Annotated in this window: 49 protein-coding genes (1 of these 49 running past the window's edge); 42 read left to right on the top strand and 7 right to left on the bottom strand. The window is 40.5% G+C overall.

The features are described 5' to 3' along the window. The 8 genes from WCW66_05735 to WCW66_05700 form a co-directional block, all read left to right on the top strand. Window positions 1-654, top strand: the 3' portion of a protein-coding gene (locus WCW66_05735; GenBank protein MFA6392213.1) for an inositol monophosphatase. Its footprint begins 132 nt before the window's first position; only the last 654 of its 786 coding nucleotides appear in the window; the start codon falls outside the window, past its left edge; it ends in the stop codon at window positions 652-654. 80 nt (window positions 655-734) lie between these two features. Beyond that, on the top strand, window positions 735-902 hold the full coding sequence (locus tag WCW66_05730) for a hypothetical protein (protein MFA6392212.1): 168 nt from the start codon (window positions 735-737) through the stop codon (window positions 900-902). Window positions 903-1098: 196 nt separating this feature from the next. Beyond that, window positions 1099-2070, top strand: coding sequence for an ATP-binding cassette domain-containing protein (locus WCW66_05725; GenBank protein MFA6392211.1), 972 nt, complete (start codon window positions 1099-1101; stop codon window positions 2068-2070). Window positions 2071-2074: 4 nt separating this feature from the next. Further along, window positions 2075-2872 (top strand): ABC transporter permease, encoded by a 798-nt coding sequence (locus WCW66_05720; GenBank protein MFA6392210.1) that lies wholly within the window; start codon window positions 2075-2077, stop codon window positions 2870-2872. 101 nt (window positions 2873-2973) lie between these two features. Continuing rightward, the gene (locus WCW66_05715; protein ID MFA6392209.1) at window positions 2974-3378 is read left to right on the top strand and encodes a VOC family protein; all 405 of its coding nucleotides are present in this window, start codon (window positions 2974-2976) and stop codon (window positions 3376-3378) included. Window positions 3379-3518: 140 nt separating this feature from the next. Beyond that, the gene (locus tag WCW66_05710) at window positions 3519-4418 is read left to right on the top strand and encodes a VOC family protein (protein ID MFA6392208.1); all 900 of its coding nucleotides are present in this window, start codon (window positions 3519-3521) and stop codon (window positions 4416-4418) included. Window positions 4419-4431: 13 nt separating this feature from the next. Further along, on the top strand, window positions 4432-4848 hold the full coding sequence (locus WCW66_05705) for an SRPBCC domain-containing protein (GenBank protein ID MFA6392207.1): 417 nt from the start codon (window positions 4432-4434) through the stop codon (window positions 4846-4848). A gap of 37 nt (window positions 4849-4885) precedes the next feature. Beyond that, window positions 4886-5263 carry a DUF1428 domain-containing protein gene (locus WCW66_05700; GenBank protein MFA6392206.1) on the top strand — a complete coding sequence of 126 codons (378 nt, stop codon included), beginning with the start codon at window positions 4886-4888 and terminating at the stop codon, window positions 5261-5263. Between the two features lie 166 nt (window positions 5264-5429). Here the strand turns inward: WCW66_05700 and WCW66_05695 are convergent, their stop codons facing one another. Then, window positions 5430-5981 (bottom strand): hypothetical protein, encoded by a 552-nt coding sequence (locus WCW66_05695; GenBank protein ID MFA6392205.1) that lies wholly within the window; start codon window positions 5979-5981, stop codon window positions 5430-5432. Between the two features lie 273 nt (window positions 5982-6254). Between WCW66_05695 and WCW66_05690 the strand changes: the two genes are divergently transcribed. The 34 genes from WCW66_05690 to WCW66_05525 all read left to right on the top strand — a co-directional run bounded on the left by WCW66_05690 (window position 6255) and on the right by WCW66_05525 (window position 50981). Continuing rightward, complete coding sequence (locus WCW66_05690) at window positions 6255-7415, top strand: hypothetical protein (GenBank protein ID MFA6392204.1); 1161 nt, start codon at window positions 6255-6257, stop codon at window positions 7413-7415. A 103-nt stretch (window positions 7416-7518) separates the two neighbouring features. Next, window positions 7519-8634 carry a GNAT family N-acetyltransferase gene (locus WCW66_05685; GenBank protein ID MFA6392203.1) on the top strand — a complete coding sequence of 372 codons (1116 nt, stop codon included), beginning with the start codon at window positions 7519-7521 and terminating at the stop codon, window positions 8632-8634. 138 nt (window positions 8635-8772) lie between these two features. Further along, window positions 8773-9360, top strand: a complete 588-nt coding sequence (locus tag WCW66_05680) for a hypothetical protein (GenBank protein ID MFA6392202.1) — start codon at window positions 8773-8775, stop codon at window positions 9358-9360. A gap of 82 nt (window positions 9361-9442) precedes the next feature. Beyond that, window positions 9443-10102, top strand: coding sequence for a hypothetical protein (locus WCW66_05675; protein ID MFA6392201.1), 660 nt, complete (start codon window positions 9443-9445; stop codon window positions 10100-10102). Window positions 10103-10126: 24 nt separating this feature from the next. Next, window positions 10127-11071 (top strand): carbamate kinase, encoded by a 945-nt coding sequence (gene arcC, locus WCW66_05670; protein MFA6392200.1) that lies wholly within the window; start codon window positions 10127-10129, stop codon window positions 11069-11071. 26 nt (window positions 11072-11097) lie between these two features. Continuing rightward, window positions 11098-12336, top strand: a complete 1239-nt coding sequence (locus tag WCW66_05665; protein ID MFA6392199.1) for an aminoacetone oxidase family FAD-binding enzyme — start codon at window positions 11098-11100, stop codon at window positions 12334-12336. A gap of 29 nt (window positions 12337-12365) precedes the next feature. Continuing rightward, window positions 12366-12848 (top strand): hypothetical protein, encoded by a 483-nt coding sequence (locus WCW66_05660; protein ID MFA6392198.1) that lies wholly within the window; start codon window positions 12366-12368, stop codon window positions 12846-12848. A gap of 84 nt (window positions 12849-12932) precedes the next feature. Next, complete coding sequence (locus WCW66_05655) at window positions 12933-13403, top strand: flavodoxin domain-containing protein (GenBank protein ID MFA6392197.1); 471 nt, start codon at window positions 12933-12935, stop codon at window positions 13401-13403. Window positions 13404-13415: 12 nt separating this feature from the next. Beyond that, window positions 13416-14051: a DUF998 domain-containing protein gene (locus tag WCW66_05650; GenBank protein ID MFA6392196.1), complete on the top strand. Its 636-nt coding sequence runs from the start codon at window positions 13416-13418 to the stop codon at window positions 14049-14051. Further along, a complete protein-coding gene (locus WCW66_05645; GenBank protein ID MFA6392195.1) occupies window positions 14048-14692 on the top strand; it encodes a class I SAM-dependent methyltransferase in 645 nt (214 codons plus the stop codon). The genes WCW66_05650 and WCW66_05645 overlap by 4 nt, the downstream gene beginning before the upstream one ends. Beyond that, on the top strand, window positions 14685-15803 hold the full coding sequence (locus WCW66_05640; GenBank protein MFA6392194.1) for a hypothetical protein: 1119 nt from the start codon (window positions 14685-14687) through the stop codon (window positions 15801-15803). The genes WCW66_05645 and WCW66_05640 overlap by 8 nt, the downstream gene beginning before the upstream one ends. Continuing rightward, entirely contained in the window at window positions 15800-16129 is a 330-nt protein-coding gene (locus WCW66_05635) for a TfoX/Sxy family protein (protein ID MFA6392193.1), read from the top strand. The genes WCW66_05640 and WCW66_05635 overlap by 4 nt, the downstream gene beginning before the upstream one ends. Beyond that, the gene (locus tag WCW66_05630; GenBank protein ID MFA6392192.1) at window positions 16126-17148 is read left to right on the top strand and encodes a hypothetical protein; all 1023 of its coding nucleotides are present in this window, start codon (window positions 16126-16128) and stop codon (window positions 17146-17148) included. Before WCW66_05635 ends, WCW66_05630 begins: the two co-directional genes overlap by 4 nt. Before the next feature lies 1 nt (window position 17149). Next, window positions 17150-17770, top strand: a complete 621-nt coding sequence (locus tag WCW66_05625) for an HAD family hydrolase (GenBank protein ID MFA6392191.1) — start codon at window positions 17150-17152, stop codon at window positions 17768-17770. Window positions 17771-17795: 25 nt separating this feature from the next. Continuing rightward, entirely contained in the window at window positions 17796-17924 is a 129-nt protein-coding gene (locus tag WCW66_05620) for a hypothetical protein (GenBank protein MFA6392190.1), read from the top strand. Window positions 17925-18086: 162 nt separating this feature from the next. Next, window positions 18087-19442, top strand: a complete 1356-nt coding sequence (locus WCW66_05615) for a GTPase (GenBank protein ID MFA6392189.1) — start codon at window positions 18087-18089, stop codon at window positions 19440-19442. A gap of 105 nt (window positions 19443-19547) precedes the next feature. Continuing rightward, entirely contained in the window at window positions 19548-20483 is a 936-nt protein-coding gene (locus tag WCW66_05610; GenBank protein MFA6392188.1) for an ABC transporter ATP-binding protein, read from the top strand. Window position 20484: 1 nt separating this feature from the next. Further along, window positions 20485-21600 carry an ABC transporter permease gene (locus tag WCW66_05605; protein MFA6392187.1) on the top strand — a complete coding sequence of 372 codons (1116 nt, stop codon included), beginning with the start codon at window positions 20485-20487 and terminating at the stop codon, window positions 21598-21600. A 681-nt stretch (window positions 21601-22281) separates the two neighbouring features. Then, entirely contained in the window at window positions 22282-22452 is a 171-nt protein-coding gene (locus tag WCW66_05600; GenBank protein ID MFA6392186.1) for a helix-turn-helix domain-containing protein, read from the top strand. Then, complete coding sequence (locus WCW66_05595; GenBank protein ID MFA6392185.1) at window positions 22452-35633, top strand: hypothetical protein; 13182 nt, start codon at window positions 22452-22454, stop codon at window positions 35631-35633. Before WCW66_05600 ends, WCW66_05595 begins: the two co-directional genes overlap by 1 nt. Before the next feature lie 137 nt (window positions 35634-35770). Beyond that, complete coding sequence (locus WCW66_05590; protein ID MFA6392184.1) at window positions 35771-36850, top strand: hypothetical protein; 1080 nt, start codon at window positions 35771-35773, stop codon at window positions 36848-36850. Window positions 36851-36871: 21 nt separating this feature from the next. After that, window positions 36872-37954: a hypothetical protein gene (locus WCW66_05585; protein MFA6392183.1), complete on the top strand. Its 1083-nt coding sequence runs from the start codon at window positions 36872-36874 to the stop codon at window positions 37952-37954. Window positions 37955-38029: 75 nt separating this feature from the next. After that, complete coding sequence (locus tag WCW66_05580; GenBank protein ID MFA6392182.1) at window positions 38030-39025, top strand: hypothetical protein; 996 nt, start codon at window positions 38030-38032, stop codon at window positions 39023-39025. Between the two features lie 9 nt (window positions 39026-39034). Next, complete coding sequence (locus tag WCW66_05575) at window positions 39035-39916, top strand: dockerin type I repeat-containing protein (GenBank protein MFA6392181.1); 882 nt, start codon at window positions 39035-39037, stop codon at window positions 39914-39916. Further along, a complete protein-coding gene (locus WCW66_05570) occupies window positions 39917-41071 on the top strand; it encodes a cohesin domain-containing protein (protein MFA6392180.1) in 1155 nt (384 codons plus the stop codon). Then, entirely contained in the window at window positions 41046-42428 is a 1383-nt protein-coding gene (locus WCW66_05565) for a cohesin domain-containing protein (GenBank protein ID MFA6392179.1), read from the top strand. Before WCW66_05570 ends, WCW66_05565 begins: the two co-directional genes overlap by 26 nt. A gap of 94 nt (window positions 42429-42522) precedes the next feature. Continuing rightward, a complete protein-coding gene (locus tag WCW66_05560) occupies window positions 42523-43614 on the top strand; it encodes a hypothetical protein (GenBank protein MFA6392178.1) in 1092 nt (363 codons plus the stop codon). A 43-nt stretch (window positions 43615-43657) separates the two neighbouring features. Then, window positions 43658-44686 carry a hypothetical protein gene (locus WCW66_05555; GenBank protein MFA6392177.1) on the top strand — a complete coding sequence of 343 codons (1029 nt, stop codon included), beginning with the start codon at window positions 43658-43660 and terminating at the stop codon, window positions 44684-44686. A gap of 116 nt (window positions 44687-44802) precedes the next feature. Then, complete coding sequence (gene galU / locus WCW66_05550; GenBank protein MFA6392176.1) at window positions 44803-45654, top strand: UTP--glucose-1-phosphate uridylyltransferase GalU; 852 nt, start codon at window positions 44803-44805, stop codon at window positions 45652-45654. A 4-nt stretch (window positions 45655-45658) separates the two neighbouring features. After that, window positions 45659-47020, top strand: a complete 1362-nt coding sequence (locus WCW66_05545) for an extracellular solute-binding protein (protein MFA6392175.1) — start codon at window positions 45659-45661, stop codon at window positions 47018-47020. 5 nt (window positions 47021-47025) lie between these two features. Beyond that, on the top strand, window positions 47026-47754 hold the full coding sequence (locus WCW66_05540) for a pilin (protein MFA6392174.1): 729 nt from the start codon (window positions 47026-47028) through the stop codon (window positions 47752-47754). 10 nt (window positions 47755-47764) lie between these two features. Continuing rightward, window positions 47765-48193 carry a pilin gene (locus WCW66_05535; protein ID MFA6392173.1) on the top strand — a complete coding sequence of 143 codons (429 nt, stop codon included), beginning with the start codon at window positions 47765-47767 and terminating at the stop codon, window positions 48191-48193. A 245-nt stretch (window positions 48194-48438) separates the two neighbouring features. Continuing rightward, window positions 48439-48789, top strand: a complete 351-nt coding sequence (locus WCW66_05530) for a pilin (protein MFA6392172.1) — start codon at window positions 48439-48441, stop codon at window positions 48787-48789. A 101-nt stretch (window positions 48790-48890) separates the two neighbouring features. Next, complete coding sequence (locus tag WCW66_05525) at window positions 48891-50981, top strand: DUF2079 domain-containing protein (protein ID MFA6392171.1); 2091 nt, start codon at window positions 48891-48893, stop codon at window positions 50979-50981. Here the strand turns inward: WCW66_05525 and WCW66_05520 are convergent. The 6 genes from WCW66_05520 to WCW66_05495 form a co-directional block, all read right to left on the bottom strand. Further along, on the bottom strand, window positions 50971-52611 hold the full coding sequence (locus tag WCW66_05520) for a hypothetical protein (protein ID MFA6392170.1): 1641 nt from the start codon (window positions 52609-52611) through the stop codon (window positions 50971-50973). The two genes, WCW66_05525 and WCW66_05520, sit on opposite strands and share 11 nt — an antisense overlap. After that, entirely contained in the window at window positions 52583-54013 is a 1431-nt protein-coding gene (locus tag WCW66_05515; GenBank protein ID MFA6392169.1) for a hypothetical protein, read from the bottom strand. Before WCW66_05515 ends, WCW66_05520 begins: the two co-directional genes overlap by 29 nt. Window positions 54014-54015: 2 nt before the next feature. Beyond that, complete coding sequence (locus WCW66_05510) at window positions 54016-54720, bottom strand: polyprenol monophosphomannose synthase (GenBank protein MFA6392168.1); 705 nt, start codon at window positions 54718-54720, stop codon at window positions 54016-54018. A gap of 5 nt (window positions 54721-54725) precedes the next feature. Next, window positions 54726-56429 (bottom strand): 6-pyruvoyl-tetrahydropterin synthase-related protein, encoded by a 1704-nt coding sequence (locus WCW66_05505; GenBank protein MFA6392167.1) that lies wholly within the window; start codon window positions 56427-56429, stop codon window positions 54726-54728. Continuing rightward, window positions 56429-57034, bottom strand: a complete 606-nt coding sequence (locus tag WCW66_05500; GenBank protein ID MFA6392166.1) for a class I SAM-dependent methyltransferase — start codon at window positions 57032-57034, stop codon at window positions 56429-56431. Before WCW66_05500 ends, WCW66_05505 begins: the two co-directional genes overlap by 1 nt. Window positions 57035-57037: 3 nt before the next feature. Beyond that, the coding region (locus tag WCW66_05495; protein ID MFA6392165.1) for a hypothetical protein at window positions 57038-57671 on the bottom strand (634 nt) is incomplete at its 5' end.

Here is a 57671-nt window from a genome sequence, read left to right as displayed (position 1 = left end):
ATTAATGATATGGTTATAAAAAGAATAAACGAAACTTATCCAGAACATAGTATCTATGGAGAGGAAATAAGTGATAAAAAAGAAAATTCAAAATATATTTGGGTTTGCGATCCAATCGATGGGACGATGGCTTTTTCTTGTGGCCTACCAATGTTTGTTTTCTCTATTGCTTTAGTAGACCAATCAAATGGTTTACCTATTTTAGGTTTGATAAATGACCCAGTAATGAAAAACATGTATTGGGCATACAAAGGTAGTGGAGCATATAGAAACGGTAAAGAAATATCTGTATCTAAAACTGATACATTTTTAAATACATACTCACTTACTGGTGCTTCAGGAAAAGATGTTGGCTTTTCAAACTTACCGGTCCATAAACTATTAGGTGAGAAGAAATCAAGAGTTATGAAATTTCCCTCTTTTATTTATGGTGCCATTCAAATAGCTAATGGTAAGTTTGTCGCGGGTGCATTTTATGGCAAAAATGGTCATGATGTTGCAGCATTAAAAATTATTACAGAGGAAGCTGGCGGAAAGGTAACTGATTTAGATGGAGAAGAAAGAAGATATGACGAAGACGGCCTTGGCTGTATAATTTCTAATGGACTATTACATAAAGATTTATTAGAAATTGTTCAGTCTGGTAAATTGTAATTTTAAGAAATATCAGACTTAATGGACATAGTAACTATAAGAATTTAAACTTAATTTCCCGCCAATACTTTTAAATAGATATGATTAAAATAATATCTTTCATCATCTTAATAATACTCGGGGTAGCTATCTTTATTTACGGCGGATATGATGACAGCCCCGGTGCACAGCTGATTGGCTTTATCGCAGTTGTTACTGGTGTTATATTTATAATTAAGAGAAAGAATAAATCTTCTGAATCGAAATGATTTTTCTTAAAATAAAATTTATTATTCCAAATTTAGAAAAACCCCGCTAGCTAATCAGCGGTTTTTTGTAAAATTACTAATCCTAGCGAAAAATTTCTTGAGAAGAGATATTTAATTTGTAATATTTTTTCTGGATGCTATAATCAACCATACTTACTTTTTATCCATTTGAAAAACTTAATAACCCAAATAGAAAATGTCGGGAGAAAATGCAATAATAATTTCCAAACTCAATAAATCTTTCAAAAAACTGCAGGTTTTAAAAGGAATTGATTTAACTGTGGGCAAGGGCGAAATATTAGCTTTACTTGGCCCTAACGGTGCAGGCAAGACCACTACTATCCGCATTCTTAGCACTTTACTGAAGCCAGATAGCGGTACGGTAACCATCGGTGGATATGACCTGATCAAACATCCTAACAAAGTGCGCAGTTTGATTGGTCTGACCGGTCAATACGCTGCTGTGGACGAGTTTTTGAGCGGAAAGGAAAATTTAACAATGATGGGTCAGCTTTATCATCTATCCGCGTCAGTTACAAAACAGCGCACTACGGAACTCTTGGCTCACTTCGACCTAACAGAAGCGGCAAACCGACGCGTAAAAACTTATTCCGGTGGTATGCGCCGCCGGTTGGATCTGGCATTGAGTTTGATAGCCACACCACCGATAATTTTTTTGGACGAACCGACTACCGGTCTAGATCCGCGCAGTCGAATTCTGATGTGGGAAATTATCAAAAAACTAACCACGCAGGGTGTAACCATCCTACTGACCACCCAGTATCTCGATGAAGCCGATAAGCTGGCTGACCGCATTGCTGTTCTCGATCAAGGCAAAATCATTGCTGAAGGCACTTCCTTGGAATTGAAGTCACGGGTTGGCACTGAACGGATCGAGGTTATAATTGAGAAGAACAGTGACTATCAACAAGCATTAGCAATTATGGAGACCTCCGGACTGCGGAAAAATATTGAAGAGCGCAGCATCAGTATCCCCACTGAAGGCAGTGTGGCAGAAGTAAAAAAACTTCTGGACAAATTGGCCGAGGCAAAAATAGAAATCGACACCATGTCGGTACACAAACCGACGCTCGATGACGTATTCTTATTCTTCACAGGCCACAGCGCCGAGCAGGAAACAGCAGAAGAAACAACTAATAAAAAATAAATAGATGGAAGAAACAGCAACAAAAAAGCATTCCAATATTCTACTCGCAATCAGCGATACCCGGGTTTTGATTATTCGGAGCCTGAAACACATTATCAAGAATCCCGATCAACTACTCGGCTTAACTATCCAACCGGTAATGTTTATGCTACTTTTTGGTTACGTCTTTGGCGGTGCTATTGATACCGGCGGAACAAAATACATCAACTATCTAGTACCGGGCATTCTGGTACAAATGGCCGCTTTTGGAGCCACTACCACTTCACTAAGTGTCGCTACTGACGTAAAACGTGGAATTATAGATCGTTTCAAATCACTACCAATGGCCAGCTCTGCAGTCATGACCGGTCACGTTGTTGCTGACTTGGTGCGTAATATAGTATCCTCAGTGATTTTGATTGGTGTCGCTCTATTGATGGGCTTCCGACCCGAAGCGACAATTATGCAGTGGGTGACTATTATCGGCATCACACTTTTGTTTACATTTGCCTTCTCATGGTTGTCGGCAGTCTTGGGATTGCTGGCAAAAAGTGTAGAGGCAGTACAGTGGATGACCTTCCTGATTGTTTTCCCTTTAACTTTCGCAAGTGCAGCATTTGTACCTACTGCCAGCATGCCGCATGGTCTACGCGTTTTTGCTGAGAATCAACCGATCACACACATCATCGAAGCTCTGAGGGCTTTGATGCTTGGTACGCCGGTTGGAGACCATGTGTGGATCTCGGTCGTCTGGTTTATTGGCATTATTATTGTAGCTGTACCGATCGCTTCTTACATTTTCAGAAATCGGCAAACGTCATAAAAACTATAAAAAAGAAAATATGGAGAATAAAATCTCAAAATTGATAAAAACCCCGTGAGCTAGACGGCGGTTTTTTATTAAATTACTAACCATGGAAAAATATGATCACAAATATATTTGTTAACTTACCAACTAAAGATCTGGGAAAATCCGTAGCTTTTTTTGAAAAACTCGGATTTACGATCAACCCCCAGTTCACCGACAAAAACGCCGCTTGCGTAGTTTTCGGCAAAAATATTTATGCCATGATTTTGACGGAAGAAAAATTCAAAGAGTTCACCAATAAAGAAATTACGGATAGCACCGTGTCCGCTGAAGCAATCCTTGCGCTGAGCATTGAAAGTAAAGACAAAGTGGACAAATTCATGGAAAAGGCACTGGCCGCCGGCGCAATAGAGCCGAGAAAACCGGAAGTTTACGACTTTATGTACGGACGTGGTTTTGAAGATTTGGACGGGCACCTATGGGAAATCTTCTGGATGGATCCAAATCACGTAGAAAAATAAATGGCGTAATCCAATGCGATTCACGTCAATTGGCCTAAATTAATTATTATCTATAAAAAATACTATGAAAAAATGGTTCATTTTGAATCCAAATAAGTGTAGAGTGTTACTATGAACTTAATAAACTAACATCAAAAAATATGCAAAAAATCACACCTCACTTATGGTTTGACCGAGAAGTAAAAGAGGCAGCTAAATTGTACACTTCACTATTTCCAGATTCAGAAGTTATTAAAGTATCTACTCTCCATAATACGCCGTCAGGAGACGTGGATGTTGTAAATTTCAAAATCTTAGGGTATGAATTCCAGGCAATTAGCGCTGGGCCTTTATTCAAATTTAATCCCTCAATATCCTTTATGGTTAATTTTGATCCGTCTCAGGATAAAGATGCTAAGATGAGAATCGACGCAGTATGGAACAAACTTGTGGAAGGCGGGAAGGTTTTGATGCCGCTCGACAAATATCCTTTTAGTGAACACTACGGTTGGGTGGAAGACCGGTACGGCTTATCTTGGCAGCTGATCTTGACCAATCCTGACGGAGAAAAGCGACCACCAATTATTCCATCGCTAATGTTCGTCGGTGATGTGTATGGCAAGGCGGAAGAAGCAACCAACAATTATCTTGCGGTATTCAATAATTCAAAACGGGGGGCACTGGAACGCTACGGTAAAAACAATCCACCTGACAAAGAAGATTCCATTATGTTTACCGACTTTATGTTGGAAGGCCAATGGTTTGTCGCAATGGATAGTGCGCGTGAGCATAAATTCGCGTTCAACGAGGCAATTTCTCTTATCGTAAACTGCGAGAATCAAAAAGAAATTGATTACTACTGGGAAAAACTCTCGGCCGACCCAAATGCGGAACAATGCGGATGGCTTAAAGATAAATACGGAGTTTCCTGGCAAATAGTCCCAAAAATCCTCAGCGAGATGATGAGTAAAGGGACACCGAAACAGGTTGCCCACGTCACAGAAGCTTTCCTTAAAATGAAGAAGTTCAACATCGCTCAATTGGAAGAAGCATATAAATAATTAAAACAAAAAAATGAAAAAGCCAATTACCGTACGGACAAACGTAAATACTTCGACAGCAAAAGCATGGGAATATTGGAATAAACCTGAACATATTATTCACTGGGCTTTTGCTTCTGATGATTGGGAAGCTCCGGAAGCAGAAAATGATCTACGAATAGGCGGGGCATTTAAAACTGTCATGTCAGCAAAGGATAAAAGTAACAGCTTTGATTTTTCCGGCACTTATTCAAACGTCAAAGAGTATGAATTAATTGAGTATGATATGAGCGATGGCCGTCACGTGAAAATTGAATTTCAGGAAACACCATCGGGAACGGAAATTATCCAAACCTTCGATCCAGAAAATGAAAACTCAGAAGAATTACAACGCAGCGGTTGGCAAGCGATCATAGACAACTTTAAGAAATATGTTGAAAGTAATAATTAGAAATCTAAAAGAGTAATTAACATTTAACGAAAAAATTATGAAAAAGCAATTGGGAAAATACGTTGATGGATTCGTAATCCCCATTCCAAAAAAGAACACGGCGCAATACACAAAAATGGCTCGTGAAGCAAGCAAGGTATGGAAAAAATTCGGGGCGCTTGATTATAAAGAGTGCGTCCTTGAAAATGTGAAACCGGATAAATTCCTCATCCTAACATTTCCAAAGATGGCAAAAGCTAAACCAGGCGAGACAGTGTGGTTTTCCTATATAGTTTATAAATCACGCGCTCACCGCGATGCAGTCAATAAAAAGGTGATGGCATATTTCGCAAAAAAGTATGATGAAAATTCGGAAATGCCGTTCGACATGAAGCGTTTTTCCTACGGCGGATTCAAAGTGGTTGTAGGTTCATAATTAACCATAATGTAAGCGGAACGTGGACTGACCTGTCCGCCGTACAAGTTTTGGAAGGAGGGTTAGCTCGCGTTCCGCTTTACATTACTCCGCCAAGATTAAAAAATACCTGCTAGAAAGGCAGGTATTTTTTATTTCATTGATGAGAAAATATTATATTCTAGAATTATTGACTATCAACAGTATCATTAACCTCCGTCGGATCGGTTGGTTTACCTAATTTAAAGATTTTAATAATGCCCCATGCGATAAGCAGATAAACAAAGGCAGCAACCAAGGTTGACCATTCAAAGTAAGCGGTCGTCTCGACTCCTTCCGCCGTAGAAGCACCAAAGACGTTCATAAATGGACCGGCAAATGGCGAGCTTATACCGTAGATCATTTTAGTAAATCCCGCATCGGGATTTGCTCCAAGTATCCTCATTACAAAACGAAAGGCCAAAACAATTTCTATAAATCCTAAAAGATACCAAATAACTTGATAGGCGTGAAATAATGTTTTCTTTTGCTTATATTCTTTAGCTGCGCCCGGTGCAACACCAACTGTTTGTTCCGTCTTTGTTGACTCACTCGTCGGTGTTGAAGTCGACGTAGTAACTGTTTGAGCAGCTTGAGTTGGTCCGACAGAACTACTCTTTCTTATTGTCTGTTCGGAATTGGCATCGGAGACCTTTGTTAATTCTTCCTGACTGCGTGATGAGCTTAAATTTGGATCCATATTATTTTTGGGTTAGATTGGCACCGATCGAGCAGTGCGCCCCTTTAAATTAGGGACCTAAATTAAGCGTACTCCCTAAGCTAGTATATAGCAATTAATTATGTAATTAAGCCAATTTAGCATGTTTTAAGTTCAATCCTATTTATTATTTTCTGATAAACAATGCTCCATCATTTTGACAGTATTTTTAATTTATTAAATTTGTTATAATGAGTTTCTGAGAGGAATCAGCATTATCTGCATATCTTTAATCGTTATAATAGTAAACTTTCAATGCCAAGTAAAAACAAATTTTTCCGAATAATTTTTTTTATTGCCGCCGCTCTAGTATTACGTTTTGTAATCGTAAATCAGGTTTTGGAAGCTACTGAAGCATGGTGGATACAAACGATTGCTATCATTTTAATTTTTGGAATTGGGATCGGTTACATTTTCCGCGGTACGGCAAAAGTGATTGAAGAAACTACTGAAGTTTTAAAAGACCGGACAAAATTGGCCGGCGGGTTTTTACAGGCATTCGGAACCGCTTTCCCGGATATGGTAATCGGCATAGTGGCAGCATTTATTTCCCTGCAAATTCGGGACACAAATTATGTGCGGGCGATTAATCTGGCGATCATTGCCGCCTCCACCACTTTCGGTTCTAATATTTATAATATTCTGCATGCAACCTGGTGTGTTTATCGGCAAAATTTAGCAAACCTGAAACACAAAGCAGTATTTATGTTCCCGCGGATAAAAGCCGGCGGACTTGTCAGACCACTAAATGAACATAACATCAAACCGTCAATTAAAGAAATGGACGGGGCGATTCGTGTTTTAACAGCTCTAACAATGTTGACTGCATTTGTCGCAGTAAGCATGGTTTTGTTTGGACAAGTTAAAGATGGAAACGAGACAATCCACGGCGACCTATACCAGTTAGTTTTACCGGTCGGAATCGCTCTGTTTTTATTCTGCGTCGCAGTTCTATATCGTTTTCGTAAAAGCGAGCTCCCCGACTCACCGGATAAAATAATTGTCGACGAAAAACAATACTATGACCACCAAAAAACAGCCAGAATTATTTTTGACCTGATACTTTCGGGTGTTGCTATATTATTTGCAGCAGAAAGTATGATTAAAGCGATGGAAGTTTTTTCACAGTTAACCCATATCCCCTTTGTCGTAACCGGCATTCTGGCCGGGTTGATCGGCTGTTTTGGTGAAATGCTGGTTGTCCATAATTTTTCCGTAAATCCGAAAGGCAGAATCGGTGATGCCATCGTCGGCGTAGCTATGGATAATATCGTAACAACCTTAGGCGCGGCAATTGTGGCAATTATGGGTGGTATCTTTTTGGGCGGAAATTCACTGATCTTAATTTTTATCATCATTCTGACTGCTAATACTCTACTTCTTGAGCAGATTTCCAAACTAAAGAACAGCTTGTAGGTTATTAGATAAAATCTTAAGATATAATTGATGTGGATATTACAAGGCTACTAATAGAACCGTCTGAAATTGAAGATCAAATTTGATTAATTAATGCTCCGAAATGATTACAATAAAGGAAATAAACAGCCCTGCCGAGGTAAAAGAATTCGTTAAGTTCCCCTGGCGCATTTACCGGGATGATGCTTATTGGGTTGCGCCTCTGATCCGGGACCAGATAAACTTTTTCAATCCGGAAAAAAATCCGTTCTACCAACATTCCCGCGTACAACTGATTATGGCATACGAAAACGGCCGGCCAGTCGGGAGGCTTAGTGTGCATGAGAATACACTCCATGTAAAAAGACACGAGGAGCCGGTTGGTTTTTTTGGTTTTTTTGAATGTGTGAATGATTACACAGTCGCCAAGGCGATGTTTGACTACGCTAAAAAGTGGCTGAAAGAAAAAAATTACTGCATAATGCGCGGACCCGCCAATTTTACGATCAACGGTGAGTATGCATTACTCGTTGACGGATTTGATCAATCGCCGATGATTATGATGACCTACAATCCGCCCTATTACTCAAAACTTTTGGAACAATACGGTTTTATCTCCGCTCAGGATATGTATGCCTTCAGCAAAAGCTGTATTGAACCTCTGCCCGCCAACGTCCTTTCTATGGCTTCCGAGGTTGAAAAGAATTATCCCGATCTGGTAGTCAGAAAAGCCGATTTGTCTGACCTGAAGAATGAAATTAAAATAGTTCACCAGATTTATGCCCAGGCTTGGGATAAAAACTGGGGCGCGACACCGATGAGCGAAGATGAAATATTAAAACTGGCCGATGACCTTAAACATATCCTTGATCCTGACATTGCATTTATTATGGAGTACCGCGGACAGCCAATCGGATTTTCCCTGTCCATTCCAAATGCCAATGAAGCACTAAAAAGCGCTAATGGACGACTGTTCCCGCTGGGACTGCTAAAAATCCTCTGGAAGAAAAGACAAATAAAGACTTTCCGTGTTCTGGTGATGGGTGTTTTAGAAGAACACCGTCACCTGGGTTTCGACACTGTGTTCTATAAAAAAACTTGGGAGCAGACGAAGAAAAAGGGTTACCAGTGGGCGGAAATGTCTTTGATTAACGAATCCAATATCCCTATGCGCCGTGTGCTAGAATGGCTGGGCGCAAAAATATACAAAACCTACCGGATGTATGATAGCCATTTGTAAATCAGATAAAAGAATATAAATTTCTTCCGTATAAATTGGTAAAAAAATAAAGCGGGTTGTCGGAGTAACCGATGCTCGCTTTTTTGTATGACTTCAGCAGTATTGTAATTAATGGTAAAATACAGGAACGATTCAAATATGCCATCAATAAATAAAAAAACAATCATGGACATCGTAAAACTTTCTAAAGATCTGATGTATAAACAAACACGGAAGAATAAAGCTCCCGCCTGGGTACTGACTGAAATTGCAATCAAAAAAGGTAAAGAACTTTCCAGGAAGCATCACGCGGACGAAAAACTGGTGTTAACCGCACTATATCTGGCTCACACAGTTTTCAGCCCGGAATGGCAAGGTAAAATCCAAAAAAACCACCCAAAATTAAGTGCGGAATTTGCTAAAAAATATCTGATCAAATGGGATGTTAATAAGACCGATCAAGGAATTATTCTGAACTCAATTCAGGCACATCATAATCACAATCCCGTAAAATCAAAAGTAGCTGAAGTAGTAAAAAACGCCGAATGCTTCAAGTTTGTTACCACTGAAGGCGCATTAATGTGGCTGCACGAATTGGGTACGCGTCAAATTCCCTATGAGAAAGCGGTAGACAGGGTAATGATTAAGATGAATCATAAAAAGAGCCTGCTGACTTTGGATGATTGTATTAAAGAAGCTGATAATAATTGCAAAAAAATACTGAAGATTTTCAACCGAAAGTCATAAATCCCCTTTGTTAATATTTGACGTTATGTTAATCAAATAATACAATTAATACGGGTGAACATTTATTAATGAGCGTAATTCTATGAAAAAACTGGCGCTAATATTTGGTGCAATCACAATTGCTCTTTTTTGTTTAGTGGCGGGAAATTGGTATTATGCTAAGTTAGAACATGCCGGAAAAGAAACAATTACTGAAAGTGATGCCATTGAAACAATAAAGAATCAATTTTTGGAATTAAGTGATTACCCGAGTGACACCCTACCGCCACGATCAATTAAACTTGAAAAGGCCAATAATGGCTGGCATGTGGCATTTATCCAGGAAGGTTCAGGCAGGCCTATTATTTCAGCAACCTGTTTTTTTGTAGATGATCAGCGGAACGTCACAAACAGAAAAACATATCAACCCACAATTGAAGGAGGTATGTCTGCAGATTTCTCCGTAAAAGAATGCATGCTGATTGATAATGAGGTGGCTGAAGAAAATAATAATGACTGCAAACTGGAATCATGCCACGGCATGGAATATGAATGCGGAGATAATCCGCCCGAAGCCTGTGACATGATGTATTCTATTGGAGATAAATGTCTGCAATACGCGGAATGCGGGACAGTGAATGGAATATGCCAGCAAATAGATAACCCACAGTTTACACAATGCAAAAATTGCGTGCAGAATTGCATTGACGCAAACGGTGATAACAGCGCTAACCTCTTTGAATGCGAAAGCAATTGTAAATAAAATAATAATTAATAAAAAATCTTTATGAAAAAACTTGCAGTAGTTGCATTTGGCGGAAATGCTCTTTTAAGGGGCGATCAGAAAGGCACTATTGAAGAGCAGGAAAAAAATGCGCTCGATGCGTGTGAACGTCTTTTGTTGTTGATCAATCACGGATATAACGTGGTGCTAACGCATGGCAATGGCCCGCAGGTCGGCAATATTCTCCTGGCTAATTCCGCGGGAAAGCAAATTCATGATTTGCCGGAAATGCCATTGGATATTTGCGTGGCCTATTCTCAGGGGTTTATCGGATACATCCTGGAACAACAATTGCGCAATGTTTTGCGCGCGCATGAACTGGACCGGGATATCATTACAATCATCACCCAGGTTTTAGTCGATAAAGAAGATGTAGCATTCGAAGAACCAACCAAGCCGATCGGACCTTTTTACAAAAAAGAAGAGGCGGATAAAATCGCCGCTGAAACCGGTGCCATATTCAAAGAAGATCCGCGCGGACGAGGGTTTAGAAAAGTAGTCGCCTCTCCTAAACCGCTGGTAATCGGGAACCAGCGTTCCATAGAAAAACTGGCGCGGGACGGTCAGATTGTTATCGCTGTCGGTGGTGGAGGCATACCGACCTACTACGTTTCAAAAGATAAAATGCAGGGTATTGATGCCGTGATTGATAAAGATCAGGCATCCGCTCTACTGGCGGGCAATATCAGCGCGGATAAGTTGTTTATTCTCACTGATGTACCAAAAGTGTGCATTAATTATAATACCCCTCAGGAAAAAGTCATTGACCGCATGAGTGTAAAACAGGCCAAGCAGTACCTTGAGGAAGGACAGTTTGCGGAAGGCTCCATGGCTCCCAAAATCCGGGCGGCAATCTATTTTGTTAAACATACCAGTCGCGACGCAATCATTACCTCGCCTGAAGCACTGGGTATAGATGACGGCGGTACCAGAGTCTCAATCGTCTAAATAAACACCCGATAAAATAATCCTGCATGGAAAAAAAATACGATGTTATTGTTATCGGGGGAGGCGCATCAGGAATGATGGCCGCCGGCCGCGCCGCTGAGCGCGGACGGCGGGTTTTATTGTTGGAAAAAAATAGTCAGCTGGGGATGAAGCTGGCACTGACCGGTGGCGGGCGGTGCAACATCTGTAATGCCCAAGAAAACCACAAAATTCTGCTGAAGAAGTACGGCAGTGCGGAAAGATTTCTTTACTCTCCCTTCTCGCAGTTCGGCGTAAAAGACACTTTTGATTTTTTCACGGGGCTCGGACTACCGCTCAAGGTAGAAGCCAACCAGCGAGCCTTCCCAAAAACGGAAAATGCCACTGATGTCATTCGCGCCCTGGAACGCTATATGAAAAAACACGGGGTCACTGTGCAAACAAACAGTAAGGTTGATAATTTCATTGTCGAGAATAATCAAATTGAAGGGATAAAGGTTGATGGCCGCGTAATTTCTGCTAGAACTTACATTTTGGCAACGGGCGGAAAATCCCATCCTGAAACCGGTTCCACTGGAGACGGTTTTCTTTGGCTGTCAAAACTCGGATGTAAAGTGGCCGAACCGACACCTACTATTGTTCCGCTGGCAGTACAGGATAAATGGATAAAAAAATTGGCCGGCGTGGCGCTGGATGATGCTAAAATCACATTTTTTACAGACGGAAAAAAGGCTTTTTCAATAAAAGGCCGAGTCCTTTGCACCCATTTCGGCATATCCGGACCGATAATCCTTAATTCATCGGGTAAAGTGGCAGATTTGCTGTACGATGGTAAAGTAACCGCTGGCATCGATCTGTACCCGCACATAGATCTTGGAAAACTGGATAAGCATATTACGGCAATCTTTGACGAAAATAAAAACAAAGCTCTGGTTAATGTGATTAAATCGATTGTTCCACCGGGAACCGGGCCGGTAATTCTGTCGCTGCTACCTCAAATTGATCCGGAAAAAAAAGTACACAGCATCAGCAAGTCGGAACGCAAGCAATTGGTTAATTTATTAAAATCATTACCACTCACTATTACAAGATTAATGGGACTGGAGCGCGCGGTCGTTGTTGACGGCGGTTTATCGATCCGGGAGGTTGAAGCCAGAACAATGCAGTCAAGAAAATACAACAATTTGTATGTAACCGGTGACCTGCTCCACATATCCCGGCCGTCCGGCGGATATTCCCTACAGCTCTGCTGGACAACTGCTTGGGTTGCGGGTAGTAATGCTTAATAATTAGATAATTAACTAAAGAAAAATATATGCCCAAAAAATATTTTTCACTTATAAGTATCTTGCTTGTTGCCTTTTTTGCAACTGGCTGTACGAAAAAAACCGAGCAAGTACAAAACCAAAATATAAACGTGAATGCTGTATCAGTCCTGAATGAAAACGTAAATACTGATACAGAAACAGATAAAGATAAGCTTTGTGGCTGGGTCGACGAATCAGATGTTATCATCAAGGTGAATTTCGCCGACGGCGTGGTTAAGGATGCTTCTTATGAAGTGGGTTTTTATTCCAGCCCAATCATATCAAAAATGCGCGTGGCCCGTTCAGGATGTGATTATCGCACCGGTTTCAATTATGAGGAATTAGAAAATGACGGCGCTGTACAGATGGGCGTACGCGGATATACAGACAGTGTTCGAAGACAAATTGTTGGAGAGCCGATCAGTGTTATCTTGGGCGCCGACGGAAAACCGGATATCGGATCATACATTGAAGTAACAATTATCGACTGAGTTTTGACTTCAATATTACTTTAATCTAAAAAATCTGCTTTATTACACAATACTCCTGACAAGGTGTATAATATTTGAAGCTATATGAATACTTTAATCTTATACAAATCAAAATGGGGAACCACTAAGCAATATGCTGAATGGGTTCATGAAGCATATCCGGAATCGGATATTGCAAATATTGACGATTTTGATTCAAAAAACCTGATCAATTATGATACAATCGTAATCGGTGGCAGAACCTATATGGGCAGGATTCAGATCGGAAAATTTCTTGTTAGCAATTGGAATATGCTAAAAGAAAAAGCAGTATATTTATTTTCCGTCGGTTTAGTCCACCCCGATAAAAAAGAAAGTAAACTATCTTTTGAAATGATACCGGAAGATATTAGAAACTCATTAGCCGGATACATAAAAATTCCCGGAATGGTGGACCATAAAAAATTAAATTATCTGCAAAAATCTCTGGCCAAAAAACATGATAATCAACCGGAAAATGTAAACAAGGAAGCAATCCAGCCGATAATTGATTTTCTGACAAGAGGCTCTGAATAACAAAAATGTATAATGAAAATCGATGCCATGAAACTGGATGCTCAACTGATATATTCAAGTATCATAATTTTTGCCCTATGCACTATCATCGCCCATATTTTTTCAACATCGGGCTATAACTGGCAAAATCATTCACTGAGCCAACTAGCAGCACAAAATTATTCCCTCGCTTGGATCATGCAGATGGGTTTTTTTAGTTTCGGCATATTATTTACAGCCGGTGCATTACTAATGATTAAAAACAGTAGGAAGGTACGAGTTACCGACATACTAATAGTATTTTACGGTATATCCGTATTACTCTGCGGAATATTTTCATCAAGACCCTTTGCTGAGGGCATACCATATTCGGAAATAGAATCTGGTTTGCATTTTGCATTTGCGGTTTCAACTGGAATGTTCTTAAACTTAAGTGTATTCTCCTCTATTCTGACATCAAAAAGTATAAATGAAAGGCTTTTCCATGGCGCATTTTTAATGACTATTTTCGCCAGTTCCCTGTTCGTCATTTTAATCAGAGACGGATATCTGGATGCTTCGATGGGCTTATTACAAAGAATCATCTTTTTTACCGGTGTAATTTGGCTGTTTATATTTTTTCTGAAAAGGGATAAAATAGAATCAGGTAATAAATCACAACATATATGAGTAATCGGTACTGGACAAAGGCCCACGCGCATTATTCAAGGCAGGATTGGATTAATAAACCCTCAATTTTTTCGGAATTTGCTATCCAGTACTTTCCCAAAACTGGGAAAATACTTGATTTAGGCGCGGGTCAGGGACAGGACAGCCGCTTTTTCGCCGAAAACGGGCTAGATGTTGTATCAACGGATTTTGAAGATTTCGCATTAGGTCTGAACGAAACAAATATCCCTGCACATCTGAAAAAAAAGATTAAAGTCGAGGAAGTGGATTTATCGAAAAAACTGCCATATATTAACCAGGAATTTGACGTAGTCTATTCTCATCTAGCCCTGCATTATTTTGATACAGCTACCACAAAAGAAATATTCAAAGAAATAAAGCGGGTCTTAAAAATCGGCGGAATAATCGCCTTCATGGTTAATTCAACCAGTGACCCGGAATATCAGACCGGCACGCTGATTGAAAAAGATTTTTTTGCCATGGAAAAAAATATTAATATGCGTTTTTTTAATGTTGATACGGTAAAAGAATTTACCAAAGATTTTAAAACAATTTCAGTAGACAATTTAGGAGAATCCTACAAAGACAGTGCAGTAGGAATCCATAATATGATCCGCTATATCGGGAAAAAAGTTGAGTAACCGAGAATTTAAACCAGCAGATATATTAAAAAGAAAAAAAGAGCTTGTTCAATCTAAAGCTCTTACCGTTATTCGTACCTATGACACTTTTGAAAACGAATCAGGGAAGAAAGATGTTTCATTATGCGAAAATTCTTCGGGAGAAAAGTTTATTCTTCGCATCGGAGAAACAAGGCCAGCCCAATTCTTCCCCGAAGGATACCTGGGCGAATTTTTAATTATCCCAAAACTGATCGCGCAGGACAATATCGGCATCCCTTTTGAGCTAGAAGAATTTTTGGAAGGTATACTGGCCAGTGAAATAAATTCTGAAATTGCTGGCGAGGGAAAAATCGAACCGAAATTACAGGAAAAATTATTATCTGCGTTTTGGGAATTCCAGACGATAGGAAAAGAAGTTAATCTGGAACAGAGTTTTTCTATGCACAAACAATCACCGGAAGATGAATCTTCCTCTACGGGTTATAAAAACAGAACGCGTTTCATAGATAAATTTGTTCCATTACGCGTAGGCGAAAATTCATTTTCACCCGGTCATAATATTTCCCATACAATGGAAGCCATAAAAGGAAGGCTAGTAATAATTAACAATAAATTATCGGGAAAAAACGCGAAATTATTGAAAAATTATGCTGAAATTGAAAAGGTGATTTATCAATACCAGGATTTCTGGAATAAGGGATATCCTTCCAAATGGAAATTTTCTTTGGATAATATAATTATTACCGAAAACGGCAAAGTAGGCCTGATCGACAATGCTAAAATCGGACTTAGATATTTTGGTTATGATCTGGGCTGGTTAATCTGGCCATTATGGGTGACAATGAAAACAGAATCCTACCGGAAAATAAATGAACAACTAAAATACCTTGATGATTTCAGCCACAAAATTGCCGAAACAGCACCAAAGGATTATAGTGTAATGGATTTTAACAAATACTTCTGGCTGATGATTTTGGAGAGAATCATCGGCATGTATTTCGATGTCGTAAGTAACACTAAACACTTAGAGCGATGGGCAATCGGACCAAGAGGAAACCGCGGGCGTACAGAAAAATATCTTTTCTTTTTAGAGACATTACTAAATCATGCGCTAACAAAAATTAAATGAAGCAAGGCGATTTCTCCGAATATGTCGTCCATGATCTACTGGGCCGGATAGAAGGTATAACCGCACGCGCGATGTTCGGCGGATACGGACTTTATCTTGATGGCACAATTTTTGGCATCATCGCTGATGATCAAATCTATTTTAAAACCGACGAAAACTCTCAAGTTAGATATGAACAGCTCGGCAGCAAACCATTTACCTATGCCAAGGGTAAAGCTAAATCGGTTACTATGTCATACTGGGAATTACCGGCGGAAATAATGGACGATCCAAATGAACTGCGCCAATGGGTGATAGAATCAAGCGCAATAAGTAAAATATTATGAAAAAATCATTAAAATATTTTTTTAATAAAAATTGTATAGACGGTAAAAAAAAGATTATTATTAGCATAGATCTTGATAATACTTTAGTTATCAGAAAAAAAGGCTCAAACTATATCAATCCGAGGATAAAAAAAATAATAAAAATATTGATTAAAAATAGAAAGATTAATCTAGTGCCAAATACAGGTAGAGATTTGGTTGGTTTTAGCGCTTTTCAGAATGGTGGTCTAAATATAAAAAATGGAGTCTTTGGATCAGGTAGCCTGATTATGAATAATGGCCATATTTTTTTTAATCAAAAAAGTAATATTAACCCATTTATTATAAAATTATTTATAGATGCAGTGAGTAGTGGCATTTTACCATTTATTGATCTATCCCATGCTGGTGGCAGAATAATTTATTATGGTCATAGCGCAGATAAATATTATAATCTTTTTTTCTCTCAAAATCCCAGAGATTGGTGTCATAAAAAATATTCTGTTATTAAGCATGTGAGGGATTATGACAGTAAAAAATTGAATAAAGTATTTAGAGTTGAGTTCCCTCTGATAAAATCGGACAGTGCACATGAAAAATTATTTAATCATATATCCATCAAAGATTCTGATAGTATAAAGTATTTATATAAATTACTAGGTACAAAAAGTGGAAAGATATTTGAAGATTACTCTTTAAAAAATAAAAAATATTTCAATAATCACTATAGTAGTGAAGATATTATTTTTGCTAGATTTGGTAAGAATTTTGATTTTGTTAACAAAGGTGCCGGCTTAAAAATTTGGTTAAAAAAATCATCAATTATGTTTCAGGATTGTACTATAATTCACGTCGGAGATAAGGATGTGGGTTTAATTAATGATACCCTAATTAAAGATGATTTACCCAATGCCTTGATAGTTATGGTTGGTAAAAAATACAATTTGGATAATCCAGTTGTTGATTTACATTTACGTGGAAACACCGAAAAATTATTATTAGATTTTTTTGTAGAATTAAGCAAAATATTAGTAAAATAATATGATTAAAAATATCATTATCGATTGGTCCGGAGTAATTAATGATAATACCAGAAATGTCTATCAGGCGGTTCTGATAATCTTCAAAAATCATGGCGTCAATCCGATTTCGTATGAAGAATTCAGACAGCAGTGGCAACAACCTTATATGCTGTTCTATAACCGGTTCATGCCATATCTAACACATGAAAAAGAACAAATAGAATATACAGAAGCAATCGCCAGTCAGCCGGAACCATCCGCTTACCCAGGAATAGTTACAATTTTAAAAAAAGCTAAAGCGCAGGCAAAAAAAATTGTAATCCTGAGTGGCGACCCGACCGAACATGTTGAAAAAGAGATTATAAGATATGGATTGGAAGATGTCTTTACCGATAAATACACGCTTGTCCACGACAAGTCGATCGTTATTAAAGAAATCATGGACAAATACAGCTTCAAAGCGGATGAAACGATTTTTATCGGCGATACTAGGCATGAAGTGGAAAGTGGCAAGTCAGCTAGAGTCCAGACAGCCGCGGTAACCTGGGGTATCGACACGGAAGAAAAACTGAAAACAGTCTTCCCCGATTTTATCATCCACAATATCAAAGAATTAAAATCTTTAATCAATGACAATTAATAAAGAATGGCATTTAAAAAACACAATGCCAAAAAATCCTACCTTTGAAGAACGGATAATCTGGCACAAGGGCCACAGTAAAAATTGTTCCTGTCGGCCAGAAAAATTTCCCAAAAAACTGGCGGAAGAAATGAAAAAACGGGGCATTAAATAAGCCCCTTTTTGCTTGACATGGGCAAATAATTTATATAAGGTAATATACTCACCTTATTCTTTAAGGTGTGTTTGCTCTTGAAAACAATCGGCTTTTCGCCGTTTACAATAGAGTCCGACCACCGTCCATTGCCCGAACCCTTTTTCCGAGGAGTGTGACCAAATGGCCAGACGACGCAGAATCGTGATTTTGGGAGCCGCCGGACGCGACTTCCACAACTTCAACACCGTCTTCCGGAACGACCCCAACTCCGAGGTCGTCGCCTTCACTGCCACGCAGATCCCGGACATCGCCGGACGCAAATATCCGGTCGAACTCGCCGGTGGACTGTACCCGGCGGGCATCCCCATCGTGGAAGAAGAAGAACTAAAGGCTCTGATCAGCGATTGTGGAATCGATGAGGTGGTCTTCTCCTACTCCGACGTAACTCACCGGCATGTGGCGCATCTTGCCGCGATGGCCAATGTGCTCGGCGCCGATTTCCGGCTGCTGAGCCATCCCAGCACCATGCTCAGGAGCAGCAAGCCGGTGATCAGCATCTGCGCGGTACGCACGGGCTGCGGGAAGTCACAGGTCAGTCGTTACATCGCGGACTTGCTGCGACACGCCGGCTATCGTATCGTTTCCGTCCGGCATCCCATGCCCTACGGTGACTTGGCGAAGCAGGCGGTGCAGCGCTTCGCCGCGCTCGAAGACCTGACGAAGCACGAATGCACTATCGAGGAGATGGAAGAGTACGAGCCCCATATCGCTGCGGGCGGCGTGATCTACGCCGGCGTGGACTACGAGGAAATCCTCCGCCAGGCGGAACAGGAAGCGGACGTCATCCTCTGGGATGGCGGCAACAACGACACGCCTTTTTACCGTCCCAACCTGCACATCGTGGTGGCGGATCCCCTGCGTGTTGGCGACGAGCTGAACTATTACCCGGGGTTCGACAACCTGCTCATGGCGGACATCGTCATCATCGGCAAGCAGAGCACGGCCAACCCGGAGTGCATTGCCAAGCTCGAGCAGACAATCAGGGAGCACAATCCTTTCGCATCGATCGTAAACGATCTGTCGCCGGTGACCGTGGAAGATCCCGAATCCATCCGCGGCAAGCGCGTACTGGTCGTCGAGGACGGCCCCACTACCACCCACGGCGGAGTGGCTACCGGGGCCGGTACCGTGGCTGCGCAGAACGCCGGAGCGATCATTGTTGATCCCCGTCCGTTCCTGCAAGGCAGTCTGCTGGAAACGTTCGAGAAATACCCAAACATCGGCTGTCTGCTGCCCGCCATGGGCTATGGTGAAGAGCAGGTTGACGATCTGTATCAGACCATCGCCGTCGCGGTGGAGGAAAACGCGATCGACTGTGTAGTGGTCGGTACTCCGATCAACCTCCGCCGCGTGCTCAAGTACATTCCCATTCCCTTCGTGCAGGTCACCTACGGTTTCAAGGAGGCACACTTAGCGATTCTGGACGGAATCGTTCTCGACATGGTCAGGAAGCGGACCGCACCAAGGATTCCGTAACAGATCAGCACCCCCCGGCGCAATACCAATTTCTAAGGTAAAGCGCCATTTTTTATTCCAGTTGATGCAATTGATTATTTCTGCTAAAATGTCAAAATCAAATATATGTCTATTATTGAAGTAAAAGATTTAGTAAAGAAATTCAGAACCCCAGACAAAAAAGGAGATCTTGTTGCGGTTAACGGGATTTCTTTTTCCGTGGAAAAAGGGGAGGTTTTTGGTCTGCTCGGACCGAACGGCGCGGGCAAAACAACGACCTTGGAAATTATTGAAGGTCTGCAGGATCCCACTGGCGGAGAAACACTGATTAAAGGAATAAACACACATAAAGAACTAAGTAAAGTAAAAAACCTGATCGGCATCCAACTGCAGTCTTCCGCTTATTATGAATTTCTCAAACTGGGTGAAATCCTGGAGCTGTTCGGAACTTTTTATCACAAGGCGATTGACCCGGATAAATTATTAGACATAGTTCAATTGAGAGATAAGAAGAAAGCCCTGATTAAACAGCTCTCCGGCGGACAGCAACAGCGGTTCTCAATCTGTGCCGCTTTGGTGAACGACCCGGAAGTGGTATTTCTGGATGAGCCGACTACCGGACTGGATCCGCAGGCGCGACGTTCCATGTGGGAATTTATCAAAAAAATCAATGAGCAAGGAAAAACTGTTGTTATCACAACGCACTATATGGAAGAAGCGGAATATTTATGCAACAGAGTAGGTATTATGGATATGGGTAAAATTGTTTCACTTGATACACCAAAAAATTTAATCAGAAATTTGCATTCTTCCGCGCGTATTAATTTCTATGCAGATGAGCAGTTTAATATTGATTCATTAAAATCCGTGGATGGAATTCTGGAAGTAAAAAATGATTCTGAACACAAATATTATCTGAAGGTAACGCACAGCAATGAGGTACTGCCAAAGCTCTATAAGTGGGCGGAGCAAAATAATGTCTTCATGCAGGAGTTGGAAGTAGTGACTGCCGGACTGGAAGACGTATTTATCGAACTAACCGGAAAGAAACTAAGAGACTAATATGTTCAAACTAATCTGGTCCAATATTAAAATGACTTTCCGCGACAAGCAGGCAGTTTTCTGGTCGCTGGCCTTTCCCCTGATGTTCATCATTATTTTTGGCCTGTTTGATTTCACTAAAATGGGCAACGCCAATTATATCATTTTTGATCGGGCAAATTCTGAACTTTCTCAGCAGTTTCAGAAAGGCATAGAAGAAATTGAATTCCTGAAAAAAATAGACTCTCCGGAAAATCTGGATTTAGCAAAAGAACAACTGCAAGCCGGCGATGTTAATATTATTATTGTAATCCCGGACAGCTTTTCCGGCGCTATACCTGCTTTAGACCAGCAAATACAGGGCAATATTGAACAAACGACCCCCTCGCCGATTGAAGTGTATTACGATGAATCCAACATCACAGTTAATCAGTTAGCACTTAGCGTAGTTGATAAATTTGTGGACCAGATGAATATGGGCATCGCTAATACACCGAAAATTTTCAGTTATACGACAGAGAGCATCCTGTCTAAAGAGGTTAAATACATTGATATCATCATGCCCGGAATTCTGGCTATGGCAATTATGATGTCAGCGGTGATTGGTATTTCCACGGGGATAAGCCAATACCGTGAGAGAAAACTTTTGAAACGACTTTCCGCGACTCCGCTTAAAGTCCGAAACTTTTTAATCGCTGAAGTGACTTCCTATCTTTTCTTAAACCTGATTCAGATTTCTTTAATCATTCTCGTTGCACAGCAAGTATTTGACGTTAATGTTTATGGAAACATTTTCTTGATCTACGGTGTATGTATCGTCGGCAGTTTAATATTTTTAAATCTTGGTTTTGCGGTAGCCGGTTACGCCAAAAATACCAAGACGGCTGAATCACTTTCTCAAGTAGTAACGATGCCGATGATGTTTTTCTCCGGAGTTTTCTTTTCACCAGAAGCCTTACCGACAGTTGTAGGCAAAGTTGTAAAATTCCTTCCGCTGACGCCGATGATTGAAGCGCTAAGAGCAATCTCTGTTAATGGTGAATCGCTCAAAGACATTTGGACACAGCTTGCTTTTATGGGTGGCTGGATTATTTTATCATTCCTGATCGCCTGGAAAACATTTAAATTCAAAGACTGAATTAGGATATAGTTGAATGCCCCTGCGGGGGCATTTTTTGTTTTTTCAATTTTTTCTCATTCATATCTATATCCTTTACAAAATACCTGCTTGTGCTATGGTGGCGATAACTGATTGCTGGACGATCCAGTAGGTTGGGAGGACTTCAACCTCGGGAGATCATTGCTATGGCGACATGGCTCCGAATTGAGAAGAAGCATAAAGGAAAAACGGCAGGTGCCGTTCTGCAGGAGAACGGAACTCCATTCGTACCGGCCGAGCATCGCCTAGTTATCATCTACGGGAAGGATCACGACGCTGTTGCGCTCGCCGTGGATGATGTCATTATGTCGTCGGACGTCGCTCTCTGTCTCCTTGATCTGCCGGAATCTCTCCGGAAATCCATCTGAACACCACCTCGAAAGAGGCAAGGATGCATGCCAAAAAGCTGCATCCGTTTTTTTATCCGAATAATTCGCTCATTTTAGCAATATTATTTCGATTTTGATTAATGGATGCAGAAGCATTTTACAATAAATTTAGCTAATATTAGCTACAAATTATTATATACTGATTGTCAAATTATGACATTACATGTCATTATAAGACACATAGGTACAAATCATCTCTTGACTTTTTCGTTGCATTATGCTAAAATAAGATATATAAATTAGAGTAAAAAACAAAAGAATTTCCAGATAAATGGAGCAATTACTGACTCTCAAAGAAGTTACGGAAATCCTGCGCGTCAGCGAAAGGACAATTTATCGTTATATTGATTCTGGGGAGTTAAGAGCGATTAAGATTGGGCAGTGGCGTTTTAGCCAGGAAGATCTTAATCGTTTTATTTTCAGCAAAAAAACAAACAAATAATGCGTAATAAGAATAATAATTTAGAATTGGTCCGACAAATTGTGCGGGATTCCAGAAAAAGGAAGAATGTCCCCTCTTTATTGGCGTTCGTACTGATCTCGCTTTTTGCAACATTAACTGTGCTTATTTATGCCAATGTGGCTTTGAAATCAGAAACAGCAGAATCGATTAAGTTTGTATTTCGGCCATTGGTTGTTGGTGATGTCATAATACGCACAGTCCCAACTGTATGCACCGGCTGGGAAAATTATGATTCAGCTAAGGATATCGATTTGCTTGGTTCATCATCAGTGGATAAATTTAATAAAAATAATTCTGCTTTTTATACTAACAGTCAGCTGAAAGATCTGGGGGATGTTGCTCAGTATGAGCTGGCTACTTCTAAACTTATTTGTACTGGATTTAATCTGGCAGAAAATATTCCTCCAGAAGCAGTTGAAATCTTAGGAACCGTAACATTCTCATTTGCTGCTGATACATATGAAGGCAATGAAGATATTGTAGTATTTTCGTATTCTATTGATGGCGGAGAAAGCTGGACTTCCCTCGATTCTTTCGCCTTGCTTGATCAAATGAGCAATGAGACAAATGAGGGTTTTTGGACATATCCGGTTGCCGATCTAGCAAAAGTTTTAAATAACGACAGCTTTCAAATAAGAGTTGAATATGTTTCCGAGCCAACCGCTAAATCAACGACAGCATACGTCGATGGTATTGCTTTGGACATACAATATTTACAAGATAAAAAAAATAATGGGGAATTCGCAGAAATATCGATTACAGATGATACCGGGGTACCTTCACAAACCACACCGGTTGTTACAGTTGAAGTTGAAAAGAATTCAACTTTCGCATTCTTAGGTGTGCCAACAAAAAAAAGAGAGATTAAATCAATCCAGTTGACTCATCCGGATGGATCCGTTGCTGAGCCTGAAACAAAAATAGAAAAAAAAGAAATAAACGGGATAAAACATGAAGAATATAGCATTCAAGCGGATAACTTTGATAAACCGGGTGTATATAAAGCAACTTTTGCGATTGAAGAAGACGGCGTAATTGAAGAAAAAATAAAAGAATTCGCTTGGGGAGTTTTGTCATTAAATACTTCCAAGTCTGTATATATCCCCGATGAGACTGCCAATCTTAGCATTAGCGCATACAACAGAGAGGGAAATTTTGTTTGTGATGCTGATCTTTCTATTCAAATAACTGACCCGAAAGGAAAATTAGCAACCCTAACAACCAATGACGGAATTTTTCGCTCACCTAATTGCGGACCGAGAATTATAACAAACAACGCGGATTATATTACCAGCATTGATAACCTGATTGCCGGCAGATACGTTCTAAATCTTACTGGCACAATCGATGGTGAATCATACAGTACAACCGAAAGTTTTTTAGTGGAAAAAAATATTCCCTTTGACATTACTCGTATTGCGCCAAGCAGAGTTTATCCGATTGCAGAATATGAAGTATTTCTGGAAATAGTACCAGATGAAGATTATTTTGGTACGGTTATTGAATTGGTCCCTAATCTAATTGAGATTGCAGCAATCAACGAAAATGGTTTAATTTCAACCGTCGATGAAAAAAATAATGCTATCAACTGGCAAGTGGATTGGAAAAAAGGTGAAGCTTATACTCTATCTTACAAATTTGAATCACCCGCCCTGGTTGATTATCATTTTCAAGTAGGCCCAGTTTCATTTAATAATTATAATAGCACTGACGACAGAGCGGACCCACTTGCCGCAACAGCTATCTGGACCGAACAAAGGCCTTGGCAAATTGAGACTGACAGCATCGCTGAAAAGACCCATAAATCATACCAGGATAACGGCGGTGTCAATCAAGTCGAAATCGTTAATGAAAAACAGCTGCGTCTTCGTGAAAAAGATGGCAAGTTTAATGACCGGTTCTTTCCAATAGAAAATTTCTATCAAGATTCGTCCAATAACTGGCATACAATAGAAACAAGTCTTGATATTATTGATCGGGGAGACAGTAGCGTATCATTTAATATAAATGGCAGGCCGCTTGTACTGAGGCCAGCCGTTGTGATTGATGGAAATACACAGTTAATAAATAATCTGCCGGTCAACATTCGCTCACAATTACAGATGCGCCTGGAAGTACAAAAAATAGATCAGGGTAATAAATGGTCGCATATCTTTTTCCGATTGCCGGAAATCGAGGCTATTGAGTTTTTGGTTGAAGCAGATAATCATGCAGTAACAAACGCGAATCCAACATCATTAGTTATCGATGAACAGTTATTATTAGATTTTTCTGATCTAGTACAATCCGGATTCGATGTTTCGGTTACGCCAACAAAAATCCGAATAACTAATCTAAAAGACGGTTGGAACACGCTTGACCCGACTGATACATTTTATTCCACAGCTGCAGCGGATGGGCAAATATCCTATGACGGAACTACCTATACAACTACTGCGTCAGCAACGACATCCGTCATTTCTATAAATGATGGATCTCCAAGTCTCCCAATAACAACCGCTTATAGCTATCTTTCATTTGATACATCTAGCTTGGCAGATACTGCCACTATCTCCGCGTCAGATGTTAATATTTATGCAGATTCATTTACAAAAACAAAAGCTCTTGATACAACCTATAGTGTTCAGTATTACTCCGGGATTAATGCTATTGGCGCCGCACTGGATAATTCAGATTGGGGTGTATGTACAACAAGTCAAAGCACCCTAAATTGGGCGAACACCGCCGGATGGAAATCACAATCATTGACAAGCCCTGACTCAAATGTAAGTAAAACAGGTGACACCGATTTCAGGCTGACACCAAATTGGTCTGTCGGCGCTGGACAATTTAAAACAGCGACCATGCGTCAGACTGAATATGCTGATACAACCTCCGATCCGTATCTGGACGTAACCTACACCACGGGTATTTCTGTTTCCGGCAATGTGTATAATGAGAATTCATCTACTGCCCTCACGGAGTGCGATGGCTCAACCAATATGGTCAGCCTGCGGGTGCAAAGTACAACGTACAATACAACCTGCGCGGATGCAAACGGCGCGTTTACTTTTACAGGAGTAGCTGCTCCATCAGGCGATGAAGCGATGATTATCTGGATTGAAGGTCAAATTCCGGACGGTGCAACAGTGAATCTGTATTCCGGCACGGGGGATGTGACCGGGATAACTGTGCAGGAAAACTCCTTAACAATTCATAATGATTCGGCTTCGTTAAGTATTTCTAATGCCAACTTGGATGTTTACGATAATGGTGATGATGATGATATTAATTACACTGTAACAACGAATGCTCTTACCGTGGAAGACGGCCATCGTGTGCTAATCAAAACTAATGAGAGTTACACTCCCGCCGGTACCATCACCACTTCTCCCGCCGCCACACAGAGCGCCATGGATGGCGACATATATCTGGAGACTGGTGCGAGTTTAACTATGGGCACTAATGCTCTTTCGATTGGTGGAGATTTTACCACAGCAGGCACAGTGACTATTTCACTCTCAGCAACACAAACCACGACTTTCACTGGAACCACAACTGGATTCGCTATTGAAGCAGAAGATGCTTTCCAGAATTTGATATTCAACGGATCCGGCGGAGGCTGGGATTTTGATCAGAATGCCACCGTCAGTGGGGACATTACCATGACCGCCGGCACGCTTTCCGGCACGGATAATATTGCTGTCAGCGGAGGTGATTTTTCCGGTACCTCTGGTGATGTAAATATGTCCGGCGGAACTGTAACTCTCTCCGGTACTGGGTATATCGGTGCAAATGTAAATTGGGATTTTAGCGCACTGACAATTTCCGGAGATACTACAACAACAGGAAGCGCCTACTTTTTTACAAATGGTACTCTCACCATAAGCGGTAGTAGTGAACTAACTATTGATACTGGCGACATGATTTGGTCTACTTCCGCAGGAACTGTAAGTATTACCGGCATTCTAAATGGTGGAGGCTCTCTCCAAATATCCAATTCAAACCTCGGTACCGGAGGAACTTTATCAGTTGATATTCTCTTCTTACCACCGAGTGGCACAATCACTGTACCAGCCAGGACATATGGCGGTGATGTATCAATTCAAAATGACGGGACAGCACAATTTTCTGCTGGCACTTTTGTTTTTTCAGGTAATCTTATTCTTGATAATGGTGAACCAGCTGAATCGGCGACACTTGATGCCGCGACCAACGATCCGACGGTAACAATCGCCGGAGATTTAGACAATACTGTCGCCGACGGTTCAACAACACTCCAGTTTGGTGCCGGTACGTGGACTGTTGCCGGAAATGTTGATTTGACTGGCATTACTTCTGTAACCTATGACACGAGCAGTACGATAGTGATGACCGGTACGGGAAATTTGTCCGGCGGTGGTAATACACTTTACAATCTTACAATCGACGGTAGCGGAAATACGGTTACCGCTACCACAAATGCCACTGTCGCAAATACTCTTACCGTCGGTGGTGCGGCGGATGCGAACAACGACACACTATCAATCAATACCGGCATAAGTGTTACTTCAGCGACCACCGGTACCGTAGCTTTGATCGGCAGCGGCACAGACAGCATTGTCGGCGCCGGAACACTGGTACTCAAAAATTCCAATCTAGCAACGAGCGGCGCGATATCCTCGATAGTACGCTTCGACGTAACAAACGGCGGTATTACCATGCCGGCTAGAACATACGGCGGTACAGTTGAAGCTTATAATAACTCAGCACTAACTCCACAAACTGTCACAATTGGTGCCGGTACGCATAATATTTCCGGTTCACTTAATCTTCTAGCAAGCAACGCTACACCTATTACACTCGACGGCGGATCGACTAACCCAACTGTAAATATTACAGGCGACCTGGACTATACCGGAGGTGGCGCCGGTACCGAAACACTCGTGACCGGAAATGCGATTTGGACAATAGGAGGGAATGTGGACCTGACCGGCGGATCAACCACTATTACAAGCGGCCATACTTTGAAAATGAACGGCTCTTCGAAATCAATTACGTCAGCTGCGGTTACGCTACAGAATTTTGAAATATCCGGCGGATCAACCACTCAAGTGGCCGCCTTAGATATAAACGGTACATTCACAGTGAGTAGTGGTGGTTTCTCACAAGCAGCAAATCACAATCTCAATATTGCCGGTAATTTTACTTTATCAACCGGCACAACATTTACTCCGGCATCCGGATCCGGTCTTTTAATTCTTGACGGTGATCTCACTCTGAATGACGCGACTAGCCCGAAGCAAAATTTGGGTAATGTCCACATCGGCACTTCTCCGGATACTACCGACCTTGCCAGCGATTTTGCTGCTACAAGCCTGACTGTGAATAGTGGTGATGTTTTTAACACTAACGGTTATGATGTAGATATAAATACGGGGGGCATTTCCATTACTGGTACCTTTGATGCGACAGACGACGTCGAAACAGATGAAACAACTATTAACTGTGCGGGTAGTTTCAGTATCAACAGCGGAGCAACATTTACAACTGATCAATCCACCTTGATCATGGATGCTGGGTCGGGTACTTCTGATCTCATCACCGACGGTGCTTTCTCACTTTACAACCTCACCATCGCTGACGGTGGCGGAACACTGACTGTAGAGGTTGAAGACGCACTGGATGTTAATAACAACGTTACTATCACGGGTGGAAATCTGGACGGTACAACCGGCGAGGGTAATGCCATAACGGTCGGTGGCAGTTGGGACAACGACGACACTTATACGGCGCAGGGTAACACCGTAACATTTGATGCGCCATCCGGTACAAAAACAATTGACGCCGACGGCACCGGCACCGATGCATTTTATGACCTAACTTTTAACGACGCTGTCGGATCGGCGCACTGGGATCTGACCGGCACTTTGGATGTGGATAGGAATTTCTCCTTGGTTGGAGGTACAGTAGATAATTCAGCCGGCAATTACAACATTAATATCGGAGGCGGCTGGGATAACGATGACGACTATATCCGCGGGACAGAGACTGTTACATTTGATGCGGCTTCCGGCACGAACCTGATTGATGCGGATGGGACGGGCAATCAAGATTTCTATCACGTGATTATGAATGACAATGGTGGTACAGCGACTTGGCAACTGACCACTAATTGGGATTGGATTGACGGTAACTTCACCCTGTCAGACGGGACGTTCGATTTCAACAATTTCTATTTATATATCAACGGAAATTTCAATAAAACCAACGGCGCCCTTCAAATGAACCAGGCTTCGGATTACATACTGGCCTTCGGTACTTTCACAATTTCAGGAGCGGATGGAACCAATGCATTTTCATACGGCACAATCCATGTTCAGGATGATTTTACCATTTCAGGTGATAATACTTTTGTTTTCGGCGGGGCCGGCGGTCCGCGACTTGTCTTCAGCGGAATTAAGGATCCGACTATTTCAATCACCGGCGCCAATAATGTTATCGGATCCAGTACTTACGGTGCCTACTTTGATATTGCATTTGCAAATCCCACTAACACTCTGACATTCCTGACTAATGTAAATGCAGGACATTGCCGACCACAAGAAGGGAGATTTGTAATCAACGGACAGAGCCTCAGGTGTGACGGAGTATATTACAACTATGCCGGCGCTGGGATTGATATGGCCAGCGGGTCAGTAGTAGTCGGCAGAGAATCATACTCCGGTGGAACCTATAGCCCATTCTGGTATGAAGCGGGAGCGACTGAAAATATTTCCGGCGGAACAATCCAGGTTTATGGTTCCGCTCACGCCACTTATGGCACGGCCTATTTTGCCAATGGTTCAAATTTCACCCCCACCGGTGGCACTTTTCAATTAATGGGCACGGCCACCGCCTCAATCTACATTGCGGAAGTTGATGTTGCCGATTTCAATTTCTGGAATCTGACCATAGGAAATTCCAGTACTAAAACTGTGAGTATACATACTAGCTCGGCCACGCCGGTTGATATTGATGGCGACCTGACAATCAGTACAAGCGCCACATTTGACACCAATACTGAACCGATTGAAGTTGCGGGTAGTTGGGCAAACAGCGGAACTTTTACTGCAGACAGTGGAGCCGTCACATTAAACGGATCTGCCACTCAAACCATGTCCGGTACGATGACAAGTACTTCGGCATTCTATGATTTAACCATCACAAATAGCTCCGGCACTTTTACCGGATGCGACACAGCCTTTACCCCCGGAGTGGATTTTGCTGCCGCTGCAACTGCAACCAATAACTACACTATCACAACCGGCAATGTAAAAGTGGAATACAATTCCGGTTCGACATATACATTTAACAATATTAACTGGGCGGGTACAGCCGGCAATGAAATAATTTTCCGTAATTCTAATCTAACTTCCGGCACCTGGCTTTTGGTTGTGACAGGAACGCAGACTGACGTTTCATACGTCAGTGTCGCACGATCCGACGCAACCGGCGGTGACACGATAGTAGCGTCAAACGGAACAAATATAAATTGTAGTAACAATGTGGAATGGATTTTTTCCACCTTTTCTGTTGCCGGCAATCTATATAACGTGAACACCTCTACCGCTTTGACTGAGTGCGACGGTTCCACAAACATGGTTAATCTGCGTGTACAAAGTACGACCTATCAAACATTCTGCGATGATTTAACAGGTGCTTATACATTTTCTGCGGTGACGACCCCCACCACAAACGAAGCGATGATTATCTGGATTGAAGGTCAAACGCCGGACGGGACAACCGTAAATAAATATTCCGGCTCGGGCAATGTCACCGGGATAATTCTGGAAGAAAACGCTCTTACAATTCAAAATGACTCCGCTGTTGCAGTGTCTAATACTGATCTTGATACATACGATAACGGCAATGATGACGATATTATTTATACTGTTACCACTAGCAATCTCACTGTTGAAGACACACACCGGATTAAGATCAAAACAAATGAAAACTTTACACCGGGCGGAACAGTAACTACTTCCCCTTCCGCAACACAGACTGATATGGATGGTGATATTTATCTGGAAACCGGAGCAACTTTAAATATGGCGGCTAATGCCCTTTCCGTCGGCGGTGATTTCAGCACAGCCGGCACTATCACTCTGACACTTTCAGCGGGACAGACAACTACTTTTACTGCATCTGGTGGTGCGACTTATTCTATCGAAGCAGAAGATGCCTGGCAAAACATAATAATCAATGGCGGAGCGACTGCTGATTGGGGATTTGATGCCGGCGCAACTGTCAGTGGCAATCTCACTCTGACTTCCGGAGAAATCAACCTAGCCGGAATATCAGCTTTTGCGGGCGATGTCGCTATCGCAGCCGACGGGTTATTTGATACTGTTAAATTCTCAGACTACAATTTTTCTGTCGGCGGATCGTGGGATAACGACGGCAACTATGCTGGTTGGGAAAGTATTGCAACTTTTAACGCCACATCCGGGACTGAAACAATTGACGGGGATGGCATCACGTCAGAAAAATTTTCCAATATTGTCTTCGATGATGGCGGCGGAGGTGCTACTTGGGATCTCACTGCTGCGATCACAACCGGCAATCTGACTATTACGGGCGGAACATTGAATGCCAATGGATATGGTATCGGTGTAACCGACAACTGGGATAATGATGATACCTTTGTTCATGGCAATAACCTGGTAACTTTTAACGGCGCCCTAATAACCTTCATTATTGACGCGGATGGCACTGGAACAGATACATTTTATGACGTATTACTGAACGGGGCAGCAAGTGCGGAATGGGATCTTACTACCGACATGACAGTTGAAAATGATCTCACAATACTAACCAGCACTTTCGATATAGGAAATTTCACCTTATACGTCGGCGGTGATCTCACCAACAGTTACCGTCTGATTGAAAACAGCGGTCATGTCGTTATGAACGGCGGGGTCGGCACTCACATGATCGACACATCCGAAGCGGATTCGGCTGAATATGCTGATTTTTATGATCTGGCTTTTAGTGACGGCGGGGCGGGTGCAACTTATAAATCATATTATCCTCTGGATTTGGACGGCAGTTTAACAATCCCTGGCGGCTCTCTAGATATGGAAGAGGCACAAACATATTACTTAACATCTTCCACAACAAACGCAGTTAGTAATAATAGCCGAATCAAGACGGTTGATCCGGCCGGAACAGCTGACAGCAGTTCAGTATGTGACGATGTTAATACAGATCGATCATACCAATATTGTGTCCTTTTACCGGGAGCATCAAGTTCTGCTTGGGGTTTGGAACCTTCAACTATCCAACAGAGGGGTTATATGCTAAGCGACAATCAGGGAATGTCTGGAACATATGCGGCCGGAACATGGACTGTCAATGCCACTGCAAATCAAACAACAGGACAAATGTTATATTCTAGTTACCGTCTTTACGCCAGATTGTGGAAAGCATCAACTGCTCTCGGCAATGCAACCGCCATCACAGGATGGGATTATGCAACAGTTACTACTAATGCAACCAGTGATGTTACGGTTACCTTCAGCGGAGTCGGTGAAACAACATTGACCGACGAAGTATTGTATGTAGAGTTTGCTGCATATTTTCGTGGTACAGTAATTGATCTTGGATCCGGGAGTGGAACAACAATGTCACTAACGGTAAATGAAGGCGGGACAAAACAGAAGATCACTACTCCATCCTTCGCACCGCAGATTAATGTCGCCGGGAACTGGGACAATGATGATATTTTCTACCACACGGGCGGCACGGTAGTGTTTGATCCTATCTCCGGAACAAAAACAATCAATTCCACCGGTGCAACGGAAGATGATTTCTATAATGTCATAATTAATGACGGTGTTGCCACCTCAACTGTGCAGCTCGCTGGGACAAACATTCAGGTTGATAATAATTTTACTCTTACAGAAGGCTCCTTTGATTTGAATAATCTGGACGCGCTGATTACCGGAAATTTCGAAAAAACAGCCGGCAATCTACTCATGGATCAGGGAGGCGACCATATCAATGTGAGTGGTAACTTTACCGTATCAGGAGACGGCGGATCTTCCGCCCTGCAATATGGATCGATTGTAGTCGGTGGAGATGTTTCGATCTCCAACAACAACGTCTTTCAGATGGGTAATAATACCGGCTACCCCGTTTTCTCTATGTATGGCGCCGTTAGTAAAACCATAACTGTCAGCGGTACCGGAAACTATTTCGGTAACACCACTGCTATCGGTGAATTTGATATTGATAAAACTGGCGGGGCAGTAGTTAATGTCGGATCAGATCTGGATATTTGGAATCTGGTGCATAATACCGGTGGTTTAAATATTGACAGTAACTATACAGTTGATGCTGACGGACAGTATGTCGGTTTTGGTGGAGTACTGACGATGACTAACGGCACTTTAAGTGTCGGTAGCGACAATCTCGCCCCTTCATCACTTGCCAATTTCTATGTGGCCAGTGGTTGGACTGAGGCCATCTCCGCTGGCACAATTGAAGTCGATGGCATTGGGCACGCCACCAATGAGGCAGTCTACTTCGCCAACGGATCCAACTTCACCCCCACTGGCGGTACATTTAAAATGATCGGCAATGATAATTCCACAATTGAAGTAGCGGAAGTAACCGACGGGGATTTCAATTTCTATAATTTAACCATCGGTGATGGCACAAATACCAAAACTGTAGATATTGACGCGGCATCAGCTACGGCAATTGATATTAATGATACATTAATTGATACTAATGCGACTTTCGATACAAACAGCGAGCCAGTTTATGTTGGAGGAAATTGGAATAACAACGGTACTTTCACCGCAGACAGCGGAACAGTAACCTTTAATGGTAGTGATACTGATAATACCATCGATGCCGGCACCGGTTCCTTCTATAACATTGCTTTCGTCGGTGCTGACGGTTCCGGCACATGGACTTTTCAGAATGACAACGCTTCAGTTACGAATGGGATTAATGTTAATGTAGATGATATTATATTTATCAATACTGGAATTAATGTTACTTGGACCGGATCATCTTTCACACTTGACGGGACGATAGATGGTTCAGGAACATTAATTATTGATTCTACTACAGTGATACCTACCACAGGAACAATATCAGCAACCGTCAGATTTGATGCAACGAACGGCAACACCGGTGTAATCCCGGCCAGAACTTATGGATCAACTGTTGAACCATACAATAGTTCTTCCGTCTCAGCACGCACTATTGTACTTGGCACAGCTGGATCACAAACAATCACAGTTAGTGGTTGGTTATATCCAATGGCAGAAGGTACGCAAAACGTTACACTCAGCGCTACTGATTATAATCCGGCTATTAATATAGTAAAATCTCTTGATTTTACCGGCACAGGTGGCGGGTCAGAAATAGTCCAATCAGGTACAGGGGCTTGGAGTATTGGTGGAATCGTAGATTTCACTGATGGGACTTATACCGCAACAACCGGGAACACACTTCGAATGAATGGCTCTTCAAAAACTATTACCTCCGCAGGTCAGACACTTCAGAATTTTGCAGTATACGGCGGAGGCACAACATCAGTCGGTGCGTTGGATATTAATGGCACATTTACAGTATCTGCTGGTGCATTTACCCAGGCAGCAGACGCTGATCTGCATGTGGCTGGAGATTTCACACTGGGATTTGGCACAACATTTATAGCTGCATCTGGAACCGGAAAACTATATCTGGATGGTGATCTAACACTCACAGATAATACTGCAGTCAAGCAAGATTTGGGTGATTTAAATATCGGTACCTCGCCGGACACCACAGACCTTGCTAGTGATATTTTCGCCAAAGGAATTACCGTCAATTCCGGCGATGTATTGAATTCACACGGATATGATATAATCGTCGGCGTATACGGTCTAAATGTAATCGGCACTATGGACCTAACTGATGATGTAGAGACAGATAATACATTCATTACCACTGATGGTGATGTTACTTATGCAGCCGGATCCTCGGTAACAGAAGACCAGTCAACTATTACTTTCGATGCGGCAACCGGTACAGACAATATATTCAACTCCGGCACGCAGAATTTTTATAACCTAGTGATCAATGGCGCTGGTCTGATTGTGGAAGTGGAAGACCCAATCTTTGTTTATAATGATTTAACAATCACAAGCGGAACTCTGGATGTAGTGTTCGGTGAAAACAATCAAATCAACGTGTCCGGCGACTGGACAAATAATGGCACCTTTACCGCGCAGAGCGGAACTGTATTATTGAATGGTTCCTCAACACAAAACATGTCCGGTACTATGACTGGAACATCCAAGTTTTATAACCTTACAATCAGTAACAGCTCCGGTAGTTATTCCGGGTGCAGTACATCCTTTACGGCCGGGATAGATTTTGCTGCCGACGCAGCTATCTCCGGTACTTACACCATCACGACCGGCGATGCAAAAGTTGAATACAATTCCGGTTCAACCTACACAGCAAATAATATAAACTGGGATGGCGGAGCGTACGGTGATGAAATTATTTTCCGTAACTCCAATCTGACATCCGGTACTTGGCTCCTGGAAGTCGGCGGTACACAAACCGCGGTAAAATATGTAGATGTCGGGAGGTCTGATGCATCCGGTGCCGACGCGATTGATGCCAGACACATTTCCAACGTAGATTGCAGTAATACTACCAATTGGCAATTTGATTCAATTACCCTTAGTATCTCCGATACCACAATCGGATTTGGTGACTTAACTTCCGCCAATGCCAGATTTGCCAACGGAGCAGCAACCGGATCCGACAGTAAAGTTGTCGCTCATACAATTACCGCTTACACCGCAGCTGATAACGGATATCTTTTAACCTACAACGGTCCGCTATTAACCAGTGGTTCCGATACCATCACCGCTGCCACAATTACCAACGATGATGATGGTGCCGCAGGCACTGAGCAATTTGCTTTGGGGATTACAACTGCCGGAGACTGCACAATCAATGCCGACTACAATGCTAACAGCCCTGCTGAATACAAATATGTAGCGAGTACCACAACCACTCTTTGTTCCGAGACAGTACCGACTGCAGTCGAGGTGATCAGCGCATACTATATTGCCAATATCGGAAGTGAAACAGAAGCGGGAAGTTATTCAACAGATATAACTTATATTATGACCGCTACCTTCTAGAACATATCTTTACTATTGCAATCAAAATTTCATTGTGCTAAGATATCAAACCAACATGATATTGACTTTTTGTGCTTGGTCTGATATAATATAGGCACAAAGGTGAAAAATTATTGACTATTAACCCTTTGAATAACATGATAAAAAAATTAGGAATATATCTGCTGATTTTTTCTTTAACCTTTATTTACTTTCCGATCAGAACGGCAAATGCGGCTAATCTGACAAAAATTACCGATACGCTTTCTACGTTGACATCAAATGTTCTCGCAAACCATACAATTACATTTGTGACACCAACTGGTGTTGAAGCCAATGCTGACACAATTACAATTGATTTAACTGATTTTACTATTGGTACCGTAGATTATACTGATATCGATCTGGCAGTTGACGGTGATGCCAACTGTAATGGTGCTTGGACCGATAAAACACTTGCTGCGGCACACAATACCGGAGTATGGGGAGCAACAATTACCTCATCAGTGTTAACGCTTGATGCGCCTACTGATGCTGCGGCCGGTGAAATCACCGCCGGAGTTTGTGTACAGGTTGAAATTGGGCTTAACGCCACATCCGGTGTTGCAGGTAATACACAACTCCAAAACCCGAACGATGCTAACACACATGTTTTTGAGATAGGCGGCGTATTCGGCGATACGGGTCAGTATGCAATAGATTTTGTTGCCGACGACAGTGTTAATGTAACTGCTACTGTCGATCCTTCCATTACCTTCGCAATTTCGGATACAGCCATCGGCTTTGGTGACCTGGTATCTGCAAACGTGAGATATGCAACCAGTAATGCAGCCGGATCCGATACGGATTCTGCTGCCGCCCATACTATTTCCATTGGAACTAACGCGACCGACGGGTATATCGTCACTTATTTCGGCCCCACATTAACCAGTGGTGGCGACACAATATCAGTTGCATCATTTTCTAACGATGCCGACGGTACTGCGGGAAGTGAACAGTTTGCCATGGGGTTTCTATCGGATGGTAATACAACTGTCCCGGCCGGATACGATCATAACGCAACAGCCGGCAGTCGTGACTGGACTTTTGTCGCCAGCACGCTCACTACCATTGCGTCAGAAACAGGACCGACAGCGACTGAAACTATCAGCGCATATTATCTGGCCAATATCGCAGCCGATACGGAAGCAGGAAGCTATGCCACCGATATTACTTATATCGCAACCGCAACTTTTTAAATATTAGTTAACCACAAAAAAATGAAGCCAACTATTATAAAAAAGATTAGTGCCTATTTACTAATTTTTGCATTGGCTTTTTTGTATTTCCCGATTAGACCTGCCTTTGCAGCAAACTTAACTAAAGTATCTGATACGCTTTCCACACTCACCCAAAATGTAGTTGCTAATCACACAATTCTTTTTGTTACACCAACCGGCGTACAGGCATCCACCGATACGATCACAATCGATTTCACAGATTTTACCGTCGGCACAGTTGAGTTTGGTGATATTGATATTGCGGAAGATGACGACGGAACTTGCGATGGCGCATGGTCAGATAAAACCGTCGCGGCAACAGCCGGCGTAGGTGCTTGGGGAGCCGCTTTCACAGGTGCGTCATTAACGCTAACCCCGCCGACCAATGCGGCAGCTGGAGAAATCGACGCAGGTTTCTGCGTTCAAGTTGAAATCGGTCTCAATGCGGATGGTGGCAACGCACAACTGCAGAGTCCGAATGACACAAATACTCACGTCCTAGAAATTGCCGGCGTATTCGCTGATGCCGGTCAATACGCTTTAGATTTCGTTGCCGATGATAGTGTCAATGTCACCGCCACTGTTGATCCTTCTATTACATTTGCAATTTCAGATATAGCTATCGGTTTTGGTGATCTGACTTCTGCAAATGTGAGATATGCGACCGGTGATGCTACCGGCGCTGATGCAGATTCTGCTGCAGCCCATACTTTATCTGTTGGGACAAATGCTACGGACGGATATATTGTCACATATTACGGAGCTACTCTAACCAGCGGCGGCGACACAATTTCAGTTGCCGGATTCACCGATGATGCAAACGGAACACCGGGGACTGAACAGTTCGCCATGGGCTTCTCCACCAACGGTAATACAACTATCCCCGCCGGATATGATCACAACGCAACAGCCGGCAGCCGTGACTGGACTTTCGTTGCCAGCACCCTGACTACTATTGCCTCAGAGGCTATCCCTACTGCCACGGAAACAATCAGCGCATTTTATCTGGCAAATATCGCAGCTGATACTGAAGCGGGAAGCTATGCCACCGATATTACCTATATCGCAACCGCAACCTTTTAGTAATTTCAATAATTTGGTATACTGGTATCAATGGAAAAAGTAACTATTGATACCTACTGGTAAAACAAAAGAGTAATGTCAAAAATTATTACAAAATTGATACTAGGTGCCCTGTTTATTGTAGGGGGCTTTTTTGTTATACCGGATGCGCAAGCACTGACTCTGATTCCACCTTCATTTGAAACATCAGTCGACCCGGGTGTAACTACAGATACAACCATTAAGCTATATAACGAAACCCAAGACACACTCAACCTTTATCCAGAAGTAGTCAGCTTCACTGCAGATGGCGAAACCGGAAATCCGACATTTGATTTTAATGCGCCGCTTGAGGGTGTTGCGTCCTGGTTCACTTTACCTGAAGGACCGATTACACTTACCGCTGGAGAAAGAAAAGTAGTTGATGTTAAAATTACACCACCAATTGACGCAGAACCAGGTGGACATTATGCAACAGTGTTTTTTGGTACGACCTCTCCCGACCTTAGCGATCCGGGCAGTTTAGCATTATCTACAAAACTCGGTTCATTGTTTTTGCTCAGAGTTTTCGGTGATATCAAAGAATCAGGTAGTATTAATGAGTTTGGGCTAGGTGGGGATAAAAACACCCTATCCAGACTGCCGGCTACATTGTTTACTCGTTTCCAAAATGAAGGTAACATCCACCTGAGACCAACCGGCACCATAAAAATTGTCAATATGCTAGGTGGAGATACTGCCACATTGGAATTCAATTCCAAAAAAAGCGCTACTCTCCCCGAAACGATCAGAAGATATGAAACGGTATGGGAAAAAGACCAGGTCAAAGAAACTTCTGGTAATTTTTGGAATAAATTCTGGATGGAATTTTCCAATGAAAAAAACAATTTTGCTCTCGGCAGATATACAGCGACTATTTCATTGAATGCGGGCAATCTAGTCCAAGATACAGCAACTATTACCTTCTGGATTATGCCATGGAGAGTAATATCTGTTGCGTTGGTTGTATTCGCATTGGTAATTGTTCTGTTGATCATCCTGATCAAGAAATACAACCAGTGGATTATTAACAAAGCTCGGAAAAGGAAATAATTAAGAACTATGCGAAGTATTAAAAACGCTTCAATCATGATTGGCGTTTTTTTTATTTTGATATTTTCTTTATTGCCGAGCCCGGGCAACACAGATACTGTGTCTGGATCACATAGTGTTTCTGTTTCTGCGATAGTCCAAGCGCCCCAACCACCCGAAGAACCAAAAACCATTATTCAATTCACCGGCCGCGCCTATCCAAATTCCGAACTAACTATTCTGCGCAATGGAACATTTTTGGCAAATGTTACAGCAAATGCATCAGCTGAATTTAATTCTATCACTGAGATAACCCCCGGCACATACACCTTCTCAATTTATGGAGAAGATATAGAAGGGCTGTCCGGTCCTGTTTTTAGCGTTTCTGTTACTCTAAACCCCGGAGTTACTCTTTGGATAACCGGGATATTTTTAGGACCAACCATTAAAACAGACCGGAGTGTTGTCCAAAAAAGTGAAACAATAACTCTTTCAGGGTACACCGCTCCAAACAGTCATATTGATTTATTTATCAGCCCCGAGACCGCAGATAACAATAGTGCAGTTTCAGATAGCAACGGTCTTTGGTCCAAAACACTGGTAGCTGGGACTGATTTACTGGATAACGGCAAATACGAAGCACGTGTTAAAGCGCTAGCAAATGGTAATAATGAATCCGAATACAGTAAAACGACGATTTTCACATTAGTTGACGGGACAATCCCAGACCCATGTGAATCTACTTCGCCAGCCGATTTGAATTGTGATGGTCCTGTAAATTTAATTGATTTCAGTATCTTAATGTTTTATTGGTTAGAGAATAACCCCACCAATGTCAGAGCAGACATTAACAAAGATGGCATAGTAAATATAGTAGATTTTAGCATTATGATGTTTTATTGGACCGGATAAATGAAACTATTAAATAAAAAATTCATCATCTTCATTGCTGTCACTGCCAGTATAGTTTTATTTGGTAAAACAGCTAGCGCTGCGACCCTATACATGAATCCAAAAGAGCAGACGGTTTTTGCGGATGAAACATTTTTAGCGGAAGTTTATCTGGATAGTGAAAAAGAAATTATCAACGCCGTTCAAACGCAGATCACATATCCGACCAATTACTTTGAAGTTGTTGATCTGGCTTTCGGCGATTCTTTACTGACTATCTGGCCGGAACAACCAACAGATAAACCTGAAACTGGGATAATCAGTTTTACCGGCGGTGTTCCGGTAGGCAGTTATGTTTTTGATTCTAAAATTTTAACCATTACATTCAGAGCCAAACGCACCGGCACAGCTACTATTAATTTTGTCAGTGATACCACTAGCGTTCACCTCTCCGACGGCCAAGGGACTCCGGTTAATACCAACACAACCGCAAGCAATGTGACAATCATTACACCATCCTCTCAAGCAATATCAATCTCTTCCCCGACTCACCCTAATCAGGACCGGTGGTATCCGGTAAATGATTTCACAGTTACTTGGGAACCGAGAATAGACTCATTTTACAGCTATCTTATATCTTCCGATCCGAAGGCGGAACCCGACCAGACTCAGGAGCTTGCAGTGGGGGAAGTAACATTTGATGATCTTGCAGACGGAATTTACTACTTTATTCTTTACGAAAAACCTTCCGGTGAAACTTGGCAATATGCCGGAAAAAGACGGGTAATGATTGATCAAACTCCACCCCTACCATTTAATATAAAATCAGTTGATGGAATAAAAGAATTCAATGGAAGAAAAGTTATTCTATTTGCAACTACAGACGCGATGTCAGGAATAGATTTCTATGATGTTTTTTTAGATAATATCCAAGTTGCTCGTACAATTGGAAGTTATTCCTATGAAAATACGGATAAATCAACATTTTTCATGGTTCGCGCTTATGATAAAGCTGGTAATATAACCGAGTCAGCGCTTCTTATTAATCCTGTGGCAGAGAAAGATTCCTTAAATTTTGGTATAATAGTTATTGTAATAATCACTATATTGATTATTGTCCTGTTTATTGTTTTACGGCACCGATCTAAAGATGAAGATAAACCAAATCCTGAATAAAAAGACCTTAATCACTTCCCTAATAGTATTAGGAGGATTTATTTTCGGAACAAACGTGGCCCATGCCGGAGCCACGCTTTTTCTTTCTCCTTCCAGCGGTTCATTAACTGTAGGGGGATCCATATCTACCACTGTTATTGTAAATACCGGCGGTGATCCCATTAATGCAGCTAAGGCAACCGCATCGTTCCCCACAGATCTTTTAGAAGCGACCGCTGTTTCAGAATCAGGACTTTTTACCAGATGGATAACTAACCCGATATATTCTAACGGTTCCGGTACTATGAATTTTGAAGGCGGACTACCAAACCCAGGTTACACAGGAACATCGGGTTCAATTGTTACTATTACTTTTAAAGGCAAGAAGGCGGGCACTGCTACGGTTACCTTAGGCTCTGTGATAATATTAAAGAATGATGGTAATGGAACCGATATTTTCACCGGCTCGGGTAGTGCAACTTTTACTATTTCTGAACCGGAACCTGTCCCTATGCCAAAACCCACCCCTACGCCAACCCCGGAGCCGGAAGAACCAGAAGAACCGAAGCCGGCAGTAGAAGCCTTGCCTGCACCCGTTATTTACTCTGACACTCACCCCAAACAGGATGTCTGGTATGCAGATAAGAATCCTGATTTTTACTGGGACAAATTAGGAGGGGCGGAAGGATTCAGTTATTCTTTTGACAAAAAAAAGGACACGGTCCCAGATGACGAAACAGAGGGCTTGGAAAATATAAAAAAGTTTGAAAATATTGATGATGGAGCTTGGTATTTGCATGTAAAAGTTTTGAATAAGGGCGGTTGGAGTAAGACCTATCATTATCGGATCCAAATTGATACGACTCCCCCGTTAGAATTTGATATTCGTATGGAAGGGGAAAATCCAACGAAACTTCAAGAACCCAAGGTGCACTTTACAACAATCGATGAATTTTCCGGTATTGACCGGTATGAATTATCTCTCGATACAAAGCCATATGCCGTACTTAATACTACTGAGACAGAACCATTCACGTTTTCAAAACTTGCCTATGGACAGCACAAATCTGAAGTGCAAGCATATGATAAAGCGGGTAATATTCAATCCGCTTCTTTAGATTTTGAAATAATTAAATACGCGCCAGAAAGTGGTTTCTGGGCATGGTCACATTTCGTTTTGTTTTCATGGCTGACTCTTGTATTGCTAGTCATAATACTTGCACTGATTATTCTGATCATTTTCTTCTTTTTCCTCTGCTACCGGCGAAAAAAAGATGATGATGAGAGTGAAAGACAAAAAAGACAGGAGCACTGGAAAAAAGCATTATTGGAAAAAATTAAAAAGGAAGAAGATCAGTCTGGAGACAGCAATAATTAACTTTACATATAAAATAGTATTGTGCTAAGATAACATACTCTATATTGACTCTTCTATGAGAGTATGATATAATATAAATATAATTTAAAAACATATGAATAAACAATATTTCAGAGTATTTAATCGAATTGCAAGCATTATAGCCATATTTTTGCTTGTTTTTGTTTTTACCCCGCCATATCAGACTACATATGCGGCCAATTTAACTAATATTTCTGATACACTTTCCACATTGGTTCAAAATGTCGTTGCGAACCATACAATCCTTTTTATCACACCAACCGGTGTCGACGCTGATGCTGATACAATTACAATAGATTTGACCGATTTCACGGTGGGCACTGTTGATTTCACGGATATTGACCTGGCTGTAGATGCCGATGCAAACTGTGATGGTGCTTGGACCAATAAGACGCTTGCAGCTGCAAATGGCGCTGGAGTTTGGGGAGCCACATTTGCCGGAGCGGTCCTAACATTGGATGCTCCGACCGATGCTGCCGCCGGTGAAATCACAGCGGGAGTTTGCGTTCAGGTTCAAATAGGAACAAATGCCACGAGTGGAAACGCACAACTGCAGAGTCCGAATGACTCTAATTCACATACTCTTGAAATCGCCGGCACTTTCGGTGATACCGGACAATTTGCAATAGACTTTGTTGCCGACGACAGCGTCAATGTTACCAGTACTGTTGATCCTTCAATTACTTTTGCAATCTCTGATGCGACAATCGGTTTCGGTACATTAAGCGCATCAGCTGCCCGCTGGGCAACCGCTGACACTTCTGGTTCCGCGACTGATACCTCAGCACACACAATTTCCATTGGTACCAACGCAACCGACGGTTATATTGTTACTTATAACGGCGCTACTTTGACCAGCAGCGGTGATACGATCACTGTTGCATCAATCACAAACGACGCAGACGGAACGCAGGGCGCAGAACAATTTGGCATGGGATTTTCATCCAGTGGTGATACTACAATCGCCGCAGCATATGACCACAATGCCACAGCCGGCAGTCGTGACTGGGCATTTGTTGCCAGCACCACCACTACAATTGCTTCCGAATCAGTGCCAACCGCATCAGAGACGATCAGTGCTTTTTATCTGGCTAATATAGCAGCTGATACAGAAGCAGGGACTTATACCACAGATATAACCTATATTGCTACTGCCACTTTTTAGTGATAAAATTAAGTTGTTTCAAAAATACATAATCAAAAAAACAATGTCTAAAAAAATTGTAACATCGGCGTTAGTTGCCTTATTTATAGTTTTTGGGGGGTTTTTTATTGGCTCATCTGCCAACGCACTTACGTTAATTGCTCCGACTTTTGAGCAAGACGTGGACCCGGGAGTTGCCAGCAAAACAGAAATAAAACTTTATAATGAAACCCAGGATACTCTTGCTTTGTACCCTGAAGTTGTTTCTTTCACAGCAAATGGTGAAACAGGCCAGCCGACTTTTGATTTTGATGCACCACTGGAAGGGGTAGCAACCTGGTTTGACCTGCCGGAAGGTCCGATTACACTGGAAGGCGGGGAAAGAAAAGTAATTCCAATTACCATTACCCCTCCGATTGATGCTGAACCGGGCGGACATTATGCAACGGTATTTTTTGGTACATCCGCTCCTAATCTGGAAGATCCGGGTAGTTTAGCACTCGCGACTAAGCTCGGATCATTATTCCTTTTAAGAGTGTTTGGCGATGTTACCGAGGAAGGGAGTATCGCAGAATTTGGCCTGGACGGCAACAAAACATCATTAAACAGATTGCCAGCAACGCTATTCACCCGTTTCCAGAACAATGGCAACATTCATCTTAGGCCGGAAGGAACAATAACTGTAAAAAACGTTTTAGGCGCCGAAACGGCGAAGTTAGATTTTAACGCAAAAAAAGGAGCAACACTTCCCGACACAATTCGAAGGTATGATACTGTATGGGAAAAGGGTCAGGTAAAAATTGCTTCCGGTAATTTCTGGAATAAATTTTGGACAGAATTTGCCAATGAAAAAAATAATTTCGCTTTAGGTATATATAAAGCCGAAATTAAACTAAGTGCCGGCAATGGTAACCTTGTCCAAGATAGCGCAGAATTGACATTCTGGGTCTGGCCATGGAGAATTCTCTTTGTTTCTTTATTGGTGCTCATACTGATTATTATACTTTTGATTCTATCCATCAAAAAATACAACAAATGGATTGTGGCAAAAGCAACAAAAGCTCAAGAAACAACTGAACCTCAAAAAAAGTAAATATACAGTTGAAAATATGAATGCACCCCAAATAATTGGGGTGTTTTCATATCCGAATATATTTTTACATTTTGTCCATTTTATGGTATGATATTAAAAGAATTAACTAAAAATATATGATAAAAATAAAAAAAGCGGTGATCCCAGTTGCCGGATTTGGTACACGTTTTTTACCGGCCACTAAAGCTCAACCGAAGGAGATGCTACCAATTGTCGATAAACCGTCGGTCCAATATGCTGTGGAAGAAGCAGTTGCGGCAGGGATTGAGGATATTATTCTAATAACCGGACAGAACAAACGGGCGATAGAAGATCATTTTGATAACAATTTTGAGTTAGAAGCAAGTTTAAGAAAAAAGAAAAAAACGATCAAACTTAGAGAGATACAGAAAATATCACAACTGGCTAATTTTATCTATATCCGCCAAAAATCTCCCCTAGGCAACGGCCACGCTGTTTTATGTGCTAAGAGTGTCATCGGTAATGATCCATTTGTAGTTATTTGGCCGGATGACCTGATTGATTCCCCGAAAAATACAATCAAACAAATGATTGATGTTTATCAAAAATATACTTCCCCCGTTATTGGTGTTTTACAGGTACCTGATTCTGAAATTGAGAAATACGGAATTATTAAAAACAAACACATCAAAGATAACGTACATGAAATGCTGGATATTGTTGAAAAACCTTCTCTGAAATCAGCACCATCTAATCTGGCATCTTTAAAAGGATATGTTTTAGGACCGGAAATTTTCCGTATATTAGAAACCATGAAACCGGGCAAGGGGGGCGAAATTTGGCTAGCCGAAGCGGTAAAAAAACTGCTGCCAAAACAATCAATATTTGCTTGCGAGTTTAAAGGTAAGGTATATGATGTTGGTTCAAAAGCCGGCTGGATCAAAGCAAATATCGCTTACGCCAGGAAAAGACCTGAACTAAAAAAAGAGTTAAAAGGATATATATAGAAACATGTCAAAAAAAGTAATTTTTATATTAGGTCCAATTGTGATAATTGCAGTTTTTGTAATTATTTTTTCTATGCTCAGCGGGAGCAAAGTCAATGTTCCGGCTGCGGCACTGACGCCGAAAACGCTTACTTATTGGCGCGTACAGGACAGCCAGGGCAATCTAGACCCAATCATCAACTCCTGGAGATCAAAGCATCCGAATATAACTATTCAGTACCGTACGCTACGTTATGAAGAATATGAACAGGCATTGTTGGAAGCATGGGCCAAAGGAGTAGGTCCGGACATTTATTCCATACCAAATACCTGGGTACATAAATATCAGGAATTTATTAATCCCGTTCCTCCGGCTACAGGTATGGCTTATTACAGTATAGTCAAATCCATGGGCATTAAAGAAGAACAAAAGATTGAATATCTCGAAACTCCTTCAATCCAACTTACTCAACTGGCTAATAATTTTGTCGATTCTGTTTATCAAGATGTGGTGATCGCGGATAAAATATATGCGCTTCCCTATTCAGTGGATAATATTGCGCTATTTTACAATAAGGAACTTTTAAACCAAGCAAAGATTCCCCTGCCCCCGACCACTTATTCAGAATTCCTTACTGATGTGAAAAAATTGACAAAAGTGGACAGTGAAGGGAATATTGTACAGGCGGGCACTGCATTAGGCGGGACAGAAAATATCCCCCGTGCTTCTGATATTCTTTTTCTTTTAATGTTACAAAGCCGCACAACGTTGAGTGAGCCAATCAATTTTCTTGCACCGGTAACCGGTGATCCACTGACTATTCCGGCCGCTAATGCACTTGAATTTTATGCTCAATTTGCTGACCCAAATAAGGATGTTTATACCTGGAATGATGAACTGCCAAATGCCTTAGAGATGTTTGCCCAAGGCAAATTAGCCTTCTTTTTCGGCTATTCATACAATATCCCGCTAATCAACCAGTTAAGCGGTGGCCGATTAAGCTACGGAACCACAAATGTACCGCAGTTAAATCAGGATTTAAACTACGCTAATTATTGGGTTGAAACAGTTGCTATGAGCTCAAAGTATTCGAATGAGGCGTGGGATTTTCTCCAATACGCAACACGAGCGGAAAATGTAGTAAGTTATTTAGAATCATCTGGTCGGCCGACAGCGCTGAAAGCATTAATTGATGTGCAAAGGGAAGACTTTCTGCTTCGCCCTTTTGTCGAACAATCACTTGTTGCAAAAAATTGGTACCATGGGAAGAAACCAAATCTGATGGAAGAATACATCGCAGATGCGATCAATAGTGTTGTTGATAAACAACTAGATGCGACGATAGCTTTACAACTTGCCCAAAATCTAATTCAGCAAACATATTAAATGGCATGAAGAGCCGTTCAATTATATTTTCAATAGTTATTCTAACTACACTGTCTATTGGGATTCCTTTTGCCCCAGCTTTGGCAGATTGTAATGTAGGAAATTTTCTTCCACCATGTACTTGCAGTGGCCAATGCAAATTAACAGATTTCTTAGCATTGGGTGCGAACATAATGAAATATGCGGTAGGTATTTTAGCCGCTGTTGCAATAGGTTTTCTGATTAACAGCGGTTTTTCATTAATCACAGCAATGGGTAATCCGGAGAAAATTGATGCCGGTAAAAAACAGCTGGGTGGGACATTCAAAGGACTCGCTATGGTAATGATGACATGGTTGCTTGTTAGCACAATAATATTTTTTGCAACCGGAAATAGTAGCGGTCTTCTTTTTTCAGGTCGCGGTAATCCATGGTGGGAATTTAAAGAAACGCAATTGCATGAAATGTATTTACCATACGAAGTAGGTGAAAACTGCCCAGCGCGTATTTCTGTGCCACAAGGAGAATCCGAATGCAGTTTTTTTATCAATCTTCAAACTTGCACTGATACAAGCGGGCTGGATGCACAAGTAAAGGCCACGAGGAATTGCCTGAGTCTTGGCGTATGCCCGGGAGGACCTGAGATGATTTGTTGCGATATTCTTGCTGATCCTACGGCTAATCCTACTGTTGGACCTACTTGTCCAGATGCGGATCTAATAAAAAAATATATCACAGGAGCACCTAATAATTAGAATAACTAATATGAGACTAAATCGAGTTACATCATCTTCAATATTACTTTTTATCCTGGCGCTGGTATTCATCATGCCGAGTTTAGTTTCTGCCGCACCGATCTGCTGTGATACCGGAGCTGAATGCACCACCGGCACCACATGCCCGAATGGTGATGCCTGCGGAGGCCTCTGTAACCCGTTAGGCTCAAGGAATATGTCCCTACTTGATTTCTGGATCAGGATTCTACAGCTGATGCTTGGTGGTGTGGGATTATTTGGAGTAATGATGTTCATTTACGGGGGATTTGTCATGCTAACATCCGGAGGCAACCCAGATAAAGTCAAGAAAGCAAAAGATACATTAGTTTGGGCAATACTCGGTCTGGTTACAATATTTGTTAGCGGAGCGGCAGTAAGATATATCTTTGATAATTTTAATTTCATATCCAACTATTAGGTTATCTACTATTTCATTTTTGAGCACCAAATTTGTTCTAATTCAAATTGTCTATAAATACTGAATAAATAAATTTTTTTGCTAAGATTAGAGCATAATTGTTAATGTAGTTTAATTTTAAATCTAAGCAAAAGTATTATCGCCTGTTTATTAATTTGACAATATTGTGCATAACGGACTATAATATAAACATGAAATTTCATAATAGGTGTGAAAATCCTATTATTTGAAAGGGGGTGAAAAATATGAAAAAAATCGTAGGTTTACTATCAGGTGTTGGAGCATTAGTAGTGACTAAAACTGCTTATGCAGTAAGTTTCTATAACCCATCAGGAACCCTAGGTCTTGGTACTGCCAATCTACAGCAAACAGTCATAGCAATTATCCAGTGGGTACTCGGATTGCTAGGTCTAATTGCAGTAATTATGATCTTAATTGGTGGTTTCAAATGGATGACTGCAGGTGGAAATGAAGAAAAAATTGAATCCGCAAAAAAACTACTTACATCAGCAATTATTGGTTTAGTAATAATCTTGCTCGCATGGGCAATCGTAATCTTTGCTCTAGGCGTTCTCCAGAATACAAGCGGAGTCTAATTTAGTAGTCAATTTCGTATCGAATTCTAACCACTCTCATCTTTTGGATGGGGGTGGTTTTGTTTTTCTTATTAATCAAGTACAATATCTATAGAACTTAAATGCTACATCCTAAATCCGTGAATTTAAGGAAAATAGTAAGGTTAATAGAAGACAAATCAGCCACAATTGTTTTATCGTCTGTCGCTATTTATATTGTTGCATTTTCTTTTATTTCAATATGGAAGTTTTTTCATTTTGGCTATAATGCGATTGACCTGGCGATATTTAACCAGGTTTTTTATAACACCAGCATGGGGGATTTATTTTCCATGACCATCCATCCCCACTCATATTTAGGAGATCACTTTGAAGTTATCATTCTGCTGTTAACTCCCTTTTACATGTTACTACGTAGCCCGGTTACATTATTGGTCCTGCAGACAACTGTACTTGGTTTTTCTGCCTGGCCACTATTTTTGATTGCGAAAAAAATTGCCAATACCAGAATTGGTTTATTTATCGTAGCTATTTATTTGCTGAATCCGTTTATCCAGAACATGAATCTTTTTGAGTTTCATATTTTGCCGTTTGCGATTTTAACTTTGTTTTTTGCATTTTATTATTACTTGGATAGTCGATTCAATCTGTTTTTATTATTTACTTTTCTATCATTACTGATCAGAGAAGATGTCGCACTGGTGGTTATTATGTTTTCATTTATATCTTTGATTGATAAAAAAAGTAAAAAATGGATTCTTACGCCTGCTGTAATCGGAGCAGGATGGCTAGCTATGGTCTTCTGGATATCACCAATGCTAAATAATTACGATTCTTATAAATTTTTATTTTACTATTCTTGGCTTGGAAATTCTATAGGAGAAATAATACAAAACTTTTTTTCAGATCCATTGCTTGTTTTGACTCATGTATTTTCATTGCAGAATGTTTTTCTTTTTTTAGCACTTTTTTTACCATTCCTATTGCTTCCGTTTTTGAAACCTAAACATCTACTTCTTTCACTGTTGGTGTTTATTCAATTGTTATTAGGCAGTTTTAGCGGTGAATTAACGCTGAAAACACACTATAGTGCTCTTTTATTGGTATCTGTGTTCATTACCACTATTTACTCCTTAGAGTACCTTTTTATTAGTAGAATTAAAGAAAAGCCTGAAAACTTTCGATTTAGAATAAAATCATACATATTAAAGGAACCGGCGCTTTTTGTTTCCGTTTTCATTGCCGTAACGGTATATGGCACAGTAACCTTTGGCCCGATTATCCCGGCAATCCAGGCTATATCATCAAATCAGAAAAATGAATCAGAATTTACCCAGCTTAAAAGAGGATATGTAGGCTTAATTCCGGATAACAGTTCCGTCACTACCAGCTACGATTTACTTCCTAATCTATCCAGTCGCAAATATTTATATTCATTGCACTATGCCTTCTTAGGTAAGAAGCAATACTCTGATAATTTATATACTCTCCCTCCAACCGACTACATGCTTATTGACACCAAAGATTTGCTGACATACCAAATACAATTCCCCGATGATTCATTTTATCAAGATGCGTATTCTAACGGAGACGACAATATCCGATCCATACTTGAAAAACAGGAACTGGGTATTATTTCAACTAGTGATGACCTTTTGTTATTTGGTAAAAATGTATCCGACCCCGTTGAGATTTATAGGTCAGAGCTCGAAAAACCAACTACCAACAGCGAGTCAGGTACGAGAATTATCGAACAAAGCAATCCCGTAGTTGCCCCAGGGATTGACTTATTCGGTTACAGCCAATTACCAACAAATCCCGATCAGCATCCGAAATTTAACATCCCTTTTTCAGTTTTGCCTGTAGCACTATATTTTCACGTGACTGACAATATTTATGAAAACTACCAACTATTACTCAGTATCAAAAATGCACAAAATGACATAATTTATGAAAAATATTACGCGCTTGGTTATGGAATTTTCCCGTCAGCTGAATGGAAAAAAGATAATTTCATTAAAACTAATTATTGGTTTTATATACCGAAAGACATACTGCCGGCTGAAACGGCCAGCATTAGTTTTGTCAAACTAAAAGATGACTTCCAATATCTTGGATTGGACGGATTATTGACTGCAACTATGAAAAATGTGGAATACGAAACTGCAGGAGGGTCATTTGATATTCCTCTTTCATCAATTATTACTGAATAACCCGATATATTTTAATTTCTTCTGAAATAAATTCCGGCAGAAGAAATTTTTTATTTTGCGGATCAAAATCACCAAGCTCAGCCGAGCGACCAGAGAAAAATATGAAATCCAGCCCTGCTGTTGTTAAAAATTCTTTTTTTTCTTCAAGATCAAGATTATTCTGAAAAAACCATTCAACCTGCTTTTCTTTATATTCGAAATCCACCGTTTCAACATCATGCCCGATATATACAGTTCTGCCCGAATAACCCGGTATAAAATTGCCGTCAATCCATTCTGATAAGACAGAATCCTCTTTCTGCGCGTTATCCTTTAACCACCGAAAGGCATCTTTGTAATCGGATGATAAATAGAAGAATGGATATGACATATTGCGATATAGTAAGATATCATTTGCCAGAGCATAAATATTCGAAAACGAAAAAAAGAGAACAAACAAAGTCCCCAGAATTATTTTGTTACTGGACACGTATTTTATCAAATTGATATCTTTATACCTCTTTACAATATAACCAAGAGCAAACAACGCAAGTAAAGCCATAGGGAAATGCAAATTTTGAGACAACCTTCTCTGAAAGCTTAAAGGCGCATAGAGTAATAATGTCTGTACAACAAACCAGATTGCTATAAAGAACCATTTTCTATCCTGTTGTTTCAGCACCCTTACAACACCTAATAGCGCTAAAATGCCAACAAAACCATAACTTACCACCACCAGCCACCAGGAGGGTGTTAATAGCAGGTTTTGTTCCGCTCTGCCTGAGATAACTGAATCCCCGGCAATTATTGCATACTGATATATTACTGCCGGTAGTGACATTAAAATAATAATAAGCGCATGTTTTAAAAAGCTTGTCGGAAATTTCTTTGTGCTGATCCCGTGAATAAATAAATAAACGGATAAGACAACTACCAAGGTAAAAAAATGAAACGGATGAAAAGAAAACCAGAATAAAGCAGCTACGCCACTAAGAATACTATATCTGAATTTGTCGGTCTCAAACGAAAGAAGTGCAAAAAGGAATACAACCAGGGAAAGGATTGAAGAAAATATAATATGCGGCAAATGGAACAAGGACAAAAATGTTACTGACTCGGGGACCCAGAGATCCATGGGCCAATGGTAATAACCGTCACTATAGTATTTTAACTGTTCCAGAAACGGGGCGAGCGCACCACCAAACCCCGATGAAAATAATAGTATAATAAGTGCTAATTTTCTTTTACTCTTCTCTATAAATATGTACGAAATAAAAATATAAGCGACCATCACAAATACTGCAGCTAGAACCAGACGGGATATTTGAAGCGTCAGCCATGTCGGCAGATGTGTGATTTTACCAAATAAACCGATGATAAACCAAAACGGGTTGATTAAGGGAGCATCCTGTATTTCAGAGGTGTACAAATCCCGGAAAATAATTTCTCCCTGCTTAACCTGCTCAATGTAAGAATAATAAACATTTGTATCACCGGGAGTGAGCGCGTGGATGCCGGTGTAAAAAGATCCGTCCGGGGTTCTGATCAATCCAAAAATATACGGAATTGAAGTGACAATAATTACGAACGCAATTACTATTACAATAAACCGTTTTTCATTTTTATTTATTGATTTGAGTATGTTTATCAATTGGTTGGGCATTAATAAAATTTGAAAATAAATCTTTCCTCGAAATTATGGCAATGAATACTACAATAATAAACGTAAGCATATACACAAGACTGGTCACTAAAAACGCATATGAGATCAGGCCGACGACACTGGAAATGGCAATAAAATGAGGAAAATATTTTCTGTCCATTAATACTGCGAGCGGTATCAGCCAAATGAAATACCAGGGCTGTAAATATGTTACAGCAAGCAGGATATACGACAATAAAATCAGAAACACGTAAAAAATGAGGTCTATATTTCTGGTAATTAGCATTTTACTATGCTGATAGATATAAAAGAGTACAAATGTAACCAGACCGACATTACGAGATATCATTGACAGCGTGTCATATGACCAAGAATAATTTGATCCGACAACATACGATATACCAAACACAAACCCCGGAAGCAGTGAAAAATTAAGAAAAGAAAATATTTGTGATTGTTGGAAAATTCCGTTAAATGTCCGAATACCATCCCAAAACGGAAAATAAAAAAGCACGATAATTATTACTGCCAAGCACCCGGCTTTTAATACAAGCTTCATCTTATCACCTTTTTTTTGGAAGTTCTTCAGAATGAAATATAAAAATACGGGCACCAGCAATATGGTAATGTACTTAAGTAGCACTGATAACAACAATACCAAAAGCGAGGGAATATATTTCTTTTTCAATACTAAATAAACCGCCAAAAGTACGATAAAAATCATAAGAATATCATTGTGCGCATTATTGATTGTTTCAAACAATATAAGCGGATTCCATAAATATAATAATGCACCTTGCAAAGATTTACCGGGATTGGTAATTTTCAATATTCTATTAATAAGATATGCGGAGCCAAAAAATGATAATAATGCCAATAATTTATAGAGAAATATATTCCAAAAAAAATTGTCGCCGGCAATTTTGCTAAACCCAATAGAAACAGAAGCCCAAAGAGGACCATATTGCATTGTCATAAAATTCCACTCTTTCGGGGAAAAATTGTAAAACAAATCATCAGGATAATTTTCTGTCGCAACCAAATAAGGATTTTGTTCGTACACTGTTTTTACCCTTGCCCGATAAGCATAGTTATAAACATCCGCGGAACCAATGGGTGGAGCAATAATAAAAGTAATGCTGAAAAGAATTGAAAATAATATTACTATTTTCTTAATATTTTCTTTTGTGTTTTTAATAGATTTATAAGCTAGCCAATATAAAACTATCAATCCGATACTTATTAAAATAAAAAATATTTGTTTGTTATAACCCCATGGAATGATTGAATTAGTCGCATTTATCTGATAATAAAAAGAGGAATAAACCAGAACGACATAAAGCAAATAGGTTAATATTCCTAAAATAATTATCTTTTTTCTAGTTGACATATCTATTTCTTGAAACGAAGTCTTAGAATAGTTGCAAAAAATTTTACAATTTCTTTCTTAGAAAGTTTCGAATGACCATATGTTCGGTCCTGAAAAACTATAGGAATTTCTATTACTTTGAACTTCAATTTTTCACACAAATATATTACCTCTTCCTGGAACGCATAGCCGTTACTTTTTATTTCATCCCAATTAATTGATTCTATAACATGCCTCGAATAACAGCGATATCCGGAAGTAACATCTCGCGTTTTTAAACCCAACATCACTCTGGAAAACCACATTGCCCCCCTACTCATCATATTTCTGACCATACTCCAGTTTTCTATCCCCCCATCCGGGATTCTCCGCGAACCAATAACCACATCATAACCCTTATCGGCTTCAATTAGAAACCGGGGCAGATCATTCGGATTATGTGATAGATCTGCATCCATTTCAAAAACAAAATCAGCCGCATGTTGCAGGGCATATTTAAAGCCGGAGATATACGCGCTCCCCAAACCAAGCTTCTCTTTTCTGTGGATTACGGAAACAAACGGGAACTGTGCACTCAGCTTATCCGCAATTTTGCCCGTCCCGTCGGGAGAATTATCATCTACCACACAGATATGCAACCCGGGAGCGTTAAGTTCCGCTATTCTGCGGATTAGCGTTTCAATGGTGTCTTTTTCGTTATACGTGGGAAGGATAATAAATGATTTCATTTATTCTATTTCAATTTATATATGTAATCACTGTCGAAATTCTGAATAAACTGCAAATGATCACTTTCTGCTAATTGTTCCGGAGTAACCCTATCAGTAAATGGAGATTCCACATCAAAGTGTATTAGAACATAATTAATGCCAATCTCAAATAATTTTTTTAGCGTTCTGTCTGTTTCAAAACTATTCGCAATTTCTTCCTCTAAATTAATATACGATGTCGGATAAAATCCACTATACCCATTCCACATGTTTTTCCAATGATATTTGGAATTATAGATATACTCCATTTGCTTTGCATAAGACGCATCGATGGGTAATTCAAGCAGGGCATTTATATCTGAGTTGCTTTTAATCCAGTCATATATCTCTGGTACTTCACTATCCGTTCTGACTTGTTTATATGGTATCGGCCAGTGAGGAGGTACTAGAATATATTCTAATAATACTAAAAAAGAGAATAAAGATACAATTACCTTCATTGACATTGCCTTATTCTTTGTCTTCGGTTTCCATGATTTCATCGCGAGCCCAATAATTACTGCAATTACCAATATATTTACGATAAACAACCTGCCCCCCAAAGCACGTAAATTATCAAACCCTGGTATAAGCTGATACATAAAATAGTACGGGCCAACAAATCCCTGTGAATTATATGTAAGCCTGATAGTTATGCCAAATGAAATCAACGTTATTATTACCAGAATAATGGTGTACATAATAACTGTTTTTATTCTACTTTTATCTTCTATACGGTTTTTGAATATATAATAAATGCTGAAGATAAACAATATAACCAGAAAAAAGCCTGAGTATAAATCTGCTTCCATAGTTCCTGGTCTTTCAAAATAAGTTCGGATCACGGGAGAAAAACTTAGATAATCAGCAATCGCAGGAGAATAATGATTTATCTCCTCCATTGAACGCGCAATGCCCGGTTCATTGACCATACGCATATAAGGCAGAAACACCGGCGCTACCAACAATACTATCGTAAGTATTGATAAGACAAGAGAATAAATAAAATGCCTACTTGGTACAGTTTTTTTTATGATCAGAAAATAAATTAGTAAAAATAATCCGGTTAGCATGACCATCATTACAAAGAAATGCATACTCATGAACCCCAGACATACAAATATAACTGTAAACCAAACGAAATATTTTATTTTTCTCTGCTCTACTATCTTATTGAGCAATAACAATAGCAATGGAAAGAAAAAAATTACCTGTAAATGCATTTGATGAATATGAATAAACTTATAAGGATTAAAACCGAAAATCACACCGGCAAAAAACGCGATTATCCTGCTTTTGGTCATGTAATACATGAAGCGATACATGCAGTATGCCCCTAAGACAAAGAATAATAATAAAATACAGTTATAAGCAAAAGTAATATTACCCGTCAGTGCAACGATCGGCCAAGCAAGTAGTGCTTCTCCAATAAAATGTTCCGAATAAGTTAAAGTATTTTCATTTGGAAAAAAAGTATTGGTATTAAAAATATTCCCGATATCATTTGTGAAAGAATGAATGTCCCATGACATAATCCAAGTCACCAGATCCGAGTCTATTCCGTGGGGGATTGTATCGGTAAGATTAAACATTAAAGGGTATGTAACAACAACCGTGATTAGCATATATGCCAATATAACAACCATTTCCTTTTTTATGCTTAATAATCCGCCTCTTAATATTTTCATTATTTTTTTGCTTTTGCCCAAATATTCATTCTTAATTCAAAATATCCAGTCTGAATTTGTGTTTGGTTAAACCCTTTCTGTATCAGAATATTCCTTATTTCTTTTGGTGAATATATTTTTTTATGTTCTTCTATTTCTTCCTTGCTCACAAGTTTAATTAGTGATAAAACTTTTAATAATTCATTAGTCCATTTTGGTGGTGTTGTTAAAATATACTCTCCTTCCGGTTTAAGCACCCGGTGAATTTCTGAGATCACTTTTATCAATTGGCCGGGTTCAATGTGTTCAAAAACCGCCAGCATAGTTACAACATCAAAATAATTTGATGAAAACGGTAATCGGAAATCTTTTTCTAAATTTGCATTAGTAATCGTAATCCCATCTCGAATAATGTTTTCTGCCTGACTAATTTCCAGTTGTTCAATACCATATTTTTCTGAAAATTCGGTATGAGTAAGAAAATAGGGGAAACTGCCACAGCCAATATCAAGAATTCTACCACTTCTTTTTTCCACTGAAATTAAACCGTTGGCGTGTTTTGTTCTTGCCTGTGAAAGTACGCCTTCCAATATCCCACTTCCCCTTGTAACACTTTGTTTAGCCATAGTTTAGAAAAGTTTACCCAAATAATAAAATAATTGGCCATGTTTCCAGTCCCATAACCACGCATGACTGTCATCTAACGGTTGATAAAGATAATTCCATGAATAATCACAATAAATAACCCCGACAAACTGGACCAAAACAGAAAAACTTCCCAATAAAACAAGTAAGATTAACAATAATTTATTTTTAAATAAACCGTTTCGTACTATTGGTATAAACATTAACATTAAGATCGGGGCTATATCCACTAGCATTCTAGGTCCATAGGTCGTACCGCCGAACCACGCCATCCATTTACTCGTTATTAATAAATAGATTACAACACCAAACAATAAATAACGCAGTAATAAAGAATATTCATCGAGGTGATTTTTTTTTCTCCAGATAACTACAGCACCCCAGACGCTAAACAAGAGAAATGGAGTATAGATAAACAGTCCTCGGCTAGGGCTGATCAGAAGCCCTCCTAAACCTTCGAACAGCGGGTTATAATAACCCTCCGCACATTGTACCCCGGTATTGATATATGATTCGCATCCGTAACCGGTTACCCATGGCAAACCAAAATAGTAGGTATTATACAAAGCTAGAAGTGCAATTGGGATTGTAATTCCAGAAACAAAATATAAAAAGTAT

This window comes from Patescibacteria group bacterium, assembly GCA_041664365.1.
Lineage (GTDB): Bacteria > Patescibacteriota > Patescibacteriia > UM-FILTER-42-10 > UM-FILTER-42-10 > JAHJEX01.
The sequence above is the reverse complement of the archived record's forward strand: the minus strand, read 5'-3'. Positions and strand labels throughout refer to the sequence as shown.

What these genes read in the sequence shown, in the direction of transcription:
- WCW66_05730 (MFA6392212.1), top strand. Translation starts at nt 735, where the DNA reads ATGATTAAAATAATATCTTTCATCATCTTAATAATACTCGGGGTAGCT.
- WCW66_05725 (MFA6392211.1), top strand. Translation starts at nt 1,099, where the DNA reads ATGTCGGGAGAAAATGCAATAATAATTTCCAAACTCAATAAATCTTTC.
- WCW66_05720 (MFA6392210.1), top strand. Translation starts at nt 2,075, where the DNA reads ATGGAAGAAACAGCAACAAAAAAGCATTCCAATATTCTACTCGCAATC.
- WCW66_05715 (MFA6392209.1), top strand. Translation starts at nt 2,974, where the DNA reads ATGATCACAAATATATTTGTTAACTTACCAACTAAAGATCTGGGAAAA.
- WCW66_05710 (MFA6392208.1), top strand. Translation starts at nt 3,519, where the DNA reads ATGCAAAAAATCACACCTCACTTATGGTTTGACCGAGAAGTAAAAGAG.
- WCW66_05705 (MFA6392207.1), top strand. Translation starts at nt 4,432, where the DNA reads ATGAAAAAGCCAATTACCGTACGGACAAACGTAAATACTTCGACAGCA.
- WCW66_05700 (MFA6392206.1), top strand. Translation starts at nt 4,886, where the DNA reads ATGAAAAAGCAATTGGGAAAATACGTTGATGGATTCGTAATCCCCATT.
- WCW66_05695 (MFA6392205.1), bottom strand. Translation starts at nt 5,981, where the DNA reads ATGGATCCAAATTTAAGCTCATCACGCAGTCAGGAAGAATTAACAAAG.
- WCW66_05690 (MFA6392204.1), top strand. Translation starts at nt 6,255, where the DNA reads ATGCCAAGTAAAAACAAATTTTTCCGAATAATTTTTTTTATTGCCGCC.
- WCW66_05685 (MFA6392203.1), top strand. Translation starts at nt 7,519, where the DNA reads ATGATTACAATAAAGGAAATAAACAGCCCTGCCGAGGTAAAAGAATTC.
- WCW66_05680 (MFA6392202.1), top strand. Translation starts at nt 8,773, where the DNA reads ATGCCATCAATAAATAAAAAAACAATCATGGACATCGTAAAACTTTCT.
- WCW66_05675 (MFA6392201.1), top strand. Translation starts at nt 9,443, where the DNA reads ATGAAAAAACTGGCGCTAATATTTGGTGCAATCACAATTGCTCTTTTT.
- arcC (MFA6392200.1), top strand. Translation starts at nt 10,127, where the DNA reads ATGAAAAAACTTGCAGTAGTTGCATTTGGCGGAAATGCTCTTTTAAGG.
- WCW66_05665 (MFA6392199.1), top strand. Translation starts at nt 11,098, where the DNA reads ATGGAAAAAAAATACGATGTTATTGTTATCGGGGGAGGCGCATCAGGA.
- WCW66_05660 (MFA6392198.1), top strand. Translation starts at nt 12,366, where the DNA reads ATGCCCAAAAAATATTTTTCACTTATAAGTATCTTGCTTGTTGCCTTT.
- WCW66_05655 (MFA6392197.1), top strand. Translation starts at nt 12,933, where the DNA reads ATGAATACTTTAATCTTATACAAATCAAAATGGGGAACCACTAAGCAA.
- WCW66_05650 (MFA6392196.1), top strand. Translation starts at nt 13,416, where the DNA reads ATGAAAATCGATGCCATGAAACTGGATGCTCAACTGATATATTCAAGT.
- WCW66_05645 (MFA6392195.1), top strand. Translation starts at nt 14,048, where the DNA reads ATGAGTAATCGGTACTGGACAAAGGCCCACGCGCATTATTCAAGGCAG.
- WCW66_05635 (MFA6392193.1), top strand. Translation starts at nt 15,800, where the DNA reads ATGAAGCAAGGCGATTTCTCCGAATATGTCGTCCATGATCTACTGGGC.
- WCW66_05630 (MFA6392192.1), top strand. Translation starts at nt 16,126, where the DNA reads ATGAAAAAATCATTAAAATATTTTTTTAATAAAAATTGTATAGACGGT.
- WCW66_05625 (MFA6392191.1), top strand. Translation starts at nt 17,150, where the DNA reads ATGATTAAAAATATCATTATCGATTGGTCCGGAGTAATTAATGATAAT.
- WCW66_05620 (MFA6392190.1), top strand. Translation starts at nt 17,796, where the DNA reads ATGCCAAAAAATCCTACCTTTGAAGAACGGATAATCTGGCACAAGGGC.
- WCW66_05615 (MFA6392189.1), top strand. Translation starts at nt 18,087, where the DNA reads ATGGCCAGACGACGCAGAATCGTGATTTTGGGAGCCGCCGGACGCGAC.
- WCW66_05610 (MFA6392188.1), top strand. Translation starts at nt 19,548, where the DNA reads ATGTCTATTATTGAAGTAAAAGATTTAGTAAAGAAATTCAGAACCCCA.
- WCW66_05605 (MFA6392187.1), top strand. Translation starts at nt 20,485, where the DNA reads ATGTTCAAACTAATCTGGTCCAATATTAAAATGACTTTCCGCGACAAG.
- WCW66_05600 (MFA6392186.1), top strand. Translation starts at nt 22,282, where the DNA reads ATGGAGCAATTACTGACTCTCAAAGAAGTTACGGAAATCCTGCGCGTC.
- WCW66_05595 (MFA6392185.1), top strand. Translation starts at nt 22,452, where the DNA reads ATGCGTAATAAGAATAATAATTTAGAATTGGTCCGACAAATTGTGCGG.
- WCW66_05590 (MFA6392184.1), top strand. Translation starts at nt 35,771, where the DNA reads ATGATAAAAAAATTAGGAATATATCTGCTGATTTTTTCTTTAACCTTT.
- WCW66_05585 (MFA6392183.1), top strand. Translation starts at nt 36,872, where the DNA reads ATGAAGCCAACTATTATAAAAAAGATTAGTGCCTATTTACTAATTTTT.
- WCW66_05580 (MFA6392182.1), top strand. Translation starts at nt 38,030, where the DNA reads ATGTCAAAAATTATTACAAAATTGATACTAGGTGCCCTGTTTATTGTA.
- WCW66_05575 (MFA6392181.1), top strand. Translation starts at nt 39,035, where the DNA reads ATGCGAAGTATTAAAAACGCTTCAATCATGATTGGCGTTTTTTTTATT.
- WCW66_05570 (MFA6392180.1), top strand. Translation starts at nt 39,917, where the DNA reads ATGAAACTATTAAATAAAAAATTCATCATCTTCATTGCTGTCACTGCC.
- WCW66_05565 (MFA6392179.1), top strand. Translation starts at nt 41,046, where the DNA reads ATGAAGATAAACCAAATCCTGAATAAAAAGACCTTAATCACTTCCCTA.
- WCW66_05560 (MFA6392178.1), top strand. Translation starts at nt 42,523, where the DNA reads ATGAATAAACAATATTTCAGAGTATTTAATCGAATTGCAAGCATTATA.
- WCW66_05555 (MFA6392177.1), top strand. Translation starts at nt 43,658, where the DNA reads ATGTCTAAAAAAATTGTAACATCGGCGTTAGTTGCCTTATTTATAGTT.
- galU (MFA6392176.1), top strand. Translation starts at nt 44,803, where the DNA reads ATGATAAAAATAAAAAAAGCGGTGATCCCAGTTGCCGGATTTGGTACA.
- WCW66_05545 (MFA6392175.1), top strand. Translation starts at nt 45,659, where the DNA reads ATGTCAAAAAAAGTAATTTTTATATTAGGTCCAATTGTGATAATTGCA.
- WCW66_05540 (MFA6392174.1), top strand. Translation starts at nt 47,026, where the DNA reads ATGAAGAGCCGTTCAATTATATTTTCAATAGTTATTCTAACTACACTG.
- WCW66_05535 (MFA6392173.1), top strand. Translation starts at nt 47,765, where the DNA reads ATGAGACTAAATCGAGTTACATCATCTTCAATATTACTTTTTATCCTG.
- WCW66_05530 (MFA6392172.1), top strand. Translation starts at nt 48,439, where the DNA reads ATGAAAAAAATCGTAGGTTTACTATCAGGTGTTGGAGCATTAGTAGTG.
- WCW66_05525 (MFA6392171.1), top strand. Translation starts at nt 48,891, where the DNA reads ATGCTACATCCTAAATCCGTGAATTTAAGGAAAATAGTAAGGTTAATA.
- WCW66_05515 (MFA6392169.1), bottom strand. Translation starts at nt 54,013, where the DNA reads ATGTCAACTAGAAAAAAGATAATTATTTTAGGAATATTAACCTATTTG.
- WCW66_05510 (MFA6392168.1), bottom strand. Translation starts at nt 54,720, where the DNA reads ATGAAATCATTTATTATCCTTCCCACGTATAACGAAAAAGACACCATT.
- WCW66_05505 (MFA6392167.1), bottom strand. Translation starts at nt 56,429, where the DNA reads ATGAAAATATTAAGAGGCGGATTATTAAGCATAAAAAAGGAAATGGTT.
- WCW66_05500 (MFA6392166.1), bottom strand. Translation starts at nt 57,034, where the DNA reads ATGGCTAAACAAAGTGTTACAAGGGGAAGTGGGATATTGGAAGGCGTA.